This window comes from Bordetella flabilis (assembly GCF_001676725.1).
Lineage (GTDB): Bacteria > Pseudomonadota > Gammaproteobacteria > Burkholderiales > Burkholderiaceae_B > Bordetella_C > Bordetella_C flabilis.
Genome location: NZ_CP016172.1, coordinates 223,595 through 280,175, shown reverse-complemented (window position 1 = coordinate 280,175; position 56,581 = coordinate 223,595). Strand labels below are relative to the sequence as shown.

At 68.4% G+C, this 56,581-nt stretch carries 53 protein-coding genes (2 of these 53 cut by a window edge); 28 read left to right on the top strand and 25 right to left on the bottom strand.

From position 1 onward, the window contains the following. Positions 1-1,927, top strand: partial view of a TRAP transporter permease gene (locus tag BAU07_RS01315; RefSeq protein ID WP_066653012.1) — the 3' portion only. 143 nt of this gene lie to the left of the window's left edge; the window shows 1,927 of its 2,070 coding nt (coding positions 144-2,070); its start codon lies beyond the left edge, outside the window; the stop codon is at positions 1,925-1,927. A 37-nt stretch (positions 1,928-1,964) separates the two neighbouring features. On the opposite strand, the gene BAU07_RS01310 is transcribed toward BAU07_RS01315, so the two are convergent. The 3 genes from BAU07_RS01310 to BAU07_RS01300 all read right to left on the bottom strand — a co-directional run bounded on the left by BAU07_RS01310 (position 1,965) and on the right by BAU07_RS01300 (position 5,421). Further along, a complete protein-coding gene (locus tag BAU07_RS01310) occupies positions 1,965-3,167 on the bottom strand; it encodes a cytochrome P450 (protein ID WP_066653009.1) in 1,203 nt (400 codons plus the stop codon). Between the two features lie 150 nt (positions 3,168-3,317). Next, positions 3,318-4,349, bottom strand: coding sequence for a catalase family peroxidase (locus tag BAU07_RS01305; RefSeq protein WP_232338222.1), 1,032 nt, complete (start codon positions 4,347-4,349; stop codon positions 3,318-3,320). A gap of 133 nt (positions 4,350-4,482) precedes the next feature. Further along, positions 4,483-5,421 (bottom strand): anti-sigma factor, encoded by a 939-nt coding sequence (locus BAU07_RS01300; protein WP_066653003.1) that lies wholly within the window; start codon positions 5,419-5,421, stop codon positions 4,483-4,485. Between the two features lie 463 nt (positions 5,422-5,884). Here BAU07_RS01300 and BAU07_RS01295 point away from each other — a divergent pair, with 463 nt between their 5' ends. The 4 genes from BAU07_RS01295 to BAU07_RS01280 all read left to right on the top strand — a co-directional run bounded on the left by BAU07_RS01295 (position 5,885) and on the right by BAU07_RS01280 (position 13,351). After that, a complete protein-coding gene (locus BAU07_RS01295) occupies positions 5,885-6,427 on the top strand; it encodes an RNA polymerase sigma factor (protein ID WP_066653001.1) in 543 nt (180 codons plus the stop codon). 321 nt (positions 6,428-6,748) lie between these two features. Further along, on the top strand, positions 6,749-8,980 hold the full coding sequence (locus BAU07_RS01290) for an NADP-dependent isocitrate dehydrogenase (RefSeq protein WP_066652994.1): 2,232 nt from the start codon (positions 6,749-6,751) through the stop codon (positions 8,978-8,980). Positions 8,981-9,490: 510 nt separating this feature from the next. Then, positions 9,491-10,258, top strand: a complete 768-nt coding sequence (locus tag BAU07_RS01285; protein WP_232338221.1) for an alpha/beta hydrolase — start codon at positions 9,491-9,493, stop codon at positions 10,256-10,258. Between the two features lie 114 nt (positions 10,259-10,372). Then, entirely contained in the window at positions 10,373-13,351 is a 2,979-nt protein-coding gene (locus tag BAU07_RS01280) for an autotransporter outer membrane beta-barrel domain-containing protein (RefSeq protein ID WP_066652988.1), read from the top strand. A gap of 21 nt (positions 13,352-13,372) precedes the next feature. Here the strand turns inward: BAU07_RS01280 and BAU07_RS01275 are convergent, their stop codons facing one another. Continuing rightward, positions 13,373-14,146, bottom strand: coding sequence for an IclR family transcriptional regulator domain-containing protein (locus BAU07_RS01275; protein ID WP_066652981.1), 774 nt, complete (start codon positions 14,144-14,146; stop codon positions 13,373-13,375). A 265-nt stretch (positions 14,147-14,411) separates the two neighbouring features. Here BAU07_RS01275 and BAU07_RS01270 point away from each other — a divergent pair, with 265 nt between their 5' ends. The 6 genes from BAU07_RS01270 (at position 14,412) to BAU07_RS01245 (ending at position 19,343) form a co-directional block, all read left to right on the top strand. Beyond that, positions 14,412-14,882 carry a MaoC family dehydratase gene (locus tag BAU07_RS01270; RefSeq protein WP_066652978.1) on the top strand — a complete coding sequence of 157 codons (471 nt, stop codon included), beginning with the start codon at positions 14,412-14,414 and terminating at the stop codon, positions 14,880-14,882. 10 nt (positions 14,883-14,892) lie between these two features. Next, on the top strand, positions 14,893-15,333 hold the full coding sequence (locus BAU07_RS01265; RefSeq protein ID WP_066652970.1) for a MaoC family dehydratase: 441 nt from the start codon (positions 14,893-14,895) through the stop codon (positions 15,331-15,333). A 111-nt stretch (positions 15,334-15,444) separates the two neighbouring features. Next, positions 15,445-16,419 (top strand): Bug family tripartite tricarboxylate transporter substrate binding protein, encoded by a 975-nt coding sequence (locus BAU07_RS01260; protein ID WP_066652967.1) that lies wholly within the window; start codon positions 15,445-15,447, stop codon positions 16,417-16,419. Positions 16,420-16,429: 10 nt separating this feature from the next. After that, positions 16,430-17,761 carry a CaiB/BaiF CoA transferase family protein gene (locus BAU07_RS01255; RefSeq protein WP_084025064.1) on the top strand — a complete coding sequence of 444 codons (1,332 nt, stop codon included), beginning with the start codon at positions 16,430-16,432 and terminating at the stop codon, positions 17,759-17,761. A 32-nt stretch (positions 17,762-17,793) separates the two neighbouring features. Next, positions 17,794-18,189 (top strand): Zn-ribbon domain-containing OB-fold protein, encoded by a 396-nt coding sequence (locus BAU07_RS01250; protein WP_066652965.1) that lies wholly within the window; start codon positions 17,794-17,796, stop codon positions 18,187-18,189. After that, positions 18,186-19,343 carry an acetyl-CoA acetyltransferase gene (locus BAU07_RS01245; protein WP_066652963.1) on the top strand — a complete coding sequence of 386 codons (1,158 nt, stop codon included), beginning with the start codon at positions 18,186-18,188 and terminating at the stop codon, positions 19,341-19,343. Before BAU07_RS01250 ends, BAU07_RS01245 begins: the two co-directional genes overlap by 4 nt. 71 nt (positions 19,344-19,414) lie before the next feature. Here BAU07_RS01245 and BAU07_RS01240 read toward each other — a convergent pair whose 3' ends face one another. The 11 genes from BAU07_RS01240 to BAU07_RS01190 all read right to left on the bottom strand — a co-directional run bounded on the left by BAU07_RS01240 (position 19,415) and on the right by BAU07_RS01190 (position 31,178). Continuing rightward, on the bottom strand, positions 19,415-20,479 hold the full coding sequence (locus BAU07_RS01240; protein ID WP_066652961.1) for an extracellular solute-binding protein: 1,065 nt from the start codon (positions 20,477-20,479) through the stop codon (positions 19,415-19,417). A gap of 117 nt (positions 20,480-20,596) precedes the next feature. Further along, entirely contained in the window at positions 20,597-21,598 is a 1,002-nt protein-coding gene (locus BAU07_RS01235) for a CobW family GTP-binding protein (protein ID WP_066652956.1), read from the bottom strand. Further along, a complete protein-coding gene (locus BAU07_RS01230; RefSeq protein WP_066652953.1) occupies positions 21,576-23,189 on the bottom strand; it encodes an amidohydrolase family protein in 1,614 nt (537 codons plus the stop codon). Before BAU07_RS01230 ends, BAU07_RS01235 begins: the two co-directional genes overlap by 23 nt. 148 nt (positions 23,190-23,337) lie before the next feature. Next, on the bottom strand, positions 23,338-24,585 hold the full coding sequence (locus BAU07_RS01225) for a metal-dependent hydrolase family protein (RefSeq protein ID WP_066652951.1): 1,248 nt from the start codon (positions 24,583-24,585) through the stop codon (positions 23,338-23,340). Positions 24,586-24,621: 36 nt separating this feature from the next. Further along, positions 24,622-25,518 carry an ABC transporter permease gene (locus BAU07_RS01220; RefSeq protein ID WP_232338220.1) on the bottom strand — a complete coding sequence of 299 codons (897 nt, stop codon included), beginning with the start codon at positions 25,516-25,518 and terminating at the stop codon, positions 24,622-24,624. Beyond that, positions 25,515-26,567, bottom strand: coding sequence for an ABC transporter ATP-binding protein (locus BAU07_RS01215; RefSeq protein WP_066652949.1), 1,053 nt, complete (start codon positions 26,565-26,567; stop codon positions 25,515-25,517). The genes BAU07_RS01220 and BAU07_RS01215 overlap by 4 nt, the downstream gene beginning before the upstream one ends. Positions 26,568-26,572: 5 nt before the next feature. Next, entirely contained in the window at positions 26,573-27,394 is an 822-nt protein-coding gene (locus tag BAU07_RS01210; protein WP_066664498.1) for an ABC transporter permease, read from the bottom strand. Positions 27,395-27,703: 309 nt separating this feature from the next. After that, entirely contained in the window at positions 27,704-28,993 is a 1,290-nt protein-coding gene (locus BAU07_RS01205) for an NAD(P)/FAD-dependent oxidoreductase (RefSeq protein WP_066652947.1), read from the bottom strand. A gap of 10 nt (positions 28,994-29,003) precedes the next feature. After that, entirely contained in the window at positions 29,004-29,735 is a 732-nt protein-coding gene (locus BAU07_RS01200; protein WP_066652938.1) for an amino acid ABC transporter ATP-binding protein, read from the bottom strand. After that, positions 29,732-30,388 (bottom strand): amino acid ABC transporter permease, encoded by a 657-nt coding sequence (locus tag BAU07_RS01195; RefSeq protein WP_066652936.1) that lies wholly within the window; start codon positions 30,386-30,388, stop codon positions 29,732-29,734. The genes BAU07_RS01200 and BAU07_RS01195 overlap by 4 nt, the downstream gene beginning before the upstream one ends. Before the next feature lie 28 nt (positions 30,389-30,416). After that, complete coding sequence (locus tag BAU07_RS01190; RefSeq protein ID WP_066652934.1) at positions 30,417-31,178, bottom strand: ABC transporter substrate-binding protein; 762 nt, start codon at positions 31,176-31,178, stop codon at positions 30,417-30,419. 434 nt (positions 31,179-31,612) lie between these two features. On the opposite strand from BAU07_RS01190, the gene BAU07_RS01185 reads away from it, so the two are divergent. Beyond that, on the top strand, positions 31,613-31,936 hold the full coding sequence (locus BAU07_RS01185; protein ID WP_066664495.1) for a PsiF family protein: 324 nt from the start codon (positions 31,613-31,615) through the stop codon (positions 31,934-31,936). On the opposite strand, the gene BAU07_RS01180 is transcribed toward BAU07_RS01185, so the two are convergent. Next, complete coding sequence (locus BAU07_RS01180) at positions 31,933-32,799, bottom strand: LysR family transcriptional regulator (protein ID WP_066652931.1); 867 nt, start codon at positions 32,797-32,799, stop codon at positions 31,933-31,935. The genes BAU07_RS01185 and BAU07_RS01180 overlap by 4 nt on opposite strands. 134 nt (positions 32,800-32,933) lie before the next feature. Between BAU07_RS01180 and BAU07_RS01175 the strand changes: the two genes are divergently transcribed. The 4 genes from BAU07_RS01175 to BAU07_RS01160 all read left to right on the top strand — a co-directional run bounded on the left by BAU07_RS01175 (position 32,934) and on the right by BAU07_RS01160 (position 36,934). Continuing rightward, entirely contained in the window at positions 32,934-33,719 is a 786-nt protein-coding gene (locus tag BAU07_RS01175) for an SDR family oxidoreductase (RefSeq protein WP_066652925.1), read from the top strand. 86 nt (positions 33,720-33,805) lie between these two features. Next, positions 33,806-34,555, top strand: a complete 750-nt coding sequence (locus BAU07_RS01170; protein ID WP_066652924.1) for a ribonuclease activity regulator RraA — start codon at positions 33,806-33,808, stop codon at positions 34,553-34,555. Between the two features lie 116 nt (positions 34,556-34,671). Further along, positions 34,672-35,664 carry a Bug family tripartite tricarboxylate transporter substrate binding protein gene (locus BAU07_RS01165; RefSeq protein WP_066652923.1) on the top strand — a complete coding sequence of 331 codons (993 nt, stop codon included), beginning with the start codon at positions 34,672-34,674 and terminating at the stop codon, positions 35,662-35,664. 16 nt (positions 35,665-35,680) lie between these two features. Then, positions 35,681-36,934, top strand: a complete 1,254-nt coding sequence (locus BAU07_RS01160; RefSeq protein WP_066652921.1) for an alpha-hydroxy acid oxidase — start codon at positions 35,681-35,683, stop codon at positions 36,932-36,934. Positions 36,935-37,024: 90 nt separating this feature from the next. Here the strand turns inward: BAU07_RS01160 and BAU07_RS01155 are convergent, their stop codons facing one another. Further along, positions 37,025-38,182, bottom strand: coding sequence for an HPP family protein (locus BAU07_RS01155; RefSeq protein ID WP_066652918.1), 1,158 nt, complete (start codon positions 38,180-38,182; stop codon positions 37,025-37,027). A gap of 208 nt (positions 38,183-38,390) precedes the next feature. Continuing rightward, positions 38,391-39,659, bottom strand: coding sequence for an MFS transporter (locus BAU07_RS01150; RefSeq protein ID WP_232338306.1), 1,269 nt, complete (start codon positions 39,657-39,659; stop codon positions 38,391-38,393). Between the two features lie 151 nt (positions 39,660-39,810). On the opposite strand from BAU07_RS01150, the gene BAU07_RS01145 reads away from it, so the two are divergent. The 5 genes from BAU07_RS01145 to BAU07_RS01125 all read left to right on the top strand — a co-directional run bounded on the left by BAU07_RS01145 (position 39,811) and on the right by BAU07_RS01125 (position 44,409). Next, positions 39,811-40,533 (top strand): ArsR/SmtB family transcription factor, encoded by a 723-nt coding sequence (locus BAU07_RS01145; RefSeq protein ID WP_066652913.1) that lies wholly within the window; start codon positions 39,811-39,813, stop codon positions 40,531-40,533. 194 nt (positions 40,534-40,727) lie between these two features. Continuing rightward, positions 40,728-41,048: a thioredoxin family protein gene (locus tag BAU07_RS01140; protein WP_066652904.1), complete on the top strand. Its 321-nt coding sequence runs from the start codon at positions 40,728-40,730 to the stop codon at positions 41,046-41,048. 248 nt (positions 41,049-41,296) lie between these two features. Then, positions 41,297-42,433, top strand: coding sequence for a CaiB/BaiF CoA transferase family protein (locus BAU07_RS01135; protein WP_066652898.1), 1,137 nt, complete (start codon positions 41,297-41,299; stop codon positions 42,431-42,433). A 121-nt stretch (positions 42,434-42,554) separates the two neighbouring features. Then, positions 42,555-43,523 carry a Bug family tripartite tricarboxylate transporter substrate binding protein gene (locus tag BAU07_RS01130; RefSeq protein ID WP_066652895.1) on the top strand — a complete coding sequence of 323 codons (969 nt, stop codon included), beginning with the start codon at positions 42,555-42,557 and terminating at the stop codon, positions 43,521-43,523. An 88-nt stretch (positions 43,524-43,611) separates the two neighbouring features. Next, positions 43,612-44,409, top strand: a complete 798-nt coding sequence (locus BAU07_RS01125) for a citryl-CoA lyase (protein ID WP_066652892.1) — start codon at positions 43,612-43,614, stop codon at positions 44,407-44,409. A gap of 63 nt (positions 44,410-44,472) precedes the next feature. On the opposite strand, the gene BAU07_RS01120 is transcribed toward BAU07_RS01125, so the two are convergent. Both BAU07_RS01120 and BAU07_RS01115 read right to left on the bottom strand, forming a co-directional pair. Then, a complete protein-coding gene (locus BAU07_RS01120; protein WP_066652889.1) occupies positions 44,473-45,381 on the bottom strand; it encodes a LysR substrate-binding domain-containing protein in 909 nt (302 codons plus the stop codon). A 108-nt stretch (positions 45,382-45,489) separates the two neighbouring features. Further along, complete coding sequence (locus tag BAU07_RS01115) at positions 45,490-45,873, bottom strand: c-type cytochrome (protein WP_066652887.1); 384 nt, start codon at positions 45,871-45,873, stop codon at positions 45,490-45,492. A gap of 273 nt (positions 45,874-46,146) precedes the next feature. Here BAU07_RS01115 and BAU07_RS01110 point away from each other — a divergent pair, with 273 nt between their 5' ends. The 5 genes from BAU07_RS01110 (at position 46,147) to BAU07_RS01090 (ending at position 50,630) form a co-directional block, all read left to right on the top strand. Further along, a complete protein-coding gene (locus BAU07_RS01110) occupies positions 46,147-47,112 on the top strand; it encodes a Bug family tripartite tricarboxylate transporter substrate binding protein (RefSeq protein ID WP_066652882.1) in 966 nt (321 codons plus the stop codon). 62 nt (positions 47,113-47,174) lie between these two features. Continuing rightward, entirely contained in the window at positions 47,175-47,948 is a 774-nt protein-coding gene (locus BAU07_RS01105; RefSeq protein ID WP_066652879.1) for a GntR family transcriptional regulator, read from the top strand. A 26-nt stretch (positions 47,949-47,974) separates the two neighbouring features. Further along, complete coding sequence (locus BAU07_RS01100) at positions 47,975-49,237, top strand: 3-isopropylmalate dehydratase large subunit (protein ID WP_066664489.1); 1,263 nt, start codon at positions 47,975-47,977, stop codon at positions 49,235-49,237. Beyond that, the gene (locus BAU07_RS01095) at positions 49,234-49,770 is read left to right on the top strand and encodes a LeuD/DmdB family oxidoreductase small subunit (protein ID WP_066652876.1); all 537 of its coding nucleotides are present in this window, start codon (positions 49,234-49,236) and stop codon (positions 49,768-49,770) included. Before BAU07_RS01100 ends, BAU07_RS01095 begins: the two co-directional genes overlap by 4 nt. Beyond that, positions 49,767-50,630, top strand: coding sequence for an isocitrate lyase/PEP mutase family protein (locus BAU07_RS01090; protein WP_066652873.1), 864 nt, complete (start codon positions 49,767-49,769; stop codon positions 50,628-50,630). Before BAU07_RS01095 ends, BAU07_RS01090 begins: the two co-directional genes overlap by 4 nt. A gap of 5 nt (positions 50,631-50,635) precedes the next feature. Here BAU07_RS01090 and BAU07_RS01085 read toward each other — a convergent pair whose 3' ends face one another. From BAU07_RS01085 to BAU07_RS01075, 3 genes are all read right to left on the bottom strand, one after another. Next, positions 50,636-51,013: a DUF427 domain-containing protein gene (locus tag BAU07_RS01085; RefSeq protein WP_066652871.1), complete on the bottom strand. Its 378-nt coding sequence runs from the start codon at positions 51,011-51,013 to the stop codon at positions 50,636-50,638. A 74-nt stretch (positions 51,014-51,087) separates the two neighbouring features. Then, the gene (locus BAU07_RS01080; protein WP_066652869.1) at positions 51,088-52,026 is read right to left on the bottom strand and encodes an NAD(P)-dependent oxidoreductase; all 939 of its coding nucleotides are present in this window, start codon (positions 52,024-52,026) and stop codon (positions 51,088-51,090) included. A gap of 58 nt (positions 52,027-52,084) precedes the next feature. After that, entirely contained in the window at positions 52,085-53,053 is a 969-nt protein-coding gene (locus BAU07_RS01075) for a tripartite tricarboxylate transporter substrate binding protein (protein ID WP_066652867.1), read from the bottom strand. 159 nt (positions 53,054-53,212) lie between these two features. Between BAU07_RS01075 and BAU07_RS01070 the strand changes: the two genes are divergently transcribed. Further along, positions 53,213-54,112: a LysR family transcriptional regulator gene (locus BAU07_RS01070; protein ID WP_066652864.1), complete on the top strand. Its 900-nt coding sequence runs from the start codon at positions 53,213-53,215 to the stop codon at positions 54,110-54,112. 4 nt (positions 54,113-54,116) lie between these two features. On the opposite strand, the gene BAU07_RS01065 is transcribed toward BAU07_RS01070, so the two are convergent. Beyond that, positions 54,117-55,016, bottom strand: a complete 900-nt coding sequence (locus tag BAU07_RS01065; protein WP_066652861.1) for a LysR family transcriptional regulator — start codon at positions 55,014-55,016, stop codon at positions 54,117-54,119. A 174-nt stretch (positions 55,017-55,190) separates the two neighbouring features. Here BAU07_RS01065 and BAU07_RS01060 point away from each other — a divergent pair, with 174 nt between their 5' ends. Next, positions 55,191-56,402: an alpha-hydroxy acid oxidase gene (locus tag BAU07_RS01060; protein ID WP_066652858.1), complete on the top strand. Its 1,212-nt coding sequence runs from the start codon at positions 55,191-55,193 to the stop codon at positions 56,400-56,402. Between the two features lie 87 nt (positions 56,403-56,489). On the opposite strand, the gene BAU07_RS01055 is transcribed toward BAU07_RS01060, so the two are convergent. Next, a protein-coding gene (locus BAU07_RS01055) for a tripartite tricarboxylate transporter substrate binding protein (protein ID WP_066664486.1) crosses the window boundary here: on the bottom strand, positions 56,490-56,581 show its 3' portion. Its footprint extends 874 nt past the window's final position; 92 of the gene's 966 nt are visible here — the last part of the coding sequence; its start codon lies off the right edge, out of view; its stop codon occupies positions 56,490-56,492.

The window sequence follows — 56,581 nt, the reverse complement described above, 5'->3', positions numbered from 1 at the left end:
CGCGATGTCGCTGTTCCACCTGTATGCGGCCTATGCCATCGTGCCGACCCAAGTGCTGCGGCCCGTCCACGTGGCCTTCGTCCTGTTCCTGTCCTTCCTGGTGTTCCCGGTCAGCCGGCGCTTTCGCCACCGGGTCATGCCATGGGACTGGGCGTTGGGGATGCTGGCCATCGCCATCGTCGTCTACCTCATCATGGGCGGCGACGACTTCACCGACCGCAACACGAGCCCCGACCCCTGGGACATCTTCTTCGGGGCCGCGCTGATCCTGCTCGTCATGGAAGCCATGCGACGGACCATCGGCTGGATACTGCCCGTCATCTGCATCTGCTTCCTGCTCTACGCCTTCCTGGGCCCCTACCTGCCCCACCCCTGGACGCACCGCGGCTACAGCATCGCCCGGCTGGTCGGCTTCATGTACATGACGCTGGAAGGCATCTTCGGCGTGGCGGTGGACGTTTCGTCTTCGCTGATCATCCTGTTCACCATCTTCGGCGCTTTCCTGCAGTTGTCGGGGGCCGGCCGGTTCTACATCGATTTCTCTTTCTCCGCGATGGGCGGCAAGCCCGCCGGCGCCGGCCGCACCGTGGTCCTGGCGTCTTTCCTGCTGGGCGGCCCGTCGGGATCCGGCGTGGCCACCACGGTCACGCTGGGCACCGTGGCGTGGCCCATGCTGGCCAAGGTCGGCTATGCGCGCAACGCCGCCGGCGGCCTGCTCGCGGCCGGCGGCCTGGGCGCGATCATTTCGCCGCCGGTCATGGGTGCGGCGGCGTTCATCATTGCCGAGTTCCTGAAAATCTCGTACCTGGACGTGCTGATGATGGCGGTGATACCGACCATCCTGTTCTACCTGGCGCTGTTCCTGATGGTCGAGATAGACGTCCGCAAATACGGCATGAGCAGCACCGTGTTCGCCAAGGTGGACAGCGTCTGGAACCTGACGCGCCGCTATTGGTTCCACTTCCTGTCGCTGGTGTCCATCGTCGTCTTCATGATGCTGGGCTTCTCGCCGGTGCTGTCGGTCTTCTGGGCCATCGTCGTGTCATTCCTGACCAGCTTCCTGCGCGCCGATACCGCGATGATCTCCTACGACCTGTTCCGCGGCCGCGGCTCGGTCGCGCAACACCTGCTGCGCTCGCCGCTGATCGAGGCGCTGCGCAGCGGCGCGGTGGGGATGCTGGGCGTGGGCGCGACGTGCGCGGGGGCCGGCATCATCGTCGGGGTGGTGACGCTGACCGGGCTGGGGCTGAAGTTCAGCGGCATCGTCATCGACTATGCGGCCGGCTCGCTGCTGCTGACCGCCGTCTACACCGCCCTGGTGGTCTGGGTCATCGGCCTGGCCGTGCCGGTCACCGCCTCGTACATCATCTGTGCGGTCATCGCCGCACCGGCCTTGATCAAGCTGGGCGTGCCGGATTTCGCGGCCCATATGTTCGTCTTCTACTACGCGGTGCTGTCCGAAGTGTCGCCGCCCACCGCGCTTTCGCCCTTCGCCGCATCGGCCATCACGGGGGGCGATCCGTACAAGACCACCATGCAATGCTGGAAGTACACCATTCCGGCCTTCCTGGTGCCCTTCATCTTCGTGCTCGCGCCCAGCGGCCAGGGCCTGCTGCTGATGGGCTCGGCCAAGGCGCTGGCGGGGGCCAACATCTGGGATATCGCGGAGGTCACGCTCACCGCCGCCGCGGGGATATTCGCCCTGGCGGTGGGCTTCCAGGGCTGGCTGATGGTGCGCGCCTCGATGCTGCAGCGCGCGCTGCTGATCGTCGCCGGCGTCACCCTGGTGTATCCCGGACCGCTATCGAACGGCATCGGCTATGCGCTGATACTGGTCGCACTGGCGCTGCAATGGCGCGGCCAGCGCCGCGCCCGGCGCGCGGCCCTGCACGCGCGGCAGGACCCCAACGGGACGGCGCCAGGCTAGTACCGCGGCACGGCGCGCGCCGCCAATCGCCGCACGCTCAGCGCGCGGCGATCAGCGTTTCCACGCCGCGCACGGTATTGCGCGCCCGCCACTGCAGCGCGTCCAGGTTGACCAGCCGCATGTCGGGGATGCGCGCCAGCAAGGTGGACAGTCCCACCTGCAACTCCATCGCGGCCAGGCGCGCGCCCATGCAATAGTGAATGCCGCCGCCGAAGGAGATAAGCCGGTTGCCGGTCTCGGGGCGGTCGATCACGAGCTTGTCGGGGTCGGCGTAACGCTCCGGGTCGCGGTTGGCGGCGCCCACGCACATGAATACGATCGAGCCCTTGGGCAAGGGGACGCCGCCGGCCTCCGTGTCCTCCAGCGCCATCCGGGTGGTGAACTGCACGGAACTGTCGTAGCGCAGGCATTCATTGATGGCCCTGGGCAGCCATTCGGGCCGCTGCTTGAGTTGCCGCAATTGCTCGGGATGGCGGTGCAAGGCGATCAGGGCGTTGCCCATCATGTTGGCCGTGGTCTCATGACCGGCGATGAACAGCAGGATGACGTTGGAGACGATTTCTTCTTCCGTCATGCCCTCGCCGTCGGCCTCCACCGACAGCAGTACGGATATAAGATCATCGCCGGGCTGCTCGCGGCGCGCGCGCACCAGGCGGCGGAAATAGGCTTCCACCGCCAGCATGGCGGCGTTGACCTTTTCCACGCCTTCCGGCGGCAAGGGCGCGGCTTCCAGGGACAGCACCAGTTGGTTGACATCCGCGGCCAGCATGTCGGCATCGGCGACCGGAACATCGAGCAGGCGGCAGATGATGCGCACGGGCAGGGGCGCGCAGTATGCCGACACCAGGTCGAAGGCCTCCCGGCGCGGAAAGGCATCCACCAATTCGTCAGCCACTTCCTGGCAGACCAGGCGCAGCGCTTCGACGTGGCGTGCGTCGAAGGCCTTGGTCAGCAGCGTGCGCAGGCGGGTATGCGCGGGCGGGTTCATCATCAGGAACATCCGGGCCAGGCCCTGGAAAGCCGGCTGGTTCGGACCGTCTTCGCCATAGCGGGCCCGGATGCTTTCCATATAGCCCTTGCCCATGCGACGATCGAGCAGCATGGCGTCGATCATGTCGAAATGCCCGCTCAGCAGGATGTTCGGGGCGACCTTGAATATCTTGCCGCTGGCGCGGATCTTTTCGTAGAACGGATAGGGGTCGCGATAGAAATCGGGCGTGGACAGGTCTTGCAGCTTCATGGCGGCTCCGGGAGCGATGGGCGAGGCGGCGGGACGAGAACGCCGCATAGGGCCCTCCGCGATCCGCCTGTTGTCCGCACAACAGCGCGGGGCCCGTTTTTATTCCATGCACATGCCGGGCCGGCCCGCCCCACCGGCGGGACCGCGCGCCTATTCCTCTGCGCCGCCGCCCTGTGCCCCCGCCTTGCCGTCGCCGTGCGCTTCGCGCAGGCGTCGCCTGGACGATTCGGCGTAGGCCGCCTGGCGTGCCCGCAGCAAGGGGTCGTCCGATGGCGCGATGCCGTCGGGCAGGGCCAGCGGGTTGAAATCGATATCGCGGCAGGGGCCGTCGATTTGCGACTCCGCCCTCTCGATAATCAAGGTTCCTGCGTCGACTTCGACGCGCCCGGGGCGTTGCGGCCACAGCTGCGTCGCGTCGTCGACGGCATCGCCCGGCATGGCCATGGAGATGACCAGGCGCCAGCGCAAGGGACCCTGCGACAGGCGCCGGACCAGATCGAAGGAGAGGAAATCCGGATCGCTGGCGGTCGCCTCGGGCAGGGGACGGAAAGGCGTCTCGGGTACCAGGCGCCAACGGCCGTCGCGCGCCTGGCCCTGGCCGCCGATAAAGCGGAAGGCGCTCACGCTGTAGTAAGTCGCATCGCCATAGTCGGAAGGCGCCCGATGCGTGTGTATCCAGTCCAGGAAGGCCCGGGCGCCCGGATGGCTGATGACGTAACGCTGCATGGTGCCGGAGCGTCCCGCGCGCCGGTCGGCCCGCATGGCGCGCAGGAAGTCGAGCTGGTCCTGCGCCGTGCGGAACGGAAACACGGGTACGGAATTCATGGCCATGCCCCAGGGCGGGCCGTGCGGCGGCATGATCCACAGCGCGAGGCTGCGCAAATTGGTCGCGCCATCGGCCATGGCGGGATCGCCACCCGGTATGGAAAAGCGGCCAATGACGGGCATGGAGCCGGCGCGAAACACATTGGCGGTCGACACCGGCATCGCGCCGCCGCCGCTTTCGAAGCTGCCGGTGACGCAGATGCCCTTGGCATGATTGCGGCGAAAGCCCGGATGCGGACCATCGGCGGCCTCGAATGCGTCCACCACCTCGGCCGCCGTCGGCTCCGCCGCCGGACGCGGCCATCGGGCGCCGGACACATACCAATACCCGGTGGCGCACAACAGCAAGGCGGCCATTGCCCCGGGCAATGCGCGGCGAATTCGTCTTTTCCTGAGCATACCGTCCAGCGGAACCCCGACAACAACGCTCCGGTGCGAACCGCCAGCCTTGCCCCAACATTCCTGCAATGCGCGGAGCCCCTGCGGCCCCTCAGCTGCGCTCCAGGGGCAGGGCCTGCACGCGCCGCTCGGCGATGCTCGCGGCCACGGCGCGCAGGTCCATCCCCTCGGGCGCCCCGATCAGAGCATACCCCAGCTCGGACTGCCGCCACGTCACCACGTTCATCCGGTCCACGCGCTGCTCCGACACCCCCTGGTCCGGCTTGGGTTCAGGCAGGACGCAGAGCGCCACGGGATCGCCCTGCGCGGGCAGATACATGATCTGCACCAGCGGCTTGCCATTGAAACGCAGCCGCTGCACCTCCTTGAAGGTCAGCCCCGCCTGGCTCAAGTCCGGAATGCGCAAGGACAAGCCGTCCTCGCTCGCGATATCGGCGACGGTCTTGGCGGTCGCCGGCAGCGATGCTTCCGTATCGGCCAGGGTGGCGCGGGTATAGAGCGCGACATAATCCGCGGCCTGGCGCACCCAGGGCGCGTCGCCCATGGCGACGGCCGCGCGCGGCGCGGGGCCGCCGCCCGGCAGCAGCCCGAGCGCCGGGCCCAGCTGCATCACCACGCCGGCGCACGCGGCGCCGGCGACGAAGGCGCCCAGCAGCCAACCCCAGGCCGGCCGCCAGCGGTCGGCGCGCGCGGGGCGCCGTACGGCTGGACTGGCCACGGCGGCATCGGCGCCCGCGGCGCTGCGCGCGGCGTCCGGCCGGTCCGGCGCCGCGCGGCCAGGGTCCTCGTTGGCCGCCCGTTCGCGGTGCGCCTGCGCCAGCGCCGCGACACTGCGCGCCAGGCTGTCGGGCACGGGCGGCAGTTGCTGCCGTGCGAAGGCGTCGCGGCTGACCTGCCGTGACGCCTGCAATTGCGCCACGCGCCGCGCGACTTCCGGCGATTCCAGGATGCGCTTCTCGACTTCCTGGCGTTCCGATGCTTCCAGCTCGCCGTCGATGTAAGCCATCAATAGTGCATTATCGGCTTCCATTGAACCGCGGTCTCCAACGTCTCATTCTGTCGATGTTCCAGCAAGCCGCCCTTCCTACCCCGTGCGTCATCATCATCACGCCTTCCCGCGCGTCCTCGTCATCGTCACGTCTTTGAACCCGCCGCAATCATAGTCGCCGCCCGCCTTGCAGGCATACCGACTGACCGCGAGCTGAACATCGCGAGCGCCATGAGCCCGTGCGGCGCGCGCGATATTGCAAGCATGCCATGGGTCCGCTTCCCTCAATCATTACCACGTGAAACACCTGAGCCGTACCGGAAATTCCGTTTTATTCGAGGGTAAACTTGCCGTCGATTTCATGCGCCCGCCCCGCGGTCCCTGAACCGCCCCATGCAGGCCTTGCGCGCCACCTGCACCCGGCCCGGCATCGATCGCATGCACGCGCCGCGAACCGGCCGCCGGCATTCGTGGCGCCTATTTTGGAAGCGAGGAAGCAACGTCGATGACCGGCGTAGATCTGCCCAGCCTGCTTGTCGACATGCTGCCGCGCCTATGGGCATTCGCGCTGCGCATTTCCGGCAACCGGCACGACGCGGAGGACCTGGTGCAGCGCGCCTGCGTGCGCGCGCTGGAACGCGCGCATCAGTTGCAGCAGGACACCTCGCCCCTGAGCTGGGTGTTTTCCATCATGCATTCCATCTGGATCAACGAGCTGCGGGCGCGCAAGGTCCGCAGCCGCAACGGAGTCGAATGGGACGACCAGTTGCTGGAGACGGTGCCCGATCCATCCGGCGCCAATCCGGAGACCGAAGTCCTGCACCGCCAGGTGCTGCGCGCCATCGAGCGCCTGCCCGAAGCCCAGCGCGCGGTGATCCTGCTGGTGGCCATCGAAGGCCTGAGCTACAAGGAAGCGGCCGACGTCCTGGCCGTTCCCATCGGCACCGTGATGAGCCGGCTGTCGCGTGCGCGGCAAGCCCTGGGGGCGCTGTTCGAGGGACATCCGACGCCGGATACCGCGCGCAAAGCCCTCGGCTACGGTTCCTGAAAGGGCCCGCGAACGGGCCTTTCGCCACTCGAGAAGGGTCGATCCGCGCACCAGGGCGGGGCACCTCGCGCATTTCCTCCACAATGCTTTCACTGCGCCGTCGGCGACCCGCCCGTACGGGCGGCTGCCGCCGCGCCGAACGCCGGTGCTAAACTCTGTAACCCCTCCCGCCCGACCCGAACACGGCGCTGCGCGCGCACGTATCGTGCTCGACCGTCTTCGAGAACGCGATGCGGCGCCCGCCCCACAAGGATCGGCGCGCCGGCCGCAAGACAAGAATTTCCGCCATCCCCCGATAGTTAGAGTGAGGTTCACGAGCAAATGTCTACCACGTCGAAGATCATCTATACGCTGACCGACGAAGCGCCGGCCCTGGCCACGTATTCGCTGCTGCCCATCGTCCAGGCGTTTGCCCGTTCGTCGGGCGTCACGGTCGAAACCCGCGATATCTCGCTCGCCGGCCGCATCATCGCGGTCTTCCCCGAGTATCTGACGGATGCGCAGAAGATCTCCGACGACCTGGCGGAGCTGGGCAAGCTGGCGACCACGCCGCAAGCCAATATCATCAAGCTGCCGAACATCAGCGCGTCCATTCCGCAGTTGAAGGCCGCCATCAAGGAACTGCAGCAACAGGGCTACAAGCTGCCGGACTATCCGGACGAGGTCGCCAACGACAAGGACAAGGACGTCAAGGCGCGCTATGACAAGATCAAGGGCAGCGCCGTCAATCCGGTCCTGCGCGAAGGCAACTCCGACCGCCGCGCGCCGCTGTCGGTGAAGAACTACGCCCGCAAGCATCCGCACAAAATGGGCGCCTGGAGCGCCGGCTCCAAGTCGCATGTCGCGCATATGGACGGCGGCGATTTCTACGGCAGCGAAAAATCCGCCCTGATCGCCGATGCCGGCACCGTGAAGATCGAACTGACGGCGGCCGACGGCACGCGCACGGTCCTCAAGGAAAAGACCAACGTCAAGGCCGGCGAGATCATCGACGCCGCCGTGCTCAGCAAGAAAAAGCTGCGCAGCTTCCTGGAAGCCCAGATCGAGGACGCCAAGAAGCAGGGCGTACTGTTCTCCGTACACCTGAAGGCCACCATGATGAAGGTCTCCGACCCCATCATCTTCGGCCACGTGGTCTCCGTGTTCTACAAGGACGTCCTGTCCAAGCATGCGGACGCCCTGAAGCAGGCCGGCTTCGATCCCAACAACGGCATCGGCGACCTGTACGCCAAGCTGAACGCCCTGCCCGCCGACCAGCGCGCCGCCATCGAGGCCGACATCCAGGCCGAATACGCGCAGCGCCCGCAACTGGCCATGGTCAATTCGGACAAGGGCATTACCAACCTGCACGTGCCCAGCGATGTCATCGTGGACGCGTCCATGCCTGCCATGATTCGCGAAGGCGGCAAGATGTGGGGCCCGGACGGCCAGTTGTACGACACCAAGGCCGTCATCCCGGACCGCAGCTACGCCGACGTCTACCAGGTGGTGATCGACGACTGCAAGAAGAACGGTCCCTTCGATCCGGTGACCATGGGCAGCGTGCCCAACGTGGGCCTGATGGCGCAGGCCGCCGAGGAGTACGGTTCGCACGACAAGACCTTCCAGGTGCCGGCCGACGGCGTGGTGCGTGTCACCGACGAAGCCGGCAAGGTGCTGCTGGAGCAAACCGTGGAGGCGGGCGACATCTGGCGCATGTGCCAGACCAAGGATGCCCCGGTGCAGGACTGGGTCAAGCTGGCCGTCAATCGCGCCCGCGCCACCGGCACGCCGGCCGTGTTCTGGCTGGACAAGAACCGCGCCCACGACGCGCAGATCATCGCCAAGGTCGAACGCTACCTGAAGGACCACGACACCAAGGGCCTGGACCTGCGCATCATGACGCCGGTGGAAGCCACGCGCTTTTCGCTGGAACGCATCCGCGAGGGCAAGGACACCATCTCGGTGACCGGCAACGTGCTGCGCGACTACCTGACCGACCTCTTCCCCATCATGGAACTGGGCACCAGCGCCAAGATGCTGTCCATCGTTCCGCTGATGGCCGGCGGCGGCCTGTTCGAGACCGGCGCGGGCGGCTCGGCGCCCAAGCATGTGCAGCAGTTCGTCGAGGAAGGCTTCCTGCGCTGGGATTCGCTGGGCGAATTCATGGCCCTGGCCGCCTCGCTGGAACACCTGGCCGACGTGTACAAGAACGCCAAGGCCAAGGTGCTGGCCAAGACGCTGGACGAAGCCACCGGCAAGTTCCTGGACACGGACAAGTCGCCCGCCCGCAAGGTCGGCGGCCTGGACAACCGGGGCAGCCACTTCTACCTGGCGCTGTACTGGGCACAGGCCCTGGCCGCGCAGACCGACGACAAGGACCTGCAGGCCAAGTTCGCCGGCATCGCCAAGGCCCTGGCCGACAACGAAGCGAAGATCGTGCAGGAACTGGGCGCCGTGCAAGGCAAGCCGGTGGACATCGGCGGCTACTACCGTCCGAATCCGGACAAGGCCAGCAAGGCCATGCGTCCCAGCGCCACGCTGAATGACGCGTTGAAGTCGCTGAGCGCCTGACGCGGGCCCACGGCGGCCGGCGGCAGACCGCCGGTCGCTGCCGCCTGAAGCAATACCCTCGACGCCCCAGGGTCGGACATCCGTCCAGACCCTGGGGCGTCGTTCCATGTGGGCGCTCGGGCATCCGCCCGTCTGCACATGCGCCCGTCTGCACATGCCCCCGTTTGCACATCCGACCGTCGGCGCCCCTGCCGGTTCGTGCATCGGCCTGAACTTGCCGCCCTTCCACCCGTCCGCGCATTCAGTCATCCGGCCGCAAGGCGGGGATGCCGCCGCGCTCCGATCGCGATGGCCGTGAGATTCTTCTGATATGCAGGGCCGCAAGCTGTCCTTACCATCCCCAGGTCCTACCATCTGGAGCCGCCCCGCAGGCAAGGGCGAGCGCCACGCATCGCATCGCCCTCCCCGGCGGCCAAAGCATGGCTTTGCGGGACCCAAGGCGCGACACATATCAGCGGCATGCGGCAAGGCATTTTTCTCATTCACGGACTTGGCGGCACGCGGCACGACATGGGCAACATGTCCGCCGTGCTCGAACGCGCGGGCTACGCCGTGCACGCCATTACGCTGCCCGGACACGGCACCCGGCCGCATGACCTGATCGGCATCGGCGCGGCGGACTGGCTCGGCAGTGTGCAAAGCACCTACCGCCGGCTGCTGCAAGACCACGGCACCCTGCACGTCGTCGGCATGTGCATGGGCGCGCTGCTGGCCGCCGAGGTCTGCAAGCTGGAACAACATGCACGCGGCAAGCTGGTCTGCCTGGCCGCGCCCGTCTTCATCGACGGCTGGCGCATGCCCTGGTACCGGTGGATCCGCAAACCGCTCTACGCCGTCCCGGCGCTGGCCAGCCGCATCCGGGTCATGGAAGAAGAACCCTACGGCATCAAGAGCAGCCGGGTGCGCGCCGTGGTGCGGGCCAAGTTCAAGCGAGGCGACGCCTTCCACTACCCCTGGGTGCCGCTGTGCAGCGTCCGTGAAGTCGACGTACTGCGTGCCCAGGTCAGGCAGGGGCTGGACCGCATTCCGTGCGAGACGCTGATCGTCCACGCGCACGAGGACGAGCTCACGTCCGTGCGGTCGGCGACCTTCCTGCACCGGCATATTCCGCGCAGCACGCTGGAGCTGCTGCGCGACAGCTACCACATGGTGTGCATCGACAACGAACGCTACGCGGTCACCGCGCGCGTCCTGGAATTCCTGCGGGCCGGACCTCGCCCGGCGCCCGCGACGCGCCCCGCAAGACGGCCGCTGCGCCTGGCCGCCGAAGCCAGTTGATCGCCGCCCGCCCGGGACGCTGCGCGCACCCGCGCACGGCGGCGTTTCACGGGCCCGTCATATTGGTGACGTAGTGTCACAGCCCTTCCACACAATAAGAAGGGCACGTCCACTATGCCGAAGTTCCTGGATCATGCGGCGCCTGCCGCGCTGGTCGCCACGATGGCCGCCGCCATGACGCCGATGGCCGCCAGCGCCGCATCCGTCACGGTCGGCAGCGGCCAGACCGACACCAAGCGCTACACGCTATCGGGCAGCGACAGCGCACAGATCGCCAATGGCGGCACGCTGGACACCTCCGGCACCGCCCTGACGCTGAACGCCGGCGCCGCGGCGCCCGGACTCAGCGTGCAGAACGCCGGCACGCTGCGGTCCGGCAACCGGGGCATCGACACCAGCGGCAGCGGTGGATCGCCGTTCATCTTCACCCTGAACAACCTGGCCGGCGCGGCCATCGACACCAGCGACGACGCCGTGCGGATCAACACCGACGTGCCGGTCGGCAGGATCGTGGTGGACAACGCCGGCACCATCACTTCGCAAACCGGACAAGCCATCGATTTCGACAAGATCGACACCGCCGGCAATGTCGTGATCAACAATCGCGCCGGCGGCCTGATCCAGGCCATGGACGCCGACGCCGTACGTCCGGGCGAAGGCGGCGTGGTCAACAACGACGGCCGCATCATTTCCTATGCGCCCGCCAATACATCCGGCGATCCCGACGACGACCCCTCGAACGACGGCGTCGACCTGCAGGGTCACGCCGCCACGGTCAACAATAACGCCGGCGGGCTGATTTCCGGGGCTCGCCACGGCATCACCAGCGACGTCGACGTGAATGTCAGCAATGCCGCCGGCGGGACCATCATCGGCCGCAACGGGTCCGGCGTGGGATCGGACGGCGACGGCACCGTCGTCAATTACGGGACCATCACGGGCGCCGTGGACACGACCTCCGTCAACGGCGACGGCGACGGCGTGGACATCGACGGCAATGCCAGCATCACCAACTACGGCACCATCCAGGGCGTAGGCGCCAAGGGCGAGAAAGACGGCTCCGCCAACACCAGCGAAGGCGTTGCCGTGGGCGGCGGCACCATCCGCAACATGACCGCGGGCTCGCTGATCAGCGGGCAGACCAACGGCATCCTCGTGGACGACAGCAATGCCGGCAACGCGCCGGCCCCGACCGTGATCGTGAACAACGGCACCATACGCGGCGTGGCGGGATTCGGCATCAAGCTTATCGGCAACCAGGCGGACAGCGTCACCAATGCCGGCCTGATACAGGGCGGCAACGGCCTGGCGCTGGACATGGGCGGCGGCGACGATACGCTCGTCGTGCAGGGCGGCGGCCGCTTCGATGGGCTGGTCGACGGCGGCGCCGGTACCGACACGGTGCGACTGGTGGGCAGCGGCAGCTTCGCCGGCGCCAGCAACTTCGAACTGCTGAATATCAGCGGCGGCGCCTGGATCCTGACCGGCAGCCAGCAGTACGCCAACGGCATCACGGTGGCCAGCGGCGGCAGCCTGGATGTGCAGGGCAGCCTGGCCGGCATGCTCGACGTGGGCGCGGGCGCGGTACTGGACGGCAACGGGACCCTGGGCAGCGCGCGCGTGGCGGGCACCGTTTCGCCCGGGCATTCCATCGGCACGCTGACCTTCACCGGCAACTACACCCAGCTGCCCGGCTCCACCTACCAGGCGGAAATCGCCAGCGGCGGGCAGTCCGACCTGATCAGTGTGGCGGGCACGGCGACGCTGGACGGCAGCGTGGTGGTGACGCCGCTGCCCGGGACGCAGGTGGCGCCGGGCCTGCGCTACACCCTGCTGTCGGCGGGCCAGGGCATCGATGGCAGCTATGCTTCGGCGACCAGCACCGCGAGCTTCGTCTTCCTGCAGCCGGACCTGTACTACGACGCCAACCACGTCTACCTGCAGTTCGACCGCAACGCCACGCGCTACGCCGATTTCGCGCAGACGCGCAACCAGCGCGCCGCCGCAAACGCCGCGGACAGCCAGCCCAACGGCCAGGTCGTGCACGACACCATCGCGCTGATGGGCGACGACGAGTCGGCCTTGCGCGAAGCGTACGACAGCCTGTCCGGGGAGATCCACGCCAGCCTGAAAAGCGCACTGATCGAAAACAGCCAGTACACCCGCGACGCCATCAATGACCGCCTGCGCTCGGCCTTCGCCGGCGATGCGTCGGGACCGATACGCACGGCGTCCGCGGCCGGCGTGGATACGCTGCCCGGGGCGGCCGACCGCGGCGCCGTCTGGGCGCAAGCCTATGGTTCGTGGGGCGGCATCGACGGCAATGGCAACGCCGCCAGGCTGGACCGCAACGTCGGCGGCTTCATCGTCGGCGCCGACTTTCCCCTGGGGCGCGGCTGGCGCGCCGGCCTGGCGGCGGGCTACGACCACAGCGACCTGGACCTGGACGGGCGTGCCAGCGGCGCCGGCATCGACAGCTACACGGTGGCGGCCTACACCGGCACGCGCATGGGCCCGTGGGGCCTGCGACTGGGCGCGGCCAGCACCTGGCACGACATCGACACGACGCGCAACGTGGGTTTCGCCGGTTTCGCCGGGGAAACCGACAAGGCCTCGTATGGGGGCAACACCGCGCAACTGTTCGCGGAAACCGGCTACACCATCGAGCGCGGCGCCTCCACCTTCGAGCCCTTCGTGGGTCTGGCCTACACCAACCTGCACACGCGCGGCTTCGACGAAGGCGGCGACGCGGGCCTGTCCGGCCGCAGCGACAATACCGGGGTGACGACTTCCACCGTCGGGCTGCGGGCCTCGACGCGCTTCGACGCCGGCGGCAAGAGCGGCGTGCTGCGCGGCATGCTGGGCTGGCGCCACGCCTTCGGCGACACGACGCCGACCGCAACGCAATCGCTGCCCGCGGGTTCGCCGTTCACGGTCGCCGGTGTCCCGGTCGCCGTCGACGCGGCCATCATCCAGGTCGGCTTCGACCTGAATCTGACGACGCGCGTCAAGGCCGGCCTGTCGTACACCGGGCAGCTGGGCGACGGCGTACACCAGAACGGTGTCATGGCCGCGCTGAAGGTCGCGTTCTAGGCCGGGGCGGGGGAACCCGCCCTAGCGATAGCCCACCATCGTTGCCCGCAGCTGCGATGCGGTTTGCCGCAGCGGCTGCAGGAATTCCGCCATGGCGCGTTCCTGGTCGTAGGTTCCGGCCTGCAGGCTGACGTTGATGGCGGCGGCGATCGCGCCGTCCTGGTCGCGTACCGGCACGGCAAGGCCGGCGATCGAATCATCCAGTTCCCCGTCCACCCAGGCGTAGCCCTGGCCGCGCACCCCCAGGATGATGTCCTTCAGGCTGGCCCGATCCACCACCGTGGTCGCGGTCAGCTTCTTCAGCACGGCCGCGTCCAGGTAGGCGTCCAACGCGTCATCATCGAGTCCGGCCAGCAGTACGCGGCCCATGGATACCGCGTGCGCCGGCAGGCGGCTGCCCAGCGATGGACTCATGGGCAGGATGCGCCGCGTATGCAGCCGCTGCACATAGACGATGTCTTCCTCGTCCAGGACCGACACGGCGCAGGACTGCCCGATGCGCGCGCCCAGTTCTTCCAGCGCGAGTTGCGATTCGCGCCAGTACGGCAGCGTGTAGAGGTAGGAAAGTCCCAGCCGCAGCACCTTGGGCGTCAGCCAGTAGTGCTTGCCGTCCGTCCTGACGAACGCCAGCTCGATCAAAGTCATCAGGAAACGGCGCACGGCCGTGCGCGGCAGGTCGACGGCCGCGGCCACGTCGCCCAGCGTCTGGCGCGCCTGGCCCTGCCCCATGGCTTCGATGATCTTCAACCCGCGCGCGAAGGTGCGGACGAAGGACTCGCTTTCCGGTGTGGCCACGCATTCCTCCCCGCCGTGCACGGCACGGCTGCGATACGGCTGTTGCTACGGCGGCGCGGCGGCGACCTGACCCGGCCCCTGCCCGGGCACCCGGCAAGCGCGCGATCAGGCACTTGGCCCGGACGCTTGACACGACCCGGCCTGCCGCCGACAATGACCATAGAGCGGATGTAAATATCCGCTTAGCGGTTATTCTAACACGATGATCGCCGCACGCAAGCCCGGGCCCGGCATGCGAGACCCCTACAACCGCCCTGGAAAGGCCATGACACAAACCTTCGAGACAGACTTCTGGAAAGACGCCGCCTCGCGCAAGATCTGGGACGACATCGTGCCCGGCGAACCGCGCAAGACCATCCCCTACACCCTGACGCTGGAAGCCATCCAGAAGTACTGCAAGGTGGTGGGCGACATGCACCCGCTGTACTTCGACGAGGAGTACGCCCGCAAGTCGCCGTACAAGGGGCTGATCGCGCCGCCCGCCATCCACATCCTGCTGATGTTCGCCTGCACGCCGACCGATGACTGGATGCGCAGCCCCGGCACGGTGAACGCCGGCCAGTCCTGGAGCTACAACGTGCCGGCGCGCCCCGGCGACGTCATCCGCCTGGATGCGCGCGCGCTGGACAAGTTCATCAAGAAAGACCGCCTGTTCGTGGTGCACGACAACGTCTTCTTCAACCAGAACAATGAAGTGATCTGCTCCGGCCGCGGCTGGACGATCCGCCCGATGTGAGGAACCCGCCATGACGACGCATACCTTCGACACCCTGGCGCCCGGCGTGAAGATCGACGGCACGCCGTTCTCGCCCACGCGCGAATCGATACGCGAATTCTGCGAGGCCTCGCTGGACTTCAATCCCCTGCATTGGGATGACGAGTACATGAAGGGCAGCTTCGGCAAGACGAATTTCGGCGGCATCATCATGCACGGCATGAACAATTTTGGCGTGATCACCAAGATGCTGACCGATTGGCTGCACCCCAATGGGGGCGTACAGCGCCGCCTGGAAACCCGCTGGAAAGCGCCGGTCAAGCCGGGCGACACCATACGGCCGCAGGCCGTGGTGACCGCCACGCGCAAGACCGAGAAAAGCCGCTGGGCAACGCTGGACGTGCAGGTGCTGAACCAGCGCGGCGAAACCGTGGCGGTGGGCGAGGCCATGGTGGAATTCCCGCTGGCCTGAAACGCGGTCCCGCGGTCCCGGCCGCGGGACCGCGCGGGAACGAACCCGGACGCCGCGCGCCGCCATGCGCGCCGCGCGGACATCCGGACCACAATAGACAGGAGACAAGCAATGAAAACCTGGTTGCGTACCGCCGTGGCGCTTTGCCTCGGCCTGACCTGCATGGCCGGCCCAGCCGCGTCCGCGCAGGACTTCCCCGACCGTCCCGTGCGGCTGGTCGTACCTTTCCCTGCAGGGGGCACCACGGACATCCTGGCGCGGCTGCTGGGCAATGCGCTGAGCGCGAAGTGGTCCCAGCCCGTCGTCGTGGAGAACAAGCCCGGCGCGAGCGGCACGATCTTCTCCGAACAACTGGCGCGCAGCGCGCCGGACGGCTACACCCTGATGGTCACCGCCACCCACCACGTCATCAACCCCGCGCTGTACAAGAACCTGCGCTACGACACCCGTACCGACTTCACGCCCATCGCGCTGGTGGCCGCGGTGCCCAATGTGCTGGTGGTGAACCCGGCCTTCCCCGCCAAGACCGTGGCCGAACTGATCGCCTACGCCAAGGCCAACCCGGGCAAGGTCAATTTCGGCTCGGCCGGCACGGGCGGGGCCAACCACCTGTCCGGCGAGCTCTTCAAGTCCATGACAGGCGTCGACATGGTCCATATCCCGTACAAGGGCGCGGCGCCGGCCTTGAACGACCTGTTGGGCGGGCAGATACGCGTGATGTTCGATTCCGTGCCAGGCGTGCTGCAGCACATCAAGGCGGGCAAGCTGCGCGCGCTGGGCGTGACATCGCTGACCCGATCGCCGGCGCTGCCGGACGTACCCACGCTGGACGAAGCCGGCGTCAAGGGCTTCGAAGCCACCGCGTGGTTCGGGCTTTACGGCCCCGGCAACATGCCCGCCGACCTGACGGCGCGGCTGTCGCGCGACGTGCTGGCCGCCCTGCAAAGCCCGGAGATCAAGCAGCAGTTCGCGCTGCAGGGCGCCGAGCCGGGCACCATGACGCAGCCGCAGTTCGCGCAGTTCGTCAATGCCGAAATGGACAAATGGGCCAAGGTCATCGCCGACGCCCACATCACCATCCAATAGGAGCATGTGCATGACGGTCAATCCGACGTCAGCCGCCGGCGCAACGCCCCCTGGCCGGGGCGGCGCACCAGCGCCGTCCGGCGGCACGGACGCCGCCGCGCGCCCCGGCCCCGCGGCGGGCGCCCTGTCCCACATCCGTGTCCTGGACCTGTCGCGCATCCTGGCCGGTCCCTGGTGCACGCAGAACCTGGCGGACATGGGCGCGGAGGTCATCAAGGTGGAGCGCCCGGGCACGGGCGACGACACGCGGGCATGGGGACCGCCCTGGATACGCGAAGCCGAAGGCCGGGACACGCGCGACTCCACCTATTACGCCGCCGCCAACCGCGGCAAGAAATCGCTGACGCTGGACATTTCCACGGCCGACGGCCAGCGTATCGCGCGCGAACTGGCCGCGCACAGCGATGTGGTCATCGAGAACTACAAGATCGGCGACCTCAAGCGCTACGGCCTGGATTACGACAGCCTGCGGGCCGTCAATCCGCGCCTGGTCTATTGCTCCATCACCGGCTACGGACAGGACGGGCCCAGCGCGCACAAGCCGGGCTACGACTTCGTCTTCCAGGCCCTGGGCGGCTTGATGAGCATTACCGGCGAACGCGACGACCTGCCCGGCGGCGGCCCGCAGAAAACCGGTATCGCCATCGCCGACGTGATCACCGGCATGTACGCCACCATTGCCATCCTGGCCGCGCTCAATCATCGCGACGTCTCCGGCCAGGGCCAGTACATCGACATGGCCCTGCTCGATTGCATCGTGGCGCTGGGCGGCAACCAGGTCACGGGCTATTTCGCCAGCGGCAAGGTGCCGCACCGCTACGGCAACGCGCACGCCAGCCTCGTGCCGTACCAGGTCTTCACCGTCGCCGACGGGGAAATCGTGGTGGCCGTGGGCAACGACGACCAGTGGCAGCGCTACTGCCGCGCCATCGACCGGCCGGACCTGGGCGCCGATCCGCGCTGGCACAAGGTCACCGGGCGCATCCAGGACCGCGACCAGCTGGTTCCCCAATTGGCGCGCACCATGCTGACGCGCGGGGCCAGGGAATGGATCGAACGGCTGGAAGGCCACGGCGTTCCATGCGGCCCCATCAACGACTACGCCCAGGTGTTCGAGGACCCGCAGGTGCGGCATCGCGGCCTGCGCGTCGACATTCCACGGCCCGGCGACGCGAACGCCGTCGTCTCCACCATCGCCAGCCCGCTGCGCCTGCAAGGCACGCCCCCGCGCTACGACCTGCCCCCGCCGCGGCTCGGCGACAGCACGTCCTATGTGCTGGAAAGGCTGCTCGGGTACTCCACCGAACAGGTGGCGGCGTTGCGGGACAAGCGTGTGGTTTAGCGCCCTGCCTCATCTTTTCAGGAAAGCGTTTCATGGATGCGAACGAAAGCGCCACGCGGGAGTCCCCGCTGGCCACCTACCGGCGCCACCTGGCGCGCGGCGAACTGGCCTACCAATATGACCCGGTCGCGCAGCGCCCCGTGTTCCCGCCGCGCGTGCTCGCGCCGGGATCCGGCGCCACGGACCTGCCCTGGCGCATCAGCGCCGGCGCAGGGACCGTGCACGCCGTCACCGTCGTGCGTCCGCGCGACCAGGCGCCGTACAACGTGGTGCTGGTCGACGTCGACGAAGGCTTTCGCATGATGAGCCGCGTCGAAGGCGTCGCGCCCGCCGACGTGCGCATCGGCATGCGGGTGCGCATGCGGGCCGTGCAGCCGGACGGCGACGACGCGCCCTATCCTGTTTTCGACGTACCGGAGGCTGCATGACGCCCGCCCTGCAGCGCGGCCACGTCGCCATTGTCGGCGCCGCCGAATCCGACCTGGGCAAGGTCGCGCCCGGCCTGGGCGCCATCGACCTGATGGCCCAGGCCGTGGGACGCGCGCTGGACGACTGCGGCCTGGCGCTGGCCGACGTCGACGGCGTCTTCGCCACCACCTCGCAGAGCCGCATGCCGACCCTGGCCCTGTGCGAATACCTGGGCATCGCGCCGCGCTACCACGACGCGACCAATATGGGCGGCGCGTCGTTCATGTCCATGGTGGCCCACGCGCAGGCCGCCATCGCGGCGGGCTTGTGCGAAGTCGCCGTCATCGCGTATGGCAGCACCCAGCGCAGCATGGGCCGCGCCAACGTGGCGGCGCCGGACGCCAACCCGCACGAGGCGCCGTACCAGCCCTTGTACACGGCCAGTTCGTATGCGCTGGCCGCGTCGCGCCACATGCATGTCCACGGCACCACGCGCGAACAACTGGCACGGATCGCCGTCGCCGCGCGGCAGTGGGCGCTGCTGAACCCGGTGGCCTGGGAGAAGAAGCCGCTGACCGTGGCGGATGTCCTGGCCTCGCCGATGATCAGCGACCCGCTGACGCTGCGCGACTGCTGCCTGGTGACCGACGGCGGCGGCGCGATCGTACTGACCCGCGCGGATCGCGCGCGCGACCTGCGCAGGCCGCCGGCCTACGTACTGGGGCTGGGCGAGGCCCTGGGCCATTACTCGATATCGTCGATGCCCGACCTGACCACCACCGCGGCGGTGCAGTCCGGCCGGCAGGCCTACCAGATGGCCGGGCTGGCGCCGGCCGATATGGACGTGCTCCAGTTGTACGACGCGTTCACCATCACGACGCTCCTGTTCCTGGAAGACCTGGGCTTCTGCCCGAAGGGCGAAGGCGGACGCTTCGTCGAAGATGGCCGCATCGCGCCGGGGGGCGCGCTGCCCGTCAACACCAGCGGCGGCGGCCTGTCCTATTGCCATCCCGGGATGTACGGCATCTTCGCGCTGATCGAAGCGGTGCGGCAGCTCCGCGGCGCATGCGGCGCGCGCCAGGTCCCCGGCTGCGCGACCGCGCTGGCGCACGGGAACGGCGGCACGCTGTCGAGCCAGAGCACGGTCATCCTCGGCACGGCGGCGACGCTCTAGCCTTTTCCGGCCAGGGCCGGCCCCGCCCGCATACCCTCCGTGCGGAACGGGCTGCCCGCCGGCCCCACGCCTTATAGCGCGCCCTTGAATGACTTGGTCCAGTAGTCCAGGAAGGCCGACTTGCCCGCGGCGAGCTTGTCCAGCGAATAGGGATAGATGCGCGACAGCTCCGCGTCGGTGAAGGCCACGCGCTTGCGCAGGTCGTCGGGCAGCGAGGCGTTGCGGACCGTGGGCGCGTAACCCATGGCGCGCGCGAAATGCACCTGGCCCGCCGGCTCCAGCAGCGCGTTCAGGTAGGCCCATGCCGGGCCGGGATTGCGCGAGTTCTTCGCGACGGCCGCCTCGAATGTCACCGGTATCGCGCCCTCCTTGGGAATGACGAAGTCCAGCGGCAGGCCCGCGTCGCGCCATTGCAGCGCGCGCGCCTTCCACATGCACGCCATCCAGATCTCGCCGGACTTGAAGGCCGTGGCCACCGCCTCGTTGGACGGGTAGATGCGCGGCGTGTTCTTCACGAGTTCGCCCAGGAACTTCTTGCCCGGCTCGAAACTGTCGATGTGGCCGCCGCTGCCGCCCGCGCCGACGAACAGCCCGTTGTACAGATACAGAATGTCGGAGAACCCGACACGGCCCTTGTACTTCGGGTCCAGCATTACCTGCACCGAATCCGGCGGCGTGGAAAACTGCTGCGTGTTATAGACCAGCGTCATCGCGCTGAAGATATGCGGGATGGAATACGCCGTCTTGAACTGGTCATACACCTGGGCCAGGTTCGGCACCTCGGCCGCATGGCTCTTGATGTCCGCCAGCGCCTTGGCCTGGGCGGCATCGTACATATCCACATCGCCCAGCAGCGCGACGTCCATGCTGCCCCGGCGCGCATCGCGCTCGGCCCGCAGCTTGGTCACGCGCGGCACGGCGTTGCCGGTCTGGAAGACCACGCCGATGTCCTGCTTCTCCATCAGCGGCGATATGTATTGCTGGAGCAGGTTCTGGTAATCCCCGCCCCACGTGCCCACCACGACCTCCTTGCCGGCGGCCTGCGCCAGGGCCGGGACGAGCGGCAGCGCGGGCGCCAGCGCCAGGCCGGAAGCGGTTTTCAGGAAGCTGCGACGCTGTATACCCCGATGGTTCATGATCGATCCCTTATGTGAAAGTAAGCCCGGCAATCGCGGGCAGAAACCGCATGCCAACTGCACACATGAATGACCCGGCCGCCGCACGCGGCCCCTGGCCCGCACGTGCCGGCGCGCTCACGGACAGGCCGTGAGCACCACCGGTGCGTCCGCGCCCAATGTCGCCAGCGCCTCGGCCTCCACGTCGCGCGTGATGACGATCAACACATCCTGTTCGGACGCCAGCGTAGCCATGCGGCGCGGCATGCCGAAGGTCGTTCCGACACTCTGGATCAATACCGGCTCGGCGCAATCGCTGACGCGCAGCAAGGCCTTCAGGCGCAACAGCCGGTCGCCGCACAGCCCCGCCAGGTCGTCGAGCCAGGTCGAGAACGTGGCCCATGCCATGGGCTCGCGTACCGTTCCGCGCCACACCCGGATGCGCGGATGGCGCATGGCCCCGGCTTCGGCGCCCGCGCGGCGCAGCGCTTCCAGGGCCAGCGTCGTGACCGATGTACCGGGCAGGCCGGCGAAGGCTTGCGCGACGGCCTGCGCGCGGTCCGGCTCGGCGACGATTTCCGCCAGCGGGTTCAGGGCCTGGGCGCGCCGCCGGTGCTCCGGCAGCGTGGCGGCCGGCACCGTGTCGGTTTTGGTCAGCACGATGCGCTGCGCGGCGGCGAACTGGGCGGCGGCTTCCTCGAACTGTTCGTTGCCCAATGCGCCGCGCGCGCAATCGTAGGTGGTCACCACCGACAGGCGCAGCCCGCGCGCGGCCAGCTCGGGATCGGCCAGGGACGCGATGATGGGCCCGGGGCGCGACAGTCCGCTGGTCTCCAGGATGATGCGCGAGAGCGCGGCGCGGCCCGGCGGACGCGGCGCATCCAGCAGCGCGTTCACCGTATGCACCAGCCCGCTGCGCAGGGAACAGCACACGCAACCATTGGCCAGCATCCGCATCGGAACGTCGTCGCTGCCGTCGGCGACGATGGCGCCGTCCACGCCGATCTCGCCGGCCTCGTTGACGATCACGCCCGTATCGCCGGCATCGGCGCGCGCGAGGAAATCCACCAGCAGGCTGGTCTTGCCGCTGCCCAGGAAGCCGGACAGGATGACCAGGTCAACGGGCGTGGGGCGGTCCATCCGGATCTCCTTCCCAGCTGCCCTGGACCAGCTCGCGCACATCGGCCAGCAATTGTTCCGTGTCGTAGACCACGCCGCCCTTGATGGTATGGCGCAGCGCCCGTTTCCACTCGACCTGGCCGGTCTCGTCGTTCAGGCGCATGGCGCCGGTGCCGTACAACAGCTTGAAGTCCTCCAGCGGGTTCTGGTCATGCACCAGCAGGTCCGCGCGCCGGCCGACGTCGACCGTCCCCGTGTCGCCGTCCACGCCCAACAGCTCGGCGCCCAGCGAGGTCGCGGCGCGCAGCACCTCCAGCGGATGGAAGCCGGCCTCCTGCAGCAATTCGAGTTCGCGCACGAAGCCGAAGCCATAGATCTGAAAAATGAATCCGGAGTCGCTGCCCGCGCAGACGCGCCCGCCCAGGTTCTTGTATTCGTTGATGAACTGCATCCACAGCCGGTAGTTCTGCTTCCATTCGATTTCGTTGGTCGTGCTCCAGCGATACCAATAGGCGCCATGGCCGCCGCGCTGCGGCTGGAAGTACTTCCAGATCGCCTTCCAGGTGTAGTCGTCGTGCCAGTCCGCGCGCCGCGCGCGCATCAGGTCGCGGTTGGCGTCATAGATGTTGAAGGTAGGCACGAAGGTATGGCCGAGCTCCAGGAATTTGTCCATGACCTCGCGCCATTTGGCGCTGCCCGGCTGCGCCGCCTGCATGAAGGTCTGGCCGGCCAGCGCGAAGCGGTAATACTCGTCGCCGTAGTTGTAGTCGGTGGGGAAGTCCTGCACCACGCGGTTCTCGAACAGCGCTTCCGGCAGGCCGTAGTAATGCTCGGAGCTGGTCAGGCCCCATTGCGCGGATTTCAGCGCGTTCACCCGGGTCACCGCCATCTGCGCATGGTGGCAGCCGGAACGCAAGCCCAGCTTGCGTGCCTCGTCCAGCGCGGCCTGCATGATGGCCGGGGGCGCGCCGAAGAACTTGATGCCGTCGGCGCCGCGCGCCTGGATGCGCCGCACCCATTCGCGCGCCTGCTCCGGCGTATGGATGGTCTTGACGCGGTCGTTGACCGCCGGAAACACCACGTGCGCGACGATGCGCGGCGCGGCGATTCCGTTGCTTTCGGACAGCGCCTTCTGTTCCAGGTTCCAGCCCAACCCGTTCATCGAACCCATCTCGCGCACGGTGGTCACCCCATGGGCCAGCCACAGCTTGTAGATATAGTCCGCCGGCGGCACGACGCCGCTCATCGTGTGATACGGCGTACCGATATGCGCGTGCGAGTCGACGAATCCCGGGGTGACGAACTTGCCGTGGCAATCGATCTCATGGTCGCCCGCCGCCGGGCGACGGTCGGGATGGATGGGCTTGTGCGGCGTGCCCACGTTCACCAGCGCGACGATGCGGTCGTTCTCCACCACGATGTCCACCGGTCCCCAGGGCGGCGCTCCCGTGCCGTCGATGATGGTGGCGCCGCGCAGCACCAGGCGACCGAACGGCCCCTCGCCGCGGTCCCGCGCCGTGGCGGCGACCGGCGGGTGCCACCCCTTGGCGGCATTCAGCGCTCGGGATTCCTCGCCGACTTCCACGTCTGCATAGGGATTGTCGATGGGCATGCTGGCGCTCCGTAGTGGGCTGGGCAGTCGGGTACGTCGCGGGCCGGATCGTGGGCGACGTAGTGGGCGATGCAGTGTGCAATGCAGTGGCGCGGGGTAGTCGGCGGCGTAGTCTCATGTTGCGGACCGGGATACGCCAGCTTCCCGTTCAGGCCGCCAATGCGTCATGGAAGATCTTCCCGTCCTTCATGACCAGCCCGATATGGTCACCCTGCCCCAGCAGGCAGGACACGTCGCGGTAAGGGTTGCCATCCACCACCAGCATGTCCGCCATGGCCCCCGGCACGATGCGTCCCAGCCGATCCCGCATGTTCAAGACCTCCGCCGCGATCGTGGTGGCGCTCTGGATGACCTCGCGCGGCGTCAGCACCTGCGCACGCAGCCGGAACTCGTCGCTTTGCAGCCGCTGCGAAGGACCCAGCAGATCGGAGCCATAGCCCATCTTCACGCCCGCGCGCTTGTAGATTTCCAGCGAATGCAGGCCCGCGGTGCGCACCGTGGCGATCTTGGCCACGCTGTCGGCCGGCAGGCCATAGTCGGCGCCCTCGTTGGCCAAGGCCTCGTAGGTGATCAGCGTGGGCACCACGTAGGCGCCGCGCTCGGCCATCAGGGCGGCGGCCGCCTCGTCCACCAGGTTGCCATGCTCGATGGTGCGTACGCCATTGGCGACGGCGCGCGAGATCGCCTGGGCGGTGTAGGCGTGCGCCATCACATAGGTCTGGCGGCCTGCGGCCTCGGCGACGATGGCGCGGATCTCGTCCTCGGCATAGCCGAAGGCGGCGATGGGGTCGGTCGGCGAAGCCACGCCGCCCGAAGCCATGATCTTGATCTGGTCCGCGCCCATCTGCAATTCCTGGCGCACAGCCTTGCGCACCTCGTCGACTCCGTCGGCCACGCGGCCGATGTCGCCGGCGCGAAAGCAGCAGCCGCAGAAGCTCATGGGCCGCAGGTGGTCGGAGCGCGGCCGTGGATCGCCATGGCCCCCGGTCTGGCTGATGGCGTGCCCGGAGATGAACAGCCGCGGCCCCACGACCGTGCCTTCCTCCACCGCGCACTTCAGGCCCCAGCCCGCGCCGCCGGCGTCACGCACGGTCGTGAAACCCCGGCGCAGCATGGCCGCCATGATGGGCACGGCGCGCATCATCACCAGCGCATCGGGCAACACGCCTTGCGTACTCAGGTTCAACTGGGTGGCCAGCACGTGGACGTGCAGGTCGATCAGGCCAGGCATCAAGGTACGGCCACGCAGGTCGATGGCGCGCGCGCTGGACGACTGCAGCGGCCGGTCGGAGACCTCCTTGACGGCGCCGCCTTCCACGAGCACATGCATACCCTCCTGCAGGTCGGGCAAGGCCGGGTCGAGCAAGGTCGCGTTCTGGAACAGGATGGAAGTCATGCGGGGCTCCGTAGCGTATCGCGTGGGGAATTCGGTTCAGGACGACATGGTGCGCACATAGCGGCGGTGGATCAGCCAGTTCGACAGCACGGCCATGACCAGCGTGGCGCACACCAGGATCAGCGCCATGGCGGACCCGAAGGGCCAGTTCGATGCCCGCGTGATCTGGTCGTACAGGGCAGGCGCCATCATGGTCAGTCCCGTGCCGCCCAGCAGCACCGGCGTGGCGTAGGCGTTCATGCACAGGATGAACACCAGCATGGTGCCCGCCGCGACGCCGGGCGCCGCGATGGGCAGCACCACGCGCCGGAAGGTGGTGAAGAAATCGGCGCCCAGGTTGCGCGCCGCTTCTTCCACCGAAAAGTCGATGCCTTCCAGCACGCTTTGCAGGGTCAGGATCAGGTATGGCATCACCACGGCCGTCGTGCCGATCACCACGGCGGCCGGCGTGTACATCAGTTGCACGGACTCCGTGACCAGGCCCAGGCCCTTCAGCACCGTGTTCACCACGCCGGCATTGCCCAATATCACCATCCACCCCGCCGCGCGCACGACATTGCCGACCAGCAGGGGGAAGACCAGCAGGATGATGAACAGGCTCTTGTAGCGGCTGGTCGTCTTGGCCAGGAAGTACGCCACCGGAAATCCCAGCACCAGGGCCAGCACGGTACACAGCGCGGCCACGCCTATCGTCGTCATGAAAACGCCGCGGTAATAGGGATCCGCGAAAAACCGCACATAGTTTTCGCCGGTAAAGGCCTGCTGCATCATTTCGGCCGGATCGAAATGGTTGAAGCTGTACCGCGCCAGCATCAGCAGGGGCACCATGATGACGACGATCACCACCAGGGACGCCGGGAAGGCCAGGCCGGCGCCCATCCCGCGCGACTGGCGGGCGCCGCCCAAGGCCGGTCGCATCACGGTGGCGCTCATGGTGCGAACATCACGCAATCCGCCGGCTCGAAGCAGGCGTACACGCGTGACCCGATGCGGGTCGACGCGCCATCGTGCCCGGCGCTGTTGGGCAGTTGGCAGCAGATCGCCTCGCCGCTTTCCAGCTTGACGCGGACCTCCAGCTGGGCGCCCATGTAGACGGTGGACTCCACCGCGCCCGGCAGGGCGTTGCGGCCGCTGGGCGCGGACGCCAGGCGCACCCGTTCCGGGCGCACGCCCATATGCGCGGCGGCCGCCGGCCCGTCCTCCACGTGGATGCGAGCCCCGCTCGCCGTGCCGAATATCCCCCGCTCCGCCAGATTGCCCTTGAAGAAATTCATCTTGCCCAGGAAGTCGGCCACGAACAGGTTCGCGGGGCGCTCGTACAGCGCCTGCGGCGTGCCCACCTGCTGCACCTTGCCGTCATGCATGATGGCCATGCGGTCGGCGATGGCAAGGGCCTCTTCCTGGTCGTGCGTCACGAAGATGGTCGTCAGCCCCAGACGCCGCTGCAGGGCGCGGATTTCCTCCCGTACTTCGAGGCGCAGCTTGGCGTCCAGGTTGGACAGCGGTTCGTCCAGCAGGAACACCTTGGGCTGGATGGCCAGCGCACGCGCAATGGCAACCCGCTGCTGCTGGCCGCCCGACAACTGGCGCGGATAGCGGTCGCGCAGCGCCGTCATGCGCACCATGTCCAGGACCTCGCGGATGCGCGCGTCGCGCTCGCCGGCCGGCACCTTGTGCATCTCCAGGCCGAACGCAATGTTCTGCGCCACCGTCATGTGCGGGAAAAGCGCATAGCGCTGGAACACCATGCCGGTGTCGCGCTTGTGCACGGGCAGCGACGTCACGTCCTTGCCGCCGATCCGTATGGTGCCCGCGGATGGCTCGATGAAGCCGGCGATCATGCGCAGGGTGGTGGTCTTGCCGCAACCGCTCGGCCCCAGGAAGGTCACCAGTTCGCCGTCGGCGATATCCAGGGAAAAGTCGGCCACCGCGACGGCGGAGCCGAACTGCTTGTGCAGATTTTCGAGTGCGACCTGGGCCATGACGCTCACACTACCTGGCTTAGTTTTACGAAGCGATCGGTCACCAGCATGATGATTCCCAGCAGCACGATCTGCACGGACGACACGGCCGCGATGGTCGGGTCCAGGTTGAATTCCAGGTATTGCATGATGGCGATGGGCAGCGTGGTGCGGCCCGGTCCCACCAGCGACAGGGACAATTCCAGGTTTTCGAAGGACACGATGAAGCTGAACAGCGCGGCCGCCACGATGGCCGGCCGCAGCATCGGCAGGGTGATGCGCAGGAAGGCCACGCGGCCGCTGGCGCCCAGGTTGCGCGCGGCTTCCTCGATGGACGGATCCAGGCCCGCCATGCTGGCCGATACCAGGCGCACGGTCCACGGGATGGTCAGGCAGACATGGGCGATGACCAGCCCGCCATAGGTGCCGACCACATCCATGTCCAGCAGGTTCTCGGCACGCAGGTAGAACAGGTAGATGGCGATGCCGGCGACGATGCCCGGCACCAGCAGTGGCGAAAGCAGCACCGTATTGACCCACGCCGCGCCCGCGAAGCGGTACCGGATGATGCCCAGGGCCGCCATGACGCCGACCGCCACGCCGCACGCGGCGGCCAGCAGGGCGACCTGCAGGCTGAACAGGAAGCCGTTGGCGAAGGCGTCGTTGTCCCAGGCCTTGAGGTACCACTGCAGCGTGTAGCCGGACGGCGGGAAGTACAGGATCGCGTCCTTGAAGAAACTCAGCCAGACCACGAAGATCAGCGGGCACAGCATGAAGAAATACATCAGCGCGACGAAGGCGCGATGCAGGGTGCGCGCCCAGGGGATGGGGCCGCGGCGCCGCGTCATCTGGCGTTCCGCATCCATCGCGGGAGTAGCTGTCGTCGCCAAAAGCGTTCCTCGATGCAGGGTCACCGGCATGGCGGGAAGGGGTCCCGCGAATAAGACGAAGGCCGGCAATGGGAGCCTCATCTTAGGAAGGTTGTTCGCCGCCTGGAATAATGGTTAACCTCAATAGGCAGGCGTCGGTACCCGGCCAGCGGCCGGGTAGCACCCGGGGCGTGGAAAAGGACAACCGGGCGGCGGCCCGCCGCACCGCATCCGGACGCCGCCGCCCGCTGCGGAAGACCGCCCTCGCATCGGACGGCGGCGCAGGGCTCAAACGCCTCCGTCCGTCAGCCGGTACCAGGTCACGACCGCGTTCACATAGACGCGTCGCAAGCCATACAGCGGAAAAGGCTTGATCGGCGTGAGCGGGACGGGCAAGGCGGCCTGGTCGCCCTCCGCCACGTACCGCGCCATGGCCTGTCCCATGGCGGTCTGCAGCCCCACGCCGCGCCCCTGGCAACCGATGTCGATCAGCACGCCCGGCGCCGGTTCGTGCAGGTGCGGCAGGTAGTCGCGCGTGATGGCCACCCGGCCGCACCAGCGGTATTCGAAAGGAATGCCGGCGACCTGCGGAAACATCTTCACCATCACGCGCTCGAGGTGGCGCCAGTCCTGCGGGCCCTTCGGCTCGCGGAAGGGCCCGCGCCCGCCCATCAACAACCGGCCCTGGTGGTCCAGGCGGAAGTACAGCAGCAGGTTGCGCGTGTCCGAGCACACCTGGCCCTGCGGCAGGATGCTGGCGCGCACGTCGTCCGGCAGCGGCTGCGTGGCCACCTGGAAGGTATTGGCGTCGATGATGGTCGGCTTCAGGCCCGGCCACAGGTCCGCGCCATAGGCATTGGTGCACAGGATCACCCGGTCCGCCGTCACCGTGGCGCCGGACGCCGTGGCCGCCACCCATTTGCCGGCCTCGCGGCGCAGTGCGCGCACCGGGCTGTCCGTATGCAGGCGTGCGCCGGCCCGCATGGCGGCGCGCGCCAGTCCGCGCACGTAGCTCAGCGGCTGGATGGTGCCGGCACGGCGGTCGAGCCAGCCGCCCAGGTACTTGCCGGTGCCCAGCCGCGCGGCAACCTGCGCGCGATCCAGCGCCTGGACATCGGCCCCGTGCCGGGTCCATTGCGCCGCGCGGCGCTGCGCCAGCTCCAGCGCCGCGCGGGTATGCGCGCCCTGGATCCAGCCCGCGCGCACGCGCGGCACGTCCATGCCATGCCGTTCGATCAGGTCGAACACCGCGTCGGCCGTGCCTGCCGCGAAGCGCAGGACCTGCGCTCCGCGCTCCGGACCGTAGCGTGCCATGAGCTCGTCGGGATCGTATTTCAGGCCGGGAATGACTTGTCCGCCGTTCCGGCCGGAGCCCCCGAAGCCGATCTCGCGGGCTTCCAGCACCAGGGCGTCCACGCCGCGCTCGGCCAGGTGCAGCGCGGTGCTGAGACCCGCGTATCCGGCGCCGATCACCAGCACGTCCGCGCGCGTGGATTCCTGCAACGGCACGGTCGCGGGCGCGGGCGCCGCGGTGGCTGCCCACAATGACGGCGCAAGCGGAAAGGGTTCCTGCGGCATGGCTGAGGCCTTACATGGGATGCAGCACGCGGCGCAGGAAATCCTGCGTGCGGGGATGCTGGGGATGATTCAACACCTCGCGCGCCGGCCCCTCTTCCACCACCACCCCGCCGTCGAGGAACAGGACGCGGTCGGCCACCTCGCGGGCGAAGCTGATTTCGTGCGTGACGACGACCATGGTCATGCCGGCCTCGGCCAGCTTGCGCATTACGCCCAGCACATCGCCCACCAGTTCCGGGTCCAGCGCCGAGGTCGGCTCGTCGAACAGGATGGCCTTGGGCTGCATGGCCAGCGCCCGCGCGATGGCCACGCGCTGCTGCTGCCCGCCGGACAATTGGGCAGGATAGGCCTGCGCCTTGTCGGCCAGGCCCACGCTGGCAAGCAGGGCCTGCCCGCGTTCGGTGGCGGGCCCGCGCGCTTCGCCCTTGACGTGGATGGCGCCCTCGATCACGTTCTCCAGCGCCGTGCGGTGCGGGAACAGATTGAAGCGCTGGAATACCATGGCCACCTGGGTACGGATCGAGACGATGGACGCGGCATTGCTGTCCACGCGCTGGCCATCGATGGCGATCTCGCCTTCCTCGTAGCGCTCCAGGCCGTTGATACAGCGCAGTATCGTCGACTTGCCCGAACCCGACGGCCCGATCACGCAGACCACCTCGCCCTTGGCGACCTCGGCGTCGATGCCCTTCAATACCTCCAGCGCCCCGAAACGCTTGCGCACGCCCCGCATGACGATCATTTGACTGCATTCCTCTTTTCGAGGTGGCGCACGAACAGGATCAACGGCACGCACATCACCAGGTACATCAGCGCGACCAGCGTGAATACGGTCGCGTTCTTGAAGGTAGACACCGCGATCAGCTTGCCTTGCAGCGCCAGTTCGGCCACCGTGATCGTCGAGGCCTGCGAGGAGTCCTTCAACATCATGATCATGATGTTCCCGTAGGGCGGCAGCACGATGCGCACGGCCTGCGGCAGCACCACGCGGCGCATGGTCAGGCTCCAGCTCATGCCCATCGCCATGGCCGCCTCGATCTGGCCGCGGTCGATGGCCTCGATGCCGGCGCGGAAATTCTCCGCCTGGTAGGCGGAATAGGCGATGCCCAGGCCGATGATGGCGGCCTGCACCGCCGTCAGCGAAAGGCCGGCGTCCGGCATGACGAAATAGATATAGAACAGCAGGACGATAATCGGGATGCCACGCAGCACATTGATCAGTCCCGCGCTGAACTTGGCCAGGGCCTTGATGCCCGACACCCGCATCAGCGCCCATACCAGGCCCAGCAAGGTCGACAGCGCCAGCGAGCCGGCGGTGACCAGGATGGTCAGCTTGGCGCCCTGCAGCAGGATGGGGAGGTATTCCGCCGAGTCCTGAAAAAATTGCCCTAACATCCCGACTCCTCCCCTTGGTCCCCGGCGTTCACGCGCCGTTCAGGCCCCACTTCTTCAGAATGCCGTCGAGCGTTCCGTTGGCCTTCAGGACCTTCAGCGCGGCGTTCACCTTGTTGACCAGCTCCGTGTCGTCCTTGCGCGCGGCGATGCCCACGCTGCCGGTGACCTTGGGCTGGTAGCTGTCGACCATGTGCAGGTTGGGATAGTTGCCCTGCTTCAGGGTGTACGCGGCGATCGGGTAGTCCATGAAGCCGCCCTGGATGCGGCCTGCGTTGGCGTCGCGCATCATGTCCGGCGGATTGTCGTACAGCTTGACCTCCTTGAAGACGCCGCTTTTCTGGATAGGCTCGACAAAGGCGGTGCCCACCTGCACGCCCACCGTCATGCCTTTCATATCGTCGAAGGACTTGTATTGCTTGGTGTCGCTCTTCGGCACCATCAGCCCTTCGCCGTAGGTGTACACAGGGTCGGAAAAACTGACCACCTGCTGCCGTTGCGGCGTGATGAACATCGCGGCCGAGACCAGGTCGATGCGCTTGGAGGTCAGCGAGCCGATCAGCGCGGAGAACGCCATCGGCTCGATCTGCACCTCGAAGCCGGCCTGCTTGCCGACCGCCTTGATGATGTCCACCATGACGCCTTCGATGCTATTGGTCTTGGTGTCCAGGAAGGTGAAGGGGCTGCCGGTGGGCGTGGACCCCACTTTCACCACGGTCTGGGCATTTGCCACGGCCGCGGCGGTCAAGGACAGCGCGGCCAGCGCGGATACGGCGATGGATCTCAGCTTCATGGGTGGTCCTCTATCTATAGAAGAAACGCCGGATGGCCGGGCCGCGGTTCGGCGCGGGCCATCGCGTCCGGGCTTCTGGCGAGCCCGATGGGTTGATGGCCAGGACCGCCCGGATACGCGCATCGCCCGGGCGGGCCATCGCCGCGAGGTGCGGCAATGCTAAGTGGGGGGTGATCGCAGCGGCAACCTAGGGACATCCCGCAACGCCGCGGGCGCGACGGAGCGCGCGGCCGGACGGCCGGTCCGGGGGCAAGCCGATGCGCGCACGGCGCGGCGGGCCCTCCCGGGCCGGCATCGCGATGCCTCTTGCGAGCCGCGACGCTTTGGACCATGATGCGCGCACCGGCGGACCGCGCCGGCGTGTGCAGGGTCACGGGACAATCGCGCGGCAGCACGGGCGCCATGACCGCCCGCCGCCCTATCCGGAGGACATCATGCTTTTCCGCAATCGCACCCTGATCCTTGCCGCGTCCGCCCTGGCATTCAGCGCCTCGGCCGCCCTCGCCCAGACATCGCCGGCCAAGACGCCGACGCCGCAGCAGCAGCGCATGGCCGAATGCAGCGCCGCGAACAAGGGCAAGACCGGCGACGACTATAAATCGTCCATGAGCAGCTGCCTGAAAGGCGAAAAACCGGCCGCCAGCCTGACGCCGCAGCAGCAGCGGATGAAGGACTGCAACGCCCAGGCCGGCAAGCAGTCGCTCGCCGGCGACCAGCGCAAGGCCTTCATGAGCAGTTGCCTGAAGGGCAAGAGCTAGGCACTCGCGCTGGCCGGGCCGGTCAGGCTTTCGAACAGGCGCCCATACGGGGAGCCGGCCGGCCACAACATGCCCAGGCGCCGCGCCAGCCGGCTGCCCGGCAGCGGCACCGCCACCACGCTGGCGGGCAGGGTGCCCGGGGCGTAGCAGTCCGGCACCAGCGAAATCCCCAGCCCGCGGCCGACCAGCATGGCGATGCCGTCGGGCGAATCCATCTCGAACCGTTCGCGCGGCACCAGCGCCCGCCTGCGCAGATACTGGTCCGCCAGCAGGCCGCCCCAGGTTCGCCGGTCGTACCGCAGGAAGGGCTCGCTGGCGAGCAGGGCATCCGGGTCCGCCCCTGCCTTGCCGCGCGGGGCCAGCAGCACCAGGGGCTCCACGCGCAGGCCATGCCAGCCGAATGACTTGGGCACGCGGAACGGCGGCTCGACGATAAGCGCCGCGTCCAGCTTGCCGGCCGCGACCTGGTGGTACAGGTCGTGCGACGCACCGATTTCCAGCGTGGCGTCCAGTTCCGGATAGCGGCGCGCCAGGGCCGTCAGCCATTCCGGCATCACATTCGTCAAGGCGGTGCGGATGGTGCCGATGCGCAGTCCGCCGGGGAAACCCTCCGCCGACGTCGCCGCCTTCAGCTGGCGCAGCTCGCGCTGGAAGTGCCGCGCCCGCGCCAGCAGGCGCGCGCCCCCTTCCGTGATGCGCACGAAACGTCCGGAACGCGTGAAGAGCGGCAGCCCGAACTCCCGCTCCAGCGCGCGGATGCGCTGCGCCAGCGCGGTGGGCGTGATGCTCATGCGGCGCGCGGCCTCCGCCATCGAGCCGCATTCGGCGACCATGACGAAACTGTCCAGGAACCGGGTCTCCAACACTGCCTCCAGAATCTACTTTTGATGGATTTTCAATGTACAAGAATCAAATTGTGCTTGAGCCTGGACGGCCCAACAATGACCTTTCGGCGGTGCGCTTCCGCCCGCCATTACAAGCACAGAGACACAACCCCATGGACCTTGGACTTTCAGGCAAGACCGCCCTGGTATTGGGCGCCGGTGGCGGCCTGGGCGGCGCCATCGCCCGCACGCTGGCCGCCGAAGGCGCGCGCGTGGCGCTGGCCGACGTGAAGGAGGACGCCGCGGCGCAGGTCGCCGCCGAGATCGCCGCCGCCGGCGGCAGGGCACTGGCCCTGCAGTGGGACCTGGCGGACATCGCGGCGGTCGATGCCAAGGTCGCCGCGGTGGAAACCGGGCTGGGCCCCATCGACATTCTGGTCAACAACACCGGCGGACCGCCGCCCACGCCCGTATCCGGCCAGGCCACGGACCTGTGGCAGGCCCATTTCCAGAGCATGGTGCTGTCGGTCATCGCCATTACCGATCGCGTGCTGCCCGGCATGCGGGCGCGCAAGTTCGGCCGCGTCATTACCAGTACCTCGTCCGGCGTGGTCGCGCCCATTCCCAACCTCGGCCTGTCCAATGCCCTGCGCCTGTCGCTGGTCGGCTGGTCCAAGACCCTGGCGCAGGAAGTCGGCCGCGACGGCATCACGGCGAACATCGTGCTGCCGGGCCGTATCGCCACGCCGCGCATCCGCTTCCTGGACGAACAGCGCGCGCAACGCGAGAACCGCGCGGTCGAGCAGGTGCGCGAACAAAGCGTGGCCGCCATACCGGTGGGCCGCTACGGCGATCCGCAGGAGTACGCGGATGCCGTGGCCTTTCTGGCCAGCACCCGCGCCTCCTACATCACCGGTTCGGTGATCCGCATCGACGGCGGCTTGATCGCCAGCATCTGAGGCGCCTATCGTCCGTCGGGACACCGCCCCGTGTGGTGTCCCGCGCCGCGTCCGCGGCAGACGCTCCCAACACAGAGGAATCGACCATGACCACACAACCCGCTCCCCTGGACCCGCGCATCGTGCAGGCGCTGTCGCAGGTGACCACCGCCACTCTGACCACCGTGCTGCTCAAGAAAGGGCTGCGCAATGTCTGGATACGCGGCGCCGCCCGCCTGCGTCCGGATAGCCCGCGCCTCGTGGGCCGCGCCTTTACCCTGCGTTTCGTGCCCGCCCGGGAAGACCTGGCCACGCCGGCCTCCTGGTCTTCGCCGATTTCCACGCGCGCCGCCATCGAAGCCATGCCGGCCGGCTGCATCGCCATCGTCGACGCCCTGGGGGTCACCGACGCCGGCATCTTCGGCGACATCCTGTGCGCACGCATGCGCAAGCGTGGCGTGGCGGCGCTGGTCACGGATGGCGTGGTACGCGATGTCGACGGCGTGCTGGGCACCGGACTGCCGGTGTGGTGCAGCGGCGCCGCGGCGCCTCCGTCGGTGGCCGGCCTGACCTTCGTCGGCTGGCAGGAACCCATCAGCTGCGGCGGCGTGGCCGTGTTTCCCAACGACGTACTGGTGCTGGACGCGGACGGCGCAGTGCTGATCCCCGACGCGCTGCTCGAAGACGTCGTGCAGGCGGCCGTGGAACAGGAACAGCAGGAGGCGTGGATCATGGAGCAGGTCGAAGGCGGCGCCCAACTGCCCGGCCTGTACCCGCCCAATGCCGAGAACCAGGCGCGGTACCAGGCCTGGCGCGAACAACGCCGGCAGGAACAAGGCGCCGGCAAGCCGGCCTGAACCGGCCGACTGGACCCGCCCGCCGGGCCGGCCTGCCGAGCCGGCTCCGCTGCGGCGGCGCCCCGGCCTGCCGCGGGCAATGACCACAACGACAACCACAACACTGGAGATATCGCATGCTGCACACCCCGCTGACCCGCCGACAGGCGCTGGCAACCCTGCTGGCCGCGGGCCTGGCCCCGCTGTCGCGCGGCGTCCACGCCCAGGACGCCTATCCCTCGCGTCCCACCACGCTGATGGTGGGTTTTTCCGCGGGCGGCGCGGTCGACCTGGTGGCGCGCCAGCTGGGCCAGGTACTGGGCCAGCAATTCGGCCAGACCTATGTGATCGAGAACCGCGCGGGCGCCACGGGCACCATCGCCGCCGAGGCCGTGTCGCGCGCCAAGCCGGACGGCTACACCTTGCTGCTGGGCACCCAGTCCACCATGGTCGTGGCGCCCAGCATGTACCCCAATCTGCATTTCGATCCGCTCAAGGATTTCGTGCCGGTCTCGCTGATCGCCTCGGTGCCGCTGGTGCTGGTGGTGAACCCGGCCGTGCCGCTGAAGACCGTGCAGGACGTCATCCAATATGCGCGCGAAAAGAAAGGCGACCTGGTCTATGCCTCGTCCGGCCTGGGCGGGCCGCAGCACGTGGCCATGGAACTGTTCTGCGCCATGGCTGGCGTGAAGATGGTCCATGTGCCGTACAAGGGCGAAGCGAACGCGATCTCCGACCTGCTCGGCAACCAGGTGCCGCTGATGTTCAGCAACCTGCCCACGCTGCTGCCGCATATCCGCAGCGGCAAGCTGCGCGCGATCGCGGTATCGAGCCTGCAGCGGGCCGACAGCGCGCCCGAGATTCCGACGGTCGCCGAGTCGGGCCTGCCCGGCTTCGAAGCCTTGACGTGGTTCGGCCTGTACGCGCCCGCCGGCACGCCCCAGGCGGCGGTGACGCGCCTGGAACAGGGCGTCAAGACCGGTTTGCAGGACGCCGCGCTGCGCGACAAGCTGCACAGCCTGGGCATGACGCTGGTGGGCAGCGACAGCGCCGCCTTCCGCGATTACATGGTCGCCGAAAGCAGGAAGTGGGGCGACCTGGTGCGCAAGGCCGGGATCAAGCCCGAATGAAGACCGGGACCTGCCGATGACATCCGCCGATCGGCCTTCGCTGCCCGAGGCGCCCCGTGCCGCCGTCCCCGCGGCGACGCAGCGCACCTTGCCGCGCCGGCTGCGCCGCGTCCTGAACCTGGACGACTTCGAAACGCTGGCGCGCCGGCATTTGCCGCGGCCGGTATTCGGCTATATGGCCGGCGTGGCGGAAAGCGGCTGCGCCTTCCATGACAACCGCGCGGCCTTCGGGGACTATGCCTTCCTGCCCCAGGTCATGGTCGATGTGTCGCGGCGCAGTACCGCCACGCGGCTGTTCGGCCAGGAGTACGCGGCACCGTTCGGCTTCGCGCCGCTGGGGCTGACGGCGCTGTCCACGTACCGCGGGGATATCGTCATGGCGCAGGCGGCGGCGCGGGCGGGCCTGCCCATGGTCATGAGCGGATCGTCGCTGATCCGCCTGGAAGAAGTTGCCGCCGTCCATCCCGGCGCCTGGTTCCAGGCCTATCTGCCGGGCGACCGGGCGGGCATCGTGGCGCTGATCGAACGCGTCGCGCGCACGGCCTTCGAAACACTGGTGGTCACCGTGGACACGCCCGTGCCGCCCAACACCGAAACCACCGTGCGCAGCGGTTTTTCCGCCCCCCTGCGTCCCAGCGCAGGCCTGCTTTGGCAGGGGCTGACGCATCCGCGCTGGACCTGCGGCGCCTTCCTGCGCACGCTGCTGCGGCATGGCATGCCGCATTTCGAGAACAACTACGCCACGCGCGGCGCGCCCATCCTGTCGCCGTCGGTGCTGCGCGATTTCTCCGAACGCGGACATCTGCATTGGGACGACCTGCGCAATATCCGGCGCCTGTGGCGCGGCCGCCTTGTGGTCAAGGGCATCCTGCGCGCCGACGATGCCCGCACGGCGCGCGACGCCGGCGCGGACGGCATCATCGTGTCCAACCACGGCGGACGCCAGCTCGATGGCGCGATCGCGCCATTGCGCGCCTTGCCGGCCATCGTGCAGGCATGCCCGGACATTCCCGTCATGCTGGATGGCGGCGTGCGGCGCGGCACCGACATCCTGAAGGCCTTGGCGCTGGGCGCGCGCATGGTCTTCATCGGCCGGCCATTCGGCTACGCCGCCGCGGTCGGTGGCATGGCCGGACTGGGCCATGCAGTCAACTTGCTGACGCGTGAAATCTCGCGTGACATGGCCATGCTGGGCGTGACCGACGTGACGCAGCTGGACGCCGCGCGCCACCTGGCGCCGCGCCATGCGAGCGTCGCGCCGGGCGGATAAGGAAGGCTGAACGCCGGGGGGTACGGGTGCGAGTACCGATGCGAGCACGGATGCGGGCGCGGGCGCAGTCGTGGGTACGCCCGCTGCCGCCTACGCCGCCGCTTCCAGCCGTGGGGCCGGTACGTGGTCCGGCGCGGCGAGCGTCATCTGGTACAGGGCGTCGATCAGGTCAGCCTGGCGCACCACGCCGACGATGACGCGCTCGGCATCCACCACCGGCACGCAGGCGACCCCATGGGCCATGGGGCGCACCAGCTCGATGGCGGGCATGCCCGGCGCGGCGAAGGCAATCTCCGAACGCATGCAGTCATGCACTTTCAGCGCGCGCGGGGCTTCGCCGGGCGGGGGCGCCAGTTCCAGCCGCCGCAGGCGCGCGGCGGCGTCCGCCTGCGCCAGCATGCCCAGCAACCGCCCCTGCGCGTCGGCGACAGGCAGCGCCGCCGTGCGATGCCGGTCGAACAGGGCCATGGCCTGTTCCACGCTGTCTTCCGCGCCCAGCACCGGGATGTCCAGGGCCATGACGTCGGCGCAGGACACGTCGCCATGGCGCCGCACGCTGGCACGCCGTTCGGCCTCCAGCACGATATCGGCCAGGTCTTCCTTGCTGATGTCCAGCAATTGATCGTGGTTGCGCAGGGCTTCGTCCAGGTCCGCGCCGGTGAAGCCCAATCGCGTTGCCGCAGCCGAATCCGCCCCCAGGCCCGCCTGGCCGCTGACGACGTGGCGATGCGGATAATTGCGCTTCAGCACTCCATTGAACACAATGGCGATACACAGCAGCGCCGCCGAGTTCAGCGCCACGGGATACAGCGCGTACGCGTAGCCGAGCTTGGCGATGGATGGCCCGCCCAGCACCGCCGTCAGGGCCACCGCGCCGCTGGGCGGGTGCAGGCAACGCAGCGAGAACATGACGGCAATGGCCGCAGCCGCCGCGCCGGCCGCCGCCAGGCCGGGATCCGCGATCGACTGGGCGAAGAAGACCCCGACCAGCGCAGCCGAGACATTGCCGGCCATCAGGGACCAGGGCTGCGCCAAGGGGCTGGCCGGCGCGGCGAACAGCAATACGGCCGACGCACCCATGGGCGCGATGAACCAGGGATTGGCCTGGCCCAAGGCATGCCGGCCAATCCATTCGGTGCACAGCAATCCCAGCAGCGCGCCCAGCGCGCCGTAAAGCTTGTCACGCCCGCTGGCGCCGACGGGCGCCGGCGCGAATGCGCTCAAGCCCTTCTTCAACAAGGTCCACACGCAAGGTCTCCATGCGCCGGCCACGGGTGTTATGCGGGAATGGGCTCGGACGCGGGGAGGCAATGTAGCACGCAGTGTTATACGCGGACGGTATATCGATATGACGATGGCAAGCCCCGCCCGACGCCTCCTATCCGTCAGGTCCGGCAGCATGAACGCTGCCAGTGTCACGGGGTGGTACAAGAGGACCGGCACATGTCGGCCTGGATCACGCACCGGCGGCCGGCGCGGCACGCCGGCGTCCTGCGATCAGCACCAGCGCGGCCACCGCATGCAGGGCAATCGCGGCCATCAAGACCCTGCTGCCGCCCCCCGCCGCCGCACCGTCGCGCAGCATGCCGAACAGGGCCGGCGCGAACGCGTAGGTCGCTTGCGAGGTCGCCACGATCAGCGCGACGACCCGCGCCACGTCGCGAGGACGGAAATCCGCCTGGGCGATCGCCGGCGGCAGCGAGGTCGCATTGCCAATGCCCGAACCGAACAGCAGCGTGCCGGCGACGACAAGGCCGAGCCGATCCGGATAGCCGCATAGCAGCGCGGCCGAACCCAGCGCCTGCAAGGCATAGCCGGCGGCCGCCACCGTGCGCCGGTCGGCGCCCCCCTGCACGACGCCTGCCGCCACGGAGCGGCCCACGATGGCGCACGCCGTCGCCGCGCCGACCAACCATCCCGCATGCTGGCTGCCCAGCGTGAGCGCCAGCAGCGCGTACAGGTGGGTCAGCAAGCCCGCTTGCGCGAACAAGGCCAGCGACATCGCGGCAGCCAGCGTCGCGAATCCGGGGTCACGCCACAGGCTGCCCCTGTGCGGGGGCAAGGCGGGCCCCCCGGCATTGTTTCCGGGCCGGCGGGACGGATCTTCGCCATCCGACCGCGCGGCCATGTCCGGCGGCCTTCTGCTGAAAACGCCGTACGCCAGCAGCCAGATCACCAGCACCATCGCCGCGCCCACCGCCGCCGCCGCGGCCGTGAAGCCGTAGCGCGCGATCAGCCACACCCAGAGCGGCGCGAACACGGCGCCGCCCACGCTGGCGCCGTTGTAGGCCTTGGCCAGGGCCAGCGGACGGCCGTCGCTGTACCAGGTGGATACCACGGCATTCACCGCCACGGCGCCCAGGGTGACCCAGCCGCTGCCCGTCGCCAGCGCGGCGGCGAAGAGCTGCCACGGCTGCGCCGCCAGCGACCACCCCAGTATCCCCAGCGCCGCCACGACACAACCCGCGCCCATGACCGCCGCCACGCCGACCCGCGCGTACAGGCGGTTCAGGCAGGCGATCACCACGACGCCGCACAGGAAATGCACGGTGACGGCGGCCGACACCAGGCTCACCGGCCAGCCTGTACGGGCAACCACCTGGGCGAGATAGATGGGCGGCCCATAGAAGCCCACTCCCCAGCCGAAGAAGGCCAGCACGAAAGCGGCGCGTACCACCCAGGGACCGAAAGGCCGGGGATGCGCGGACAACCGGTGTTGCATCATGGGAGGCAAGGGCTGGATCCGAAGGAATGGAAGACGGGACAGGAATGCCGCGCATTGTGCGTGCCTTGTGCCCTGCAATGCTTCGGCGGCGAACGTAACGTCACCGCGGCCCGTGGTGCTAGGATCGGATCCCTGCCCCTGGGAGCCCGCCGTGCTCAACACATCGACACTCGCGCAAACCGCCGCGCTGCTGGGCGACCTGGCCCGCGCCAGCATGCTCACCGCGCTGATGGATGGACGTGCCTTGACCGCCACCGAGCTGGCCGGCGTGGCGGGCGTGACGCCGCAAACCGCCAGCGGTCATCTGGCGCGCCTGGTGGAGGCCGGACTGGTGGAAGTCGAGCGCCAGGGTCGCCATCGCTACCACCGCGTGGCCTCGCCGGCGGTCGCGCGCATGGTGGAAAGCATGATGTCCGCGGCGGCGGAACTGGGCGACCGCCGCGTGGCGGCACACCAGCGGCCCGTGCGCGTCGGCCCGCGCGACGCCGCCCTGCGCTATGCGCGCACCTGCTACGACCACCTGGCGGGCGAACTGGCGGTGGCCATGACCGACCGGATGGTGGCGCGTGGCCAGATCCAGCTTTCGGCGGACGGCGGCGTACTGACCGAACGCGGCGCGGTCTTCCTGTCCGGTCTGGGCGTCGACCTGCAGTCCGCTTCGCTGCACCCCGCGCCCGGCAAGCGGGGACGCACCTTCTGCCGCCCGTGCCTGGACTGGAGCGAGCGCCGCCCGCATATCGGCGGCGCCCTGGGCGCCGCGCTGTGCCGCTGCTGCTTCACCCACGGCTGGCTGCGCCGGGAGGCCGGCAGCCGGGCCCTCGGCATTACGCCGGCCGGGCGCGCCGCGCTGCGCGAGGCCTTCGAGCTGGACTGAACCCCAGGGGTATGCGGATTGCTGGGGCGTGGCGCTGGACGACCCCAGTCGCTGGCATTGTCCGTAGCCCGCCGCCAGCCGCCAGCCGCCAGCCGCCGTTCGATAATCGCCGTTCGATGCTCCGATCTGCGCCGTTCGATAATCGCCGTCCGCCTTCGATACGCTGTTCCCCATCCCTGCAAGGAGTCGCCCACATGTTCCAGGACTTCGATCCCGACCGCCCCGAACCCACGCGCGAGGCCGTCGACGCGCTGAAGACGCCGACCGTGCTGGAATTCGGGGCGAACTGGTGTCCCATCTGCCAGGCGGCGCAGCCGCTCATCAAGGGTGCGCTGGCCGACTACCCCGCCGTGGATCACATCAAGGTGGAAGACGGCAAGGGCAAGCCGCTGGGCCGGTCATTCAAGGTCAAGCTCTGGCCTACCCTGGTATTCCTGCGCGACGGCCAGGAAATCGCCCGGCTGGTCCGGCCCGGGAATGCGGCGGACATCCGGCGCGCAGTGGCGGCACTTTAGGGCTGCAGGACTGTAGCGCCGACGCGTTCGCACGGCGGCAGGCGGCCCACGGCCGGAGGACCTGCAGCGGTGGCCGACGAAGCCCCCGCTGAACGGCCGCGATCCTTCCCGGCAAGCGCGGTCAACTATCTATGTCGTCAATCGGTATACATCGAAATTAATCACTTCCGCGATGGTCCGCCCTTTCCTATAGTGCCTGCCACGCCGGCATGGACGCGCCGGCACACAGCAGCGGACAGGAGACGGCGATGGCAGGGGTGCTCGCGGGCATACGCGTGGTGGAGCAAGGCACATTCATTACCGGCCCGGCCGCTGGCATGCTGCTGGCCGACCTGGGCGCGGACGTCATCAAGCTGGAACATCCCGACAAGGGCGATCCCTTCCGTGCCTTCAAGGGTGGGCTGTACAGCCCGCACTTCCAGACCTACAACCGCAACAAGCGCAGCATTACGCTGGACACGCGGTCGGAAAACGACCTGGACAGCTTCGATGCGCTGATCGCCAGCGCCGACGTCTTCATCCAGAACTTCCGTCCGGGGGTCGCCGATCGCCTGAATGCCGGGGAAGCGCGCCTGCGCGCCATCAATCCGCGCCTGATCTACTGCGCGATCAGCGGCTTCGGCAATGACGGCCCGGCGGCATCCCGTCCCGCCTACGACACCGTGGCCCAGGCGGCAAGCGGCTTCCTCGGCCTGCTGGTCAATCCGGCCAACCCGCGCGTCGTCGGTCCCGCCATCGCGGACTCCCTGACCGGGTTCTACGCCGCCTACGGCATCCTCGGCGCCTTGCATCGGCGCACGCAGACCGGGGAAGGCGCCACGGTCAGCGTGTCCATGCTGGAAGCCATGACGCACTTCAACCTGGACGCCTTCACCCACTACCTGTCCGAAGGCGAAGTCATGGGCCCTTACAGCCGGCCCAGCGTATCGCAGTCGTACGTGCTGGAATGCGCGGATGGCAAGTGGATCGCGCTGCATATGTCGTCGCCAGAAAAATTCTGGCGCGGCCTGGCCGAGGCCATCGAACGACCGACGCTTTTCGACGATCCGGCCTTCCGCACGCGCGAAGACCGCATCGCCAACCACGAAGCGCTTATCGCCCTGTTGCGCGGCGTTTTCAAGACGCGCACCCGCTCGCAGTGGTGCGAGCGCCTGCAGGCTGGCGACGTGCCGCACGCGCCCATGTACGACGCCAGCGAAGCGCTCAACGATCCGCAGGCCCGGCATCTGGAACTGGAAGTGGCGACCCGCCATCCGGTCATGGGCGAGTTCCGCACGGTACGCAGTCCGGTCAGCTTCGACGGGGTACGCCCCACCACCGTGACGGCGCCGCCGACGCTGGGCGAGCACACGGAAGAAATCCTGGCCGAACTGCGGCGGCCATAGCCACCATGGCGCCGCGCGCCAGCCGGTGCGCCACGATACGGCATGGCGGCGAGCACCATGGCGGCAGGCATCACAGCGAAAGTACGACAGCACCATCCCACAACGATAAGGAGACGACTCAATGAAACGCCTGGCATTCCTGGCCGCCGCGCTCTGCGGCTTCGCGCTGCACAACGCCGCCGCGGCGGCAACCTACCCCGACCGTCCCATCCGCATGATCGTGGCCTTCGGACCGGGCACGTCGACGGACATCACGGCCCGCCTGGTGGCGGAAAAGATGGCCACCGTGCTGGGCCAGCCCGTCATCGTCGAAAACCGCGCCGGCGCGGGCGGCAGCATCGGCACGGACCTGGTGGCCAAGGCCGCGCCCGATGGCTACACCATCACCCTGGGCACCGTCGGCACGCTGGCCATCAACAAGTCGCTGTACAAACGGCTGCCCTACGACCCGTCGACCTCCTTCGTGCCCATCGCCATGGTCGGCTACACCCCCACCTTGCTGGTGACTCGTCCCAACGCGCCCTATGCCACCGTGCAGGAGCTCGTCGCCTATGCCAAGGCGAATCCGAACAAGATCACCTTCGCCTCGGCCGGCCCGGGCACCTCCGGCCACCTGGCCGGCGCGCTGCTCGGCGAAATGAGCAAGACCGATATGCTGCATGTCCCCTACAAGGAAGGGGCGCAGGCCGTCACCGCCGTCATGTCCGGGGAAACCGATTTCCTGTTCTACCACCCCACCGCCGTCATGCCGCAGGTCCGGGCCGGCCGCCTGAAGGCCCTGGCCGCCAGCGCGGCGCGCCGTTCGGCCCTGGCGCCCGACGTGCCCACCATGCAGGAATCCGGCTTCGCGGGCTTCGACCTGACGGCCTGGTTCATGCTGGCCGCGCCCGCGAACATCCCGGCGAACGTCCAGGCCACGCTGTCGCGTGCGGCGGCGCAGGTCTTGGGCGATCCCACCGTGCAGAAAAGGCTGGCGGAACTGGGCGTGGAGCCGTCCACCCTGGCCACCGCCGACCTGCCGCCCTTCATCAAGGAAGAAACGGCGAAGTGGGCCCACATCGTCGTGCAGGCGAACGCCGCGCTCGACTAGGCTCCCACCCCGGCCTTCATGCCGGCCGGTCCCACCAGGCCAGTCCACTGGGCCCCGCGATCACCAAACCGAACACAAGGCAGCAGACATGAAGATAGGCAAAGCGACCATACCGGTCACCTCGATCTCCACCTCGAACAGCGAGACCATCGTCGTGCGCGGCAAGGACCTGTGCCAGGACCTGATCGGCGTGGCGTCCTTCACCGATTATTTCCACTTCCTGGTGCTGGGCCGCATGCCCGACGCGAAGTCGCGCCGCGTACTGGACGCCACCCTGGTGGCCATCGCCGAACACGGGCTGGTGCCCAGCGTGCAGGCCAGCCGCATGACCTACGCCGCGGCGCCGGACGCCCTGCAAGGCGCGGTCGCCGCCGGCATCCTCGGATGTGGCTCGGTGATCCTGGGCGCGTCGGAGGCGGCCGGGGTGCTGCTGGACGCCATCCGGCAACGGGCGGCCGGATCGGACATCGACACGGCCGCGCGCACGGTGCTGCGCGAGTACCGCGCCGCCGGCAAGGCCATCCCCGGTTATGGCCACCCGCTGCACAAATCCCGCGACCCGCGCGTCGGGCGCCTGATCGAGGTGGCGCGCGAAGAAGGCATCGACACCACGTACGTGGATATCGCGCTGGCGCTGGAGCCTGCCATCGAGGAAGTGGTCGGCAAGGCGCTCAAGCTGAATGTCTCGGCCGCCATTCCGGCCTTGTTGCTGGGCATCGGGTTTCCTATCGCGGCGCTCAAGGGCGTGCCTATCCTGGCGCGCACCGCCGGCCTGATCGGACACCTCGTGGAAGAGGCCGAACGGCCGATCGGGTTCGCCCTGTCGTACCAGGCCTCGCAGGCGGTCGAATACGACGGGGACGCACCGGCCGGCTTCGTCGCCTGACACCGGAAACAGCTTGGCCCTGCGCCGCGCCTGCGTGTGCGCCAGGCAGCGTCTCTTTGTCGGCTAGCTGCCCGACGCGGCCTGGCCGCCGCCCGCGCCCATCGCCTGCTTGCGCACCAGGGCCGCGAAGGCCTTGGCCGCGCGGTCCAGCGGATGATCGGCCTTGAACAGCAGGCCCGGGGTGCGCACCGGAGTGGGGTTCTCCAGCGGGATCATGCGCAAGCCGCTGTCACGCGCCACCGCGTTGGGCGCCACGATGGCGCCTACGTTGGCGCGCGCCACCACCCCGATCATCGATGCCACCGAATTCATCTCCGCGACGATGTCCGGCTCCGCGCCGGCCGCGGCGAAGCATTCGTCCAGCAGCCGCCGCGTCGCGAAGGTCGCCGGCAGCAGCACCAGCGGCTCGCGATGCAGCTCGATCATCCGGATGCGCTTGCGCCGCGCCAGCCCATGCGCCGCGCGCACGGCCAGTACCAGTTCCTCGTTGAACAAGGGCTCGAAGCGCAGCGCGCCCGGCGCCGACGGCCGGTAAGACACGCCCAGGTCCAGCGCACCCGATTCGATGCGGTTGATGATGGCGTCGGCTTCCAGTTCCTCCACCACCAGCCGCACGGTCGGATGGCGCGCCAGGAACAGCGCCACGCACGCCGGGATGAAACCCAGGTTGAAGGTATGCGTGGTGCCGATGCGCACGACTCCCGTGACATCGTGGCGGCCCCGCTTCAACTCGCCCAATCCCTGGTCGATTTCCTTCAGCGCCCGCTGCGCATAGGCCAGGAAGGCATCGCCGGCTTCGGTCATCAGCACCCGGCGGCCGCTGCGGTCGAACAGCGGCTGGCCCACCTCCTCTTCCAGTTGGCGGATCTGGTGCGACAGCGTGGACTGGGTGACATGGACGCGCTCGGCGGCGCGCGTGAAGTTCAGCGACTCGGCCAGCGCAAGAAAGTATCTGAGATGCCGCAGTTCCATGCGGTGGCTCCGGGTATCGACGGGGCCGATGATAAGGCAGTCCCCCGCCCCTCGCACGCCCCAGGGATGCAGGCGTGCGACGGGAAGGGGCCCGCGTCGCACGAACGCTTACTTGCCGGCGTTCAAGGACTTGAGGTAAGCCACCAGGTCCTGCCGCATCTGCGCGTTCGGCACATTGATCGGCATCGTGGTGCCCGGCACCACCCGCATGGGCGCCGCCAGGAATTCATCCAGGGTCTTGTCGTCCCACTTGGTGGTCGACTTCTGCATATTCGGCGAGTAGCGGAATCCGGCCACCTTGCCGGCCTCGCGCCCGAACACGCCGTCCAGGTGCGGCCCCACGCCGTTGGCGCCGGTCACGCTGTGACAGGCGGCGCATTGCGCGAACGCCGCCTTGCCGCGGCCGATATCGCCGTCGGCGCGGGCGGCGCCCAGGGGAACGGCACAGGCCAGGGTCGCCAGGGTAAGAAAAGCGGAAGTGCTGCGGTTCATCAGGATCTCCAACTGCTGCAAGGGGATAGAAAGCCGTGCTCGGGGGCGTTCCCGCGCACGCACACCACAATGCCATGCCCATCCATGGCTAGGCAAGCCGCGCGTCGCGGGCTTTCGGGCAACCGTCAGCCGGGGCGGGTGGCGGCGCGGCAGGCGGATGTCCGGCCCGGTGCATGCGGCGCCCCGTCGGCGCGGCAGGTTCATCCGGAGCCGGGCTCGACACCGCCTCGCCACAGGTTGTATGCTTCTCAATACAACTATACAGGAGACGACATGACATCCTCGCGCCGCGCCTTCGCCCTGGCCGCCGTCGCCCTTTCGGCCGGCCTGATCATTCCCGCCGCCTATGCCCAGAACCCGCCGATCAAGCTCGTGGTCGGCGCGCCGCCGGGCGGCACCACGGATACCGTCGCGCGCAGCATCGGCGCCAACATGGCGAAGCTGCTGGGCCGCACCGTCATCGTGGAGAACCGCCCCGGCGCGGGAGGCAACATCGCCGCGGACTACGTGGCCAAGAGCACGCCGGACGGCAACACGCTGCTGGTCAGCTTCAACAGCTTCTCGATCAACGCCAGCCTGTACAAGAACCTGCCCTTCAATCCGCGCAAGGACTTCACGCCCATCAGCATGCTGGCCAGCGTGCCCAGCGTGCTGGTCGCGCGCAAGGACTTCCCCGCCAACGACGTCGAGGACCTCATCAAGCTGGCCAAGGCCAGTCCGGGCAAGTACACCATGGCGCTGGGCGGCATCGGATCGTCGCTGCACATGGCCGGCGAGCGCATGAAGATGATGGCCGGACTGGACATCGTCAACGTGCCCTACAAGGGCACCACGCCGGCGGTCACGGATCTGCTGGGCGGGCAGGTGGACATGATGTTCGGCAGCACGCTCAACGTCATGCCGCACGTCAAGAGCGGTGCGCTCAAGGCGCTAGGCGTCACCAGTACCGGCGCGCTGGCTTCGTTGCCCGGCGTCGCGCCGATCGGCGATACCATCAAGGGCTTCGAGTCCAACGCCTGGTTTGCGTTGTTCGGACCCGCCAACCTGCCGGCCGACACGCTGGCACGCCTGAACGACGCCGCGCGCAAGGCCGTCGCGGCGCCCGAGTTCCGCCGCCTGCTGGAGCAGGAATCGGCCCAGGCCGTCAGCAGCACGCCCGAGGATCTGACGAAATTCGTAAACACGGACATCGACCGCTACGCCGAAGTGGTCAAATTCACGGGCGCCACGGTCGACTAGGGCTTGTCCGCACCCGGCGACTGCGCATATCGCGTCGGCGCATCGACACCATGGCCCATTGAATGAACAGCCCGCTACCGCTTTATCACAAGGTCTACCTGCTGCTGCGGCAGCGCCTGCTCGACGGCGTATACGCCACGGAACAGGCGCTGCCGGGAGAGAACGCCATGGCGCAGGAGTACGGCGTATCGCGCCTGACGATACGGCGGGCGCTCGACACCCTGGCGCAGGACGGCCTGGTATCGCGGCGCCAGGGTCGCGGCACGTTCGCGCAAGTGCCGGCGCAACTGGCGGCGCCGCAACAGGGGGCGAGCGTGGACGCGCTGATGGCGCATCTGGCTCGCATGGGCACACACACCCAGGTGAAGCTGCTGGAGCTGGCCGTCGAGCCCGCGCCGCCCGGCATTGCCGCCCGCCTGGAGATCGAGCCCGGGACACCGGTGCACCGCTCCATCCGCGTGCGCAGCTACAAGGGCGAGCCGTTTTCGTACCTGCAGACCTACGTGCCGGACGGCATCGGCCACCGCATCTCGAAAAAAGCCCTGGCCAGCAAGCCGCTGCTGCAGATCTTCGGCGACCTGGGCGTGCGCGTGTCCGGGGCGGAACAGAGCATGACCGCCGTGCTGGCCGATCCCGCCACGGCGGAGTGCCTGGGCGTGCCGGTCGCCTCCGCGCTGTTGAACATCCGACGCCTCGTGCGGGATGCAGCCGGCCAGCCGGTGGAGTACCTGGATGCCCGCTACCGTCCGGACCGCTTCGAGTACCGCCTGGACATGACCGCGCATGAAACCCCCGGCGCGCCCGTGTGGCGGCCGGCCGGTCCGGCGCAAACCTGAACCTTCCGGACATCGAGAGGCCGCGCATGCCTTCCCAGACATTGGCTCAAAAGCTGCTCGCCGCCGCAAGCGGGCGCGCCAGCGTCGCCCCTGGCGACATCGTCACCTGCCAGGTCGATCTGGCCATGTTCCATGACTCCAGCGGTCCGCGGCGGCTCAAGCCCATGCTGGAAGCATTGGGCACCGGCATCTGGGACCGCGACAAGGTGGTGCTGGTCATGGACCACTACGTGCCCGAGGCCGACGACGAATCGCGCAAGATCGTGCGCATCGCCCGCGACTGGGCCGCCGAACAACGCTTGCCGCACGTCTACGACTCGGTCGGCATCTGCCATGTCGTGGTCCCGGAACGCGGCCACATCCGACCGGGCATGCTGTGCGTGGGCGGCGACTCGCACTCGCCCACGGGCGGCGCCTTCGGGGCCTATATGTTCGGCGTCGGCAGCACCGAAATGCTGGGCGTGGTCGCCAGCGGCGAGATCTGGATCCAGGTGCCGCACACGCTGATGATGCAATGGGACGGCGCGCTCGGGCCCGGCGTGACCGCCAAGGACATGATGCTGCACATGATCGGCCGCTTCGGCATGAACGGCGGCCGCTACCAGGCCGTCGAGTTCTGCGGCAGCGCAGTGCGCGCGCTGAGCATGCAGGAGCGCATGACGCTCTCGAACATGTCGGCGGAAATCGGCTCGCAGGTGGGCCTGGTCGCCCCCGACGGGAAGACCGCCGCCTACCTGCAGGCGGCCGGCGCGGGCGAGGTCGAGCTCGACCGCTGGCAATCCGATGCGGACGCGCCCGCCGAGCGCTATCGATTCGACGCCACGTCCCTGCCGCCGCACGTCGCGGCGCCCCACAGCCCGGCCAATTCGCGCCCCATCGCGGACTACCCGGCCATCCCCATGCAGGTGGCCTACATCGGCGCCTGCACGGGCGCAAAACTGGAAGACCTGCGCGCCGCGGCGCAAGTCCTGAAGAACCGGCGCATCGCGCCCGGCGTCGCGCTGATGGTGGCGCCGGCCAGCGCGCGCGACCAGCAACAGGCCGAGCGCGAGGGCGTGATGGCGGTTCTGGCGCAAGCCGGCGCCAGCGTGCTGCCGAATTCCTGTGGCGCCTGCTCGGGCTACGGCGGATCCATCCCGGAAGGGGTCAACGTCATCGCCACCACCGCCCGCAACTTCCAGGGCCGCATGGGGCCGCGCACCGCCCAGGTGTACCTGGCTTCGCCCTACACCGTGGCGGCGGCGGCCGTTGCCGGACACATCGTCGATCCCCGGGAGATGCTGGCATGACGACGCAGCCGCAGGACACGAACGCGCCCCATCGCGTATGGCGGCTGGGCGCGGATGTCGATACGGACCAGCTGGCGCCCGGCGCCTACATGAAGTTCGGCATCGACGAAATCGCCCGGCATTGCCTGGAGCGCGTAAGGCCGGACTTCGCCGGCGGCGTGCGGCCGGGCGATGTCATCGTGGCGGGGCCGAACTTCGGCATCGGCTCGTCGCGCGAGCAGGCCGCCGCGGCGCTGGTCACCCTGGGGGTGCGCGCCGTCATCGCGCCCAGCTTCAGCGGGCTTTACTTCCGCAACGCCTTCAATGTCGGCCTGCTGCTGCTGACCTGTCCCGACGCCGAAGTCCTCGGCGAAGGCGATCACGTCGCCGTCGACCTGCCGGGCAGCCGCGTGGTGCGCGACGACGGCCGCATCCTGCCGTGCGCGCCGATTCCCGATTTCCTGCGCGACATGGTGAATGCCGGCGGACTGCTCAACCTGCTCAAGCGCCGGCTCGCCGACGGCACGCTCAAACCCCACCCCATGAGGGCATGATGCCAAGCACGCTCAAGGAATCACTCCAGGCCGGCCAGTCCGTGCTTGCTCCCGGTGTCTATGACGCCCTGTCCGCGCTCATCGCCGAGCAGGCGGGCTTCCAGGCGCTGTACCTGTCCGGCGCCTCCATCGCCTATACCCGCCTGGGGCGTTCGGACGTGGGCCTGACGACCTATACCGAGGTCGAGCAGACCCTTGCCCGCATCACCGAACGCGTTTCGATCCCGGTCATCGTCGATGGCGACACGGGCTTCGGCAATGCGCTGAACGTGCAGCGCACCGTGCGCGGGTTCGAACGTGCCGGCGCGGCGATGATCCAGCTGGAAGACCAGGGCTTCCCCAAGCGCTGCGGACACCTGGCGGGCAAAAGCGTCGTCCCCGCCGCCGAGATGTGCGGCAAGCTGCGGGCGGCGCTGGACGCCCGCGCCAGCAGCGATACGCTGATCCTGGCGCGCACGGACGCCCTGGCGACGGAAGGCCTGGACGCCGCGCTCGACCGCGCCGAACAATACCTGGCCTGCGGCGTGGACGCCATCTTCGTGGAAGCCCTGCGTACCGACGCGCACATGGACGCCGCATGCCGGCGATTCGCGGGGCGGGTACCGCTGCTGGCCAATATGGTGGAAGGCGGCATGACGCCGGTGAAAAGCGCGGGCGAGCTGGCCGCCAGGGGCTTTTCCATCGTCATCTTCCCGGGCGGAACCGCGCGGGCCGTATCGCACATGCTGCAACGCTACTACGGCAGCCTGCACGAACACGGCACCACGGCGCCCTGGCGCGACGCCATGCTGGACTTCGATCAGTTGAACGCCTTGATCGGCACGCCGGAACTGCTGGCGCTGGGCAAGAAGTACGAATAAAGCGATTACCTTGCCGGTGCTTCCTCGATCGCGTCGACACGGTCGGGGTAGAAAGCGAGGTGGCCGGCAATCTCCGCCACGGCCGGGTGCGGCGATTCGTACGTCCACACCGCATTGGCCGTCCGCTCGCCGCCGGCCGGAATGCCGAAGTACGCGCAGTCACCCTTGTACGGGCAATACGTCGTGTGGTCGCTGCGCTCCAGCAGGGACATGTCGGCGTCCTTGCGCGGGATGTATTGCACCGGCGGATAGTTCGCTTCGCGCAGGGTCAGGGCATCGCGCGTGTCGGCGATGACCCGGTCCCCTACCCGCACGACGATGCGGTTGGGGTTGCGCTCGATGGTGATGGGATGGTCGGGTCCGGGCGTTTTGACGGGCTTCATGTCGGTGCTCCTGTCTGAAGATGCGGGACATCGCCGCGGCCGGATGACGGGACGCCGGAGGTATCAGGGCGGGTTCACGCCCCGCCTCCTGGCTCGCCGCCCGTGGCGGGATCGGCGCTGGCCGGTGTGGATAGGGTGTCGATCAGCCAGCCGACGCGGCTCCAGTCGTCCTGGCCGTGGCCAGTGTTGCACACCGCCTGCAGCACTTGCAACGCCGTGGCCGCCACGGGGGTATACGCGCCCGCCTCCTGCGCGCAGGCCACCGCCAGCCGCAGGTCCTTGCGCATCAGTTCGGCGCGAAAGCCCGGCCGATAATCCCCCTGGAGCAGGCGCATGGCGTTTTTCTCCAGCATGAAGCTGCGCGCCGCGCCACCCAGCAGCGCTTCACGCACGACCGCCGGATCGACGCCGTTGCTGCGCGCCAGCGCGAAGGCCTCGCTCACGCCCAGCAGCACCGCGCTGACGGCGACCTGGTTGCAGGCCTTGGCGACCTGCCCGGCGCCACTGTCGCCCATGCGCAATACCCGGGTGGCGATGGCCTCCAGATAAGGACGGCATTGCTCGAAGGCCGCCAGCTCGCCGCCCACCATGCAGCTCAGCTCTCCTTTCTCCGCGGCCTGCTGCCCGCCGCTGACCGGCGCGTCCAGCAAGGCGATACCGCGTTCGGCCAGTTGTCGCGCGTACTGGCGCGTGGCCTGCGCCTCGATCGTACTGGTGTCGATGACGCAGGATCCGGCCGCCAGGGTCTGCGCCAGGCCCTCGGGGCCGAACAGCACCGCTTGCACGGCCTGCGTATCGCTCAGGCACAGCATGACCACGCGCACCTGGCCGCCGATCTCGGCCGGCGAAGCGGCCGTCTTGGCGCCCGCGGCCGCGAGCGGCGCTTCGGCCGCGCGGGTACGGTTGTGAACCGTCACCTCGAAACCCCTGCGCAGCAGGCTCATCGCCATGCCGCGCCCCATCACGCCCAGCCCGATGAAACCTACGGCCTGGGCCGGCTCATTTGCCGTCATGAACTTCTCCTGGATCCTGAGGGCGTGACGCGCGGCCCCGATGGCCGCGGCATCGCCCTTACTGGGTGGCGCCGCGGATCTTCTGCAGCGAGCTGCCGATCAGCGCATAGCTTTCCGCGATCTCTTGCTGGAATGCCGGGCCATCGGCGTAGTCGGTGGTCAAGCCGCTGCGCGCCGCATACGCCTGCCACGACGGGCTGGACAGCGCGTCATGGAAGACCTTGTTCAGGTAGGCGTACACAGGATCGGGCAGGCCGGCCGGCGCCAGCAATCCCTTCATGTTGTCCAGCGCCACGGGGTAACCCAACTCCGCCACCGTTGGAATGTCCGGCATGGAAGGCGCGCGCGACTTCGAAAACAGCGCGATGGGCCTTATCTTGCCGGCATCCATCAGCGCCTTCAGCTCCTCCGGCGCGCCGAACGCCATGTCGAGTTGTCCCGCCGCGAGCGCCGTCAGCGAATCGGCCGCGCCCTTGTAAGGCACGTGCAGGAAACGCAGGCCGCTATTGGCCTCGAACGCCAGCATGGTCGAATGGAACAGGCTGCCTTCGCCGGTGGAGCCATAGCTCAGCGCACCCGGCCTGGCGCGTGCCGCCTCGATCAGTGCGCGCATGTCCTTGTAGGGCGAATTGACCGGGACCGCCAGGACGGAGGGCAGGCGCGCCACCTTCAGCACGGGGCGGAAATCGCTTCGCGCGTCGTAGGAAATCTTCTGGTGGTTGCCCACCGACGTGGTTTCGCTGCCGCCGCCGACGAACAACTTATAGCCGTCCGGCTTGGCGTTGGCGATGTCCTGTGCGGCCAGCACGCCGGCCACGCCCGGCTTGTTGACCACGACGACGGGCACCGGCACCGTGTCCTTGACCGCCAGCGCAAGCTGGCGCGCGATCTGATCCGCCGAACCGCCCGGCGCGAAACCCACCAATATTTCTATGGGCCGGGTCGGCGTCCAGGCCTGGGCCAGTACCGGACTGGCCGATGCGGCGGCCAACAAGCCGGCCGCGAGCCGTTGCATCAGGACTTTCATTGGGTCTCCTCCGCCCTCTGCGGGGCAGCGTTGCGGCGCCTGGGCGCATGCAGGCATGTTTCCTGGCCTGTGTCGCCGCCACTCTAGCAACATCAAAATAGAGACGAAAGTGATAAATTTCCCAGGAACTCCATCGCTTTTCTTCATAAAACACACGCCGTGACGCTCAAGCAGCTCGAAGCCTTCTACGCCGCCGCCATGTCCAGCAGCTTCGCCGCCGCCGCGGCGCAGCTGCATCTGTCCCAGTCGTCGCTGTCCAAGCGGATCGGCGAGCTGGAAGCGGACCTGGGCAAGGCGCTGTTCGACCGGCGCGGCCACCGGTCCCTGCTGACCGCGGCCGGCGAAACCCTGCTTCCCATGGCGCGCGACATCCTGGGCGCGGTCAACCGCGCGCGCTCCACCGTCGGCGGCAGCGACGGCCTGCAGGGCGTCTGCCGCTTCGGCATGGGGGAGCTGGCCGCCATGAGCTGGCTGCCTCGCTTCGTGGCGCGCTGCCGGCGCGACTACCCTGACCTGCGCCTGGAGCCGCATGTGGACGTGGGGCAGAACCTGGAACATCGGGTGGAAGGCGGCGAACTGGACTTCGCCGTGGTAGCCGGGTGGTCCTCGCGCCCGGCGGTGGCCTCCCACACCATCGCCGAGGTGCGCTACAGCTGGGCCGGCGCCGCCTCGCAGTTGCAGGGCGTGCGCATGCTGACGCCGGCGCATCTGCAGGAAATGACGGTCATCACCATGCCGCCCGGCGCAGGCTCCACGCGTTTGTTCGAGGCCTGGGTGCAGGAGAACAACATCGCGATCTCGCGCCGGCTCATCTGCAACAACATGGGCGCCATCAGCGGCATGGTGGCCGCCGGCATCGGCGTCTCCTACTTCCCCGAAGGGTGGCTGGGACCGCTACACGAAAAGCGCGCCATACGCGCCATAGAAAGCCAGCCGACGCTGCGCCCCCTGCACTACTCGTTCCAGTGCCGCCGCGACGACATCCGCCCGGTGGTGGCGGCCATGCGCCAGCGCGTGATCGAGGAAGTCGACTTCGGCGCCTTGCATCCGCTGTGGTAGCGCGTCACACCAGGCAGGGCGTGATGTCGAAATCCACGGCGCGCACCGCGATATCGCGCAGTTGCTGCACCATGGCGCGCGTGTCGTCGCGCCGCCATTGGAAGGTGTATTGCAGCGGCCGCAGCGGAGGCAGCGCGACGAGCTCCATCAGGTAGCCACGCTGGACCAGGGTACGTGCCCAGGCCTTGGGCAGGAAGCCGACGCCCAGCCCTTCGCGCAGCATCCCCGCCACGGCGCCGAGATTCTCGCAAGTCATGCGGCGGCTGATGCGGACGTGGTGCTCGGTCAGCCATTCATCCAGGATGCGCACCGTACCGGCACTGTTGGGCAGGGTGATGAGGGTTGCATCCGCGACCTGCTCGGCGCGCACGGGCGGATCGTCCAGGTAGCGATGCGGCGCCGCCACCCAGATGAACTCCGCCACGCCGATCGCGTGGGACGCGATGGCGGTGCGCGTCGACGGCCCGGCAATGATGGCGAAATCCAGTTCGCCGTTCTCCAGCATCACTTCGAGCGCCTGGCCCAGGTTGGCGTGCGGCTCCACCGTCAGGTTGGGATGCGCCTGCTGGATCATGGCGATCAGGCGCGGCATCCAGGTCAGCGACGTCAGCTCCCCCACGCCGAAGCGGCAACGGCCGGACAGGGCGCGCGCATCGTTGGCCCGGCGCATGAAGTGCTCGGCCGCGCCCAGGACATCGCGCGCGTGCGGCAACATGCGCTCGCCCAGCGGCGTCAGCACGGCGCTACGGTTGTCGCGGTTGAAGAGCGGCGCTCCAATGGTGGATTCCAGTTCGCCGATGCGCTTGGAGAGCGACGACACGGAGATATCCAGACGCTGGGCAGCCACGGCGAAGTTCTTGCACGTGGCCGCCCAGTAGAACGCTTCCAATTGCTTGAGAGTCACGACAACCTGAATGTTGAGAAAAAGCGGACAAACAACACCACTTAATATCGCTTTATTCTAACTTTACTAGCCGATATAGTCGCTCGCACGCCCCCGTTGCCGTCGGCCGCGACCGCCGCGCTGGCGCGCTCCGGCCGCCCCCTTTCTTCACGCCCTTTTTCGATACCCCGCACGATGTCCACTTCCCTGGCCAAACCGGCGCATGCGAGCGCCGCCGCCCCGGTCCGCGCCGACCGTCGCATGAAGCGCTTTCTTTCACTGCAGGACTTCGAGACCGCCGCACGGCGGCACCTGCCGCGCCCGGTCTTCGGCTATGTGCACGGATCGGTCGAGGACGGGCAATCCGAACGCGACAATCGCGCGGCGTTCGCGCGATACGGCTTCAAGCCGCGCGTGCTGGTCGACGTTTCGGCCCGCAGCCAGGATGTGGAAATTTTCGGCCGGCGCTACGCCAGCCCCGTGGGCATCGCGCCCATGGGCATTACCGCGCTGACCGCCTATCGCGGCGACATCGTGCTGGCCCGCGCCGCCCGGGAAGCCAATGTGCCCAGCATCATGAGCGGCTCATCGCTGATCCGCCTGGAAGACGTCATGGCGCAGGCGCCCGGCACCTGGTTCCAGGCCTATTTGCCGGGCGACGATGCGCAGATCGCGGCGCTGATCGACCGCGTCGCCGCCGCCGGCGTGCAGACATTGGTGCTGACGGTCGATACGCCGACGCAGGCCAACCGCGAGAACAATGTACGCACCGGCTTCAGCACTCCGCTGCGGCCCAGCCTGGACCTGGCGTGGCAGGGCATCACCCACCCGCGCTGGCTGGCCGGCACCTTCGCGCGCACCCTGCTCAAGCACGGCATGCCGCACTTCGAGAACAACTACGCGACGCGCGGCGCGCCCATCCTGTCGCGCAACGTCCTGCGCGATTTCTCGGATCGCGGGCACCTGAACTGGACCCACGTCGCCCGCATCCGCGAGCGCTGGAAAGGGACCATGGTGATCAAGGGCATCCTGGACCCGGCCGACGCCCTCAAGGCGCGCGCGCTCGGCATGGACGGCGTCATTGTCTCGAACCATGGCGGCCGCCAGCTGGACGGCGCCGTATCGCCCCTGCGCGTGCTGGAAGACGTCGTCGCGCAGGCGGGCGACATGGCCGTGATGTTCGATAGCGGCGTGCGTCGCGGCACCGACACGCTCAAGGCGATCGCGCTGGGCGCGCGCTGCGTCTTCGTCGGAAGGCCGTTCAACTACGCGGCCGCGGTGGCCGGCCAGGACGGCGTGCGCCATGCGCTGAAGCTGATCCAGGACGAGGTCTCGCGCGACATGGCCATGCTGGGCATCACGCGGCTGCAGGAACTGGATAAGTCGTTCCTGGTTCCGCTCGGATAGCGGCGCGGCGACGGGCGGCGGCCCCCTGAAGCCGCGCGACCGGCCCGCCCCACCTCCTCACGACCGTTTTTCGCTACCGCATCCCGGCTACTCCTTCCACGGCATGGCTTGCCACAGGGCGCGATATTCCGTCTCCGTGGCGCGCAGTTCCGCGGAATACTCGGCCGGCGCAAGGTAGC

Coding starts and splice junctions, on each gene's coding strand:
- BAU07_RS01280 (WP_066652988.1), top strand. CDS start 10,373: ATGCCGAAGTTCCTGGATCATGCGGCGCCTGCCGCGCTGGTCGCCACG.
- BAU07_RS01100 (WP_066664489.1), top strand. CDS start 47,975: ATGCCTTCCCAGACATTGGCTCAAAAGCTGCTCGCCGCCGCAAGCGGG.
- BAU07_RS01300 (WP_066653003.1), bottom strand. CDS start 5,421: ATGGAAGCCGATAATGCACTATTGATGGCTTACATCGACGGCGAGCTG.
- BAU07_RS01305 (WP_232338222.1), bottom strand. CDS start 4,349: ATGGCCGCCTTGCTGTTGTGCGCCACCGGGTATTGGTATGTGTCCGGC.
- BAU07_RS01215 (WP_066652949.1), bottom strand. CDS start 26,567: ATGGCCCAGGTCGCACTCGAAAATCTGCACAAGCAGTTCGGCTCCGCC.
- BAU07_RS01250 (WP_066652965.1), top strand. CDS start 17,794: ATGGATGCGAACGAAAGCGCCACGCGGGAGTCCCCGCTGGCCACCTAC.
- BAU07_RS01060 (WP_066652858.1), top strand. CDS start 55,191: ATGTCCACTTCCCTGGCCAAACCGGCGCATGCGAGCGCCGCCGCCCCG.
- BAU07_RS01210 (WP_066664498.1), bottom strand. CDS start 27,394: ATGACGCGGCGCCGCGGCCCCATCCCCTGGGCGCGCACCCTGCATCGC.
- BAU07_RS01260 (WP_066652967.1), top strand. CDS start 15,445: ATGAAAACCTGGTTGCGTACCGCCGTGGCGCTTTGCCTCGGCCTGACC.
- BAU07_RS01200 (WP_066652938.1), bottom strand. CDS start 29,735: ATGATCGTCATGCGGGGCGTGCGCAAGCGTTTCGGGGCGCTGGAGGTA.
- BAU07_RS01290 (WP_066652994.1), top strand. CDS start 6,749: ATGTCTACCACGTCGAAGATCATCTATACGCTGACCGACGAAGCGCCG.
- BAU07_RS01125 (WP_066652892.1), top strand. CDS start 43,612: ATGAAGATAGGCAAAGCGACCATACCGGTCACCTCGATCTCCACCTCG.
- BAU07_RS01220 (WP_232338220.1), bottom strand. CDS start 25,518: ATGAGCGCCACCGTGATGCGACCGGCCTTGGGCGGCGCCCGCCAGTCG.
- BAU07_RS01225 (WP_066652951.1), bottom strand. CDS start 24,585: ATGACTTCCATCCTGTTCCAGAACGCGACCTTGCTCGACCCGGCCTTG.
- BAU07_RS01270 (WP_066652978.1), top strand. CDS start 14,412: ATGACACAAACCTTCGAGACAGACTTCTGGAAAGACGCCGCCTCGCGC.
- BAU07_RS01245 (WP_066652963.1), top strand. CDS start 18,186: ATGACGCCCGCCCTGCAGCGCGGCCACGTCGCCATTGTCGGCGCCGCC.
- BAU07_RS01075 (WP_066652867.1), bottom strand. CDS start 53,053: ATGAAAGTCCTGATGCAACGGCTCGCGGCCGGCTTGTTGGCCGCCGCA.
- BAU07_RS01185 (WP_066664495.1), top strand. CDS start 31,613: ATGCTTTTCCGCAATCGCACCCTGATCCTTGCCGCGTCCGCCCTGGCA.
- BAU07_RS01090 (WP_066652873.1), top strand. CDS start 49,767: ATGATGCCAAGCACGCTCAAGGAATCACTCCAGGCCGGCCAGTCCGTG.
- BAU07_RS01165 (WP_066652923.1), top strand. CDS start 34,672: ATGCTGCACACCCCGCTGACCCGCCGACAGGCGCTGGCAACCCTGCTG.
- BAU07_RS01085 (WP_066652871.1), bottom strand. CDS start 51,013: ATGAAGCCCGTCAAAACGCCCGGACCCGACCATCCCATCACCATCGAG.
- BAU07_RS01295 (WP_066653001.1), top strand. CDS start 5,885: ATGACCGGCGTAGATCTGCCCAGCCTGCTTGTCGACATGCTGCCGCGC.
- BAU07_RS01310 (WP_066653009.1), bottom strand. CDS start 3,167: ATGAAGCTGCAAGACCTGTCCACGCCCGATTTCTATCGCGACCCCTAT.
- BAU07_RS01175 (WP_066652925.1), top strand. CDS start 32,934: ATGGACCTTGGACTTTCAGGCAAGACCGCCCTGGTATTGGGCGCCGGT.
- BAU07_RS01195 (WP_066652936.1), bottom strand. CDS start 30,388: ATGTTAGGGCAATTTTTTCAGGACTCGGCGGAATACCTCCCCATCCTG.
- BAU07_RS01255 (WP_084025064.1), top strand. CDS start 16,430: ATGACGGTCAATCCGACGTCAGCCGCCGGCGCAACGCCCCCTGGCCGG.
- BAU07_RS01115 (WP_066652887.1), bottom strand. CDS start 45,873: ATGAACCGCAGCACTTCCGCTTTTCTTACCCTGGCGACCCTGGCCTGT.
- BAU07_RS01160 (WP_066652921.1), top strand. CDS start 35,681: ATGACATCCGCCGATCGGCCTTCGCTGCCCGAGGCGCCCCGTGCCGCC.
- BAU07_RS01080 (WP_066652869.1), bottom strand. CDS start 52,026: ATGACGGCAAATGAGCCGGCCCAGGCCGTAGGTTTCATCGGGCTGGGC.
- BAU07_RS01150 (WP_232338306.1), bottom strand. CDS start 39,659: ATGATGCAACACCGGTTGTCCGCGCATCCCCGGCCTTTCGGTCCCTGG.
- BAU07_RS01170 (WP_066652924.1), top strand. CDS start 33,806: ATGACCACACAACCCGCTCCCCTGGACCCGCGCATCGTGCAGGCGCTG.
- BAU07_RS01205 (WP_066652947.1), bottom strand. CDS start 28,993: ATGCCGCAGGAACCCTTTCCGCTTGCGCCGTCATTGTGGGCAGCCACC.
- BAU07_RS01105 (WP_066652879.1), top strand. CDS start 47,175: ATGAACAGCCCGCTACCGCTTTATCACAAGGTCTACCTGCTGCTGCGG.
- BAU07_RS01230 (WP_066652953.1), bottom strand. CDS start 23,189: ATGCCCATCGACAATCCCTATGCAGACGTGGAAGTCGGCGAGGAATCC.
- BAU07_RS01190 (WP_066652934.1), bottom strand. CDS start 31,178: ATGAAGCTGAGATCCATCGCCGTATCCGCGCTGGCCGCGCTGTCCTTG.
- BAU07_RS01285 (WP_232338221.1), top strand. CDS start 9,491: ATGGGCAACATGTCCGCCGTGCTCGAACGCGCGGGCTACGCCGTGCAC.
- BAU07_RS01110 (WP_066652882.1), top strand. CDS start 46,147: ATGACATCCTCGCGCCGCGCCTTCGCCCTGGCCGCCGTCGCCCTTTCG.
- BAU07_RS01120 (WP_066652889.1), bottom strand. CDS start 45,381: ATGGAACTGCGGCATCTCAGATACTTTCTTGCGCTGGCCGAGTCGCTG.
- BAU07_RS01240 (WP_066652961.1), bottom strand. CDS start 20,479: ATGAACCATCGGGGTATACAGCGTCGCAGCTTCCTGAAAACCGCTTCC.
- BAU07_RS01095 (WP_066652876.1), top strand. CDS start 49,234: ATGACGACGCAGCCGCAGGACACGAACGCGCCCCATCGCGTATGGCGG.
- BAU07_RS01235 (WP_066652956.1), bottom strand. CDS start 21,598: ATGGACCGCCCCACGCCCGTTGACCTGGTCATCCTGTCCGGCTTCCTG.
- BAU07_RS01265 (WP_066652970.1), top strand. CDS start 14,893: ATGACGACGCATACCTTCGACACCCTGGCGCCCGGCGTGAAGATCGAC.
- BAU07_RS01135 (WP_066652898.1), top strand. CDS start 41,297: ATGGCAGGGGTGCTCGCGGGCATACGCGTGGTGGAGCAAGGCACATTC.
- BAU07_RS01130 (WP_066652895.1), top strand. CDS start 42,555: ATGAAACGCCTGGCATTCCTGGCCGCCGCGCTCTGCGGCTTCGCGCTG.
- BAU07_RS01140 (WP_066652904.1), top strand. CDS start 40,728: ATGTTCCAGGACTTCGATCCCGACCGCCCCGAACCCACGCGCGAGGCC.